Genomic DNA, 57,671 nt, shown 5'->3' on the forward strand with positions numbered 1-57,671 from the left:
CACCGCGTCCGGGTAGTGGCGGTTCGATGGTGACAGGGTGGATTCGGCGCTGGGCTCCCTGCGGTCCAGCCTCGAGCATGGGTGCGCCCCGCGGGCTGCGGGCGACACGGGGACTCGAGGGGGCGACGTGAGCGGGGGTCCCCTGCGGATCATCGTGTTGGTGGGCAATCCGAAGCCACGATCGAGGACGTTGGCCGTCGGTGAGCTGCTGGCCGGCCGGGTGGCGGAACTGACCGGGGCGTCGCACGACCGCACCGTGGATCTGTGCGAGCACGCCGACCGGTTGTTCCACTGGCCCGACGACGAGCTTGCTCAGCTGTCCGCCGACGTGGCGTCGGCCGGCATCCTGATCGTCGCGTCGCCGACGTACAAGGCCAGTTACACCGGTCTGTTGAAGGCGTTCCTCGATCGCTACCAGACGGGCGGTCTCACCGGCGTGACTGCTGTCCCGCTCATGACCGTGGCGGATCCGGCGCACAGTCTCAGCGTGGACTTCACGCTCCGACCGCTCCTCGTCGAGCTGGGTGCCTCCGTTCCGACCAAGGGCATGTCCTTCCTGACGCCTGCCATGGACGATGCGCCGGCTCTCGTGGATGCGTGGGTGCGGGACCAGGAGCACGTTCTCAGGAGTCTGTCCGCCGGATCTCGCGAGAACGCCGGCTGATCCGGACGGCAGCATCCGACGGCGGCGGGCTCCGGCCGTATCGGGCCTCGAGTGCCGCCGGGCTGTCTGCTGGGGTGCGCCAGAGCGAGGAATGCCTCATGCGCGTGTGATGTGTCCGGACGAGTTCCGGGGAACTGCTATCGCGAGGCGGCCGCGGCACTGGCCGTCGCCGTCCGACAGGGCGGGCAGCACCGCCGAGTCCTCGCTGATCCGCAACGCCGAGGCCGAACTGCGGGAGTGGACCTCGGCGAACGCGCGGGTCGGCGACCGCGGGTCGACCTCGGCGGTCAACCGCCGCGACCTGCGCGCCGACGGGCCCGGCTACGTTCTCGGCGATCGGCTCCGCTCGGGTCGGCCGACGCGGCCGCGGCGCTGGCCCGACCCGGCGCTACCGGCAGGTGACCGTCGACCTGTAGGTCGAAGAGGTGATGATCGCCGACGACGAGCGGTTCATCGCCTGCTTCGCCCCCGAGACGGCCGACCGCGACGCCGCGCTGCGCCCGGTCATGGTCGGCAGGCTGGAGGAGCTGATCGCGGGCACTGCCGCCCTCTCCGAACGAGGATGCCCGGCCCGCACCGCTACCTGCGCCGGGCCCGGGCGGGCTGCTCTGCGTGGACAAGGCCAAGGTCGCCGCCGAGGCCAAGCTGGACGGCAAGTACCTGACCAGGACGTGGCGCAGCTGAGCGAGCGTGCGCGAGGACCTCCAGGACCGGCGTCTCGCCTGTCCCAGCGGCAGCTTCACTCAGACCAGCACCCCCACTCCGGCGCCGGCGCCGCGCTGGCCGCCCTGGGCGTCGACTCGCCGACGAAGATCCTCTGCCTCGACCCCGATCAGGAGGGCAGCGGCTGACCCAGCCGCCGGCACCGTCATCCGGACGACTGGTAACGGGCCCGCTCACCACCCGATCCGGCATTGTGCTGCACGTCAACCCGCAGATACACGTCACCGGACGAGCTCACTGCCCGCGGGAAGCGAGCCACGAGCCGGGCTGCCTCAGGCGACCCGGCAGGTCCATCGGGGCATCTGTGCCATCGAGGTGTTCACAGCGGAGCGGTACCGCGTGCCCGGCGAAGAGAACAACGAGGCGATCCGCCGGGAGGGGTCACGTTGGAGGCGCCGAGACACACTGGGCGTAGTAGAGCGGCTCGCCCATCTTCTCGATCAAGTCCAACTGGGTCTTGAGGTAGTCCACGTGGTGTTCTTCGTCGGCCATGATCCGCTCGAGCAGGGCCGCGCTCGTGGAGTCCTGCCTCTCCCGGCACATCACGATCCCCGGCTTGAGTCGTTCGACCACCGCTATCTCGATCGCGAGGTCGCTCTCGAACATCTCCTTCAGCGTCTGACCAACGCTCAGGGAGAACAGTCGTTGGTAATTGGGCAGCCCATCGAGCAGCAGGATCCGGTCCGTGAGCAGCTCCGCGTGTTCCATCTCCTCGAATGACTCAGCCCGCGTGTGCTTGGCGAGTTCAGTGAGGCCCCAACTGTCCTGCATCTTGGAGTGCAGGAAGTACTGGTTGATCGCTGTGAGCTCGCTGGTGAGCTGTTCGTTCAGGAGCTTGAGGACGTCCGGATCACCAGCCACCCGTGGATGGAACCCGACTGTCATGAGGATTGTCAAGTTGTCCGCCCCGGACAGCTGGCGGTCGATGCTCGGCGTGGCCCGGCGACCGGAACCGGGGCTGTGAAGCGGATCGGAGCAGCCGGGCATCAACCAGGAGACGCTGCGCGAACTGGGTGGTCTGGACGAGATATTGAGGGCCACTGCCGGGCGCCACGACCGATGACGCCACCCGGCTGGCAGAACTGGAGCGCGAGAAACGGGAGCTGCACCGGGCAAACGGAATCTTGAAGAGCGCGTCGGCTCTCTTCGCGGCGGAGCTCGACCGCCTCTCCCGCTGATCGTCGCCTGCATCGTCCAGTACAAGCAGGAGCACGGGATCGAGCCGATCCGCGCAGTTCTCACCGAGGCCGGCGCGAAGATCGCCCCGAGCACGGGTTACGCGCACCGGAGCCGGCAGCCCTCGGCGCGGTCGATCAGCGACGCGGCGACCCCGGCGGTGATCGCCCGCAGCCGTCGAAGTCTTTGTGCACCGACCTGGCGCTCGACGCGCTGGAGATGGGCCCTTGGACCCGCCGCCGCGCGGGCCAGGATGTCGGCGGGCGCATCCACCACCTCGGACAAGGGCGTTCAAGTACCTCGCTTGCCGTCATCCAGCGCCTGCCCGACGCCGGTGCGGTCGCCTACGTCTGCTCGCCTGCGACACGTATGACGCCCTGACCGAGGCGTTCAGAGCTCTCTTCAAGGCCGAACTGGTCCGCGACAAGGGCGCGCGAAGGGCATCGACGACTCGAGATGTCCGTCGCCGAGTACATCGACTGTTCGACCGCCGACGCGTGCACGGCGAGATCGGCCTCGTTCCACCGGCCGAGCACGAAGACCTCGTCTACCGGCAGAACCCAGCGACGGCTACCGTCGCCGCGTCAGTTCCGAGCCTCCACAGAATCCGGGGCGGGACGAGGGCTCGTTGTGGCGCGCGTGCTGCGTGGAGGGAGCCAGGTGTTGGCAGAGGATCGGGTAGCCACGCACATGCTGGCGGCTGACTACCGTGTCGCGGACCCGCAGGAATGGTGGGTGAAGGTCCGCGGCGACCGGGAGGCGCTCGGACAGTTGGGCGTTCGGCGCCTGTTGGTTCGCCAGGCCCTAGACGATCCGACGCGATTGTTCGTGACGATCGGGTTTCACCACCGCGAGCCCGTCGACGAGGTGTTGCGGTCCGGCGTGCTCCTCGAGTGGTTCGACGCGGCCGGGGTCGAGGAGATTCCGCCGATCTTCGCTGGTGTCGCATTGGAGACGTTCGCACTCGATAGCGCCGGCATGACCCGGGCCGTGCCCAAAGAGGTCCTCGCGTACCCAGCAGGAGTCATCGTCGCGGCTGTCGCCCCCGTCCATGACGTCGAATCCCTGGTCGACCAGATCCATGGCGACGCTGACGAGTTCCGCGCTTCGGGAGTGCACAGGGTGTGGCTCTACCAGGCACTGGACGACCCACAAGAGATGATGATCCTCCAAGAAGTCGACACCAAGCAGCATGCTGCTCGATGGCTGCGAGAGGGCGACGCGCTTCGCCAGTGGGTCCGGGGTGTAGGAGTGGGTGTCTATCCACCGGTGTTCGTCGGCAGACTGGTGCACGTCTTCGAACCGGCGCGGGACCGGGGCTGATGTACGTCTGTCTGTGCACGGGCATGACGAGTGCGCGCGTCTCGCAGGCGGTCGAGGACGGAGCTCATACGTCGAAGCAGGTCGCGGACGCCTGCGGGGCTGGCTCGGTCTGTGGCCGGTGCCGGGCGACGATCCGAGCCATCATCGAGGCATCACCGCGTAAGTAGGGAAACCGAGTGAGTCGGGACTCGACCGATCGTCTGGGACTGCTGCACGAGTAGGTGACATCTGAGCTGTGGTGCCGAGAGGCGCAGCTGGGAGGCTGCACAGGGTGCCCATGCCCTACCCCAGGGAGTTCCGCGAGGACGTCGTACGCGTGGCCCGCGGCCGCGAGCCCAGCCAGCACAACGCCCGCCGTTCCTGCCGTTCCCGTCCCGCCGCTGCCGGCCACCGGGACCAGCAGCACGTCGTTGCCGGGCCGCAGTGGCGTCGCCGGCAGCTGGACCGCCGACACCCCCACGCCGACCAGCTGCTCACCGGGCGGCGGCAGCGGCTGCGCGGTCATCGCCTCGCGGGTGAGCAGGGATCCCGGCGCCAGAGTTGTGGCGGCGACCATACCGATCACCTGGTCGCGGTCGCCGTAGGGGATGGGATCCAGCGCCAGATCGGCTGACACCTGCGCCTCCACCAGATCGACGGCCCCGGGCCCAGCCCCGTCCCCTCGTCGCGGAGTTCGGCGACCGCCTGCGCGCTCGCGCGCACCGCCCGCAGCGTCGACCCGGTCACCACCACCACGGCGGCCGCCCGGCGGACCACCGCGGCCGGGAAGTGCTCGGCCCGCAGCCGCCGCAGTCCGCAAGCACATCGACGGCCTTGTCCTCCAGTGACGCCAGCACAGTCGCCAGTCGCTCCCAGTACACGTGCCGGGCGGCGGTCGCATCGGACAGCCCGGGCAGCCGCGCCCGCCTCATGGTGTCCAGCTGCAGCTCCGCCAGCCCGCCGGCGGACAAGCGGGCCCGGCCGTAGCCGGCCAGCACGTCGCCACCGGCCGGGTCCAGCCCGGCCAGCACCGCGGCGTGTGGCCAGGCCAGCGTCAAGGCCAGCGCGGCGGTGGTCACGCCGGGGCGCCCTTGACCGAGCACAGCGCGATCAGCACGGCGGCCGTCCTCGCCTACTCGCACCGTCCTCGACTGGGAGACCGGTCGGTCCCGTCCCGGGATTTCCGTCAGCAGGTGCCTTGCAGCGGTCCTCGGCCTTCCGGCCGGAGAGCTGCCGGTCTGAGGCCAGGACGAGGACGGATCGGACAACGGATGGAGCTGGCATGGTGATCTCCGACGACCGACCTGAGAGCGTGTCCGAGAACTCGGGCTTGAGCGGCTGATGTGAGGAACTCCTGGTAGGCCGGTAGGTGTCTAGGCCACTGCCCTACCAGGAGTCCGCGTGCCATCTTCCCTGGCTTGCGTCTGCTCGTCCTGCCCGGCTCACCGCGGCAACGACCGTGGTCGTCGCGGTCAGCTCAGCCGCGGTGAGATCTATCCCGCCTCGGCGACCACCGACGCCCAGTGGGCGGTGATCGCACCTCTGCTGCCACCGGCGGGCAACACCTCCGGACGCGGCGGGCGCCCGGAGAAGCACGACCGCCGCCTGGTGTGCGACGCGATCTTCTACCTGGTGCACGGCGGCATCCCGTGGCGGGAGCTGCCCCGGGAGTTCCCGCCGCCGTCAACGGTGTGGACGATCTTCACCCGGTGGGTGCGCACCGGGGTCTGGCAGCGCATCCACGACGTGTTGGTGGACCTGCTGCGGGTGCGCCAGGGCAGAAAGCCGCTGCCGACCGCGGCGATCATCGACTCCCAGTCGGTGCGCGCCGCTGACACCGTCGCCGCGGCCAGCCGCGGGTATGACGCCGGTAAGCGCGTCAACGGCCGCAAACGGCACATTGCGGTGGATTCCAACGGCTGGCTGCTGGCGGTGCTGGTCACCGTCGCCGGCATCCAGGACCGCGACGGTGGGGTGCACCTGCTGGCCCGACTGCGCGAGAAGTACTCGACCATCTCGTGGGTGTGGGCCGATGCCGGCTACGCCGGGCGCCTGGTCACCTACGCCGCCCAGGTCTGGGCGCTGACCGTGGCGGTCGTGCGCCGCGCCGATGACCAGGTCGGCTTCCGCGTGCTGCACCGGCGCTGGGTGGTCGAGCGCACCTTGGCCTGGATCAGCAAACACCGCCGCTGCGTCCGCGACTACGAGCGACGCATCGACACCAGCGAGGCCATGGTCACCATCGCCATGATCATGACCATGTCCCGCAGACTGGCCCGCTGACCGCAGTTCTCGGACACGCTCTGAGAGATCGGCTTCGCGATGGACGGCGCGATGGCAGCGTGCGGGATGTGCTCGGCGTTTGGGGCTCGGCGAGGAGGGCAGGCTGCCGGACGTGCAGAGCGTGTCCGACGTCACCCGGATGGACTGCCCGAAGCGGATGGTGTTCGGCCCGTGTGGCGGAGTCCGTGACGACGGTGGGTGTGAGGTCGCCGAGAGGCGTTGTGTCTTCCTGGACGAACCGCTCGTCCGCTGGCCTCATCCGCACGGACGGCAGGACATGCCATCGGCACCTCGGGACGGAGGCAGGCATGCACCCGTCCTGCTCACGGACCTCTCGGTGCGTCCGTTCGACCCTGCCTCCGTACGTCGCGTGGTGGGGGTCCTTGCGCCGGTGTCCGACGGACTGCTCGTCGGTGAGCACGCGAACCGTCCGGACCTCCCGCCGACCGCCTTCGCGGCGGAGGTCATGTCGGCCGGCGGCCGAGTCTGGACGACGCTGGCCTGCCGCGACCGCAACCGCGTGGTCCTCGAGCAGGAACTCGCGGGCCTCGCGGCGGCAGGCGTGGACGGCGTCCTCTGCGTCACCGGTGATGCCCGGGGATCGAGCGCGCGGCCAGGGGCCACGCAGGTGTTCGATCTCGACGGCGTTCGTCTCGCCGCGCTGGCGGCGGAGACGGGGCTGACCGTCGCCGTCCCGGAGTCGCCGGAGGCCCCGCCGACGGACCTGCGCCCCGCCCGAGTGGTCGAGAAGCAGCGGGCCGGGGCCCACCTGTGCGTGCTGAACCACGTGAGCAGCCCCGTACGCGTCGAGGCGTTCATCCGCGAGGCACGGGCCGCCGGGGCGACGCTGCCGTTCGTCGCCGGCGTCGCGGTCTACACCGACGAGCGGTCGGCACGCGTCCTCCAGCGCTTCCCCGGCCTGCACATGGACGACGGCGTTGTGGAGCAGGTCCTCGCTGCAGCCGATCCGCGGGCCGCCGGGATAGCGGCAGCGGTGACCGAGGCCCGTGCGCTCCTGGCCATCCCCGGCGTCGCCGGGGTCAACCTGTCCGGGCTGGGCTCGGGACGAGGCGAGGACGACGGTGCCCTGGTCAAGGCCGAGGTCGCCACGCGGGTGCGGGAGGCGGCATGACGTCACTCGAGAGCGAGGCGATGGAGGCGGAGTTCGGCACCGTCGCCGCCTGGACCGAGGAGGCCGTGCGCGCGCTCGGCCCGGAGTACGCAGTCCCCGCCGGGTGTCGAGGGAGCGGCAGCAACGGTGCCCTCCGGTGGCTGGCCGACCGGCTCGACCCGCGGCCGGGAGTCCGGTTCCTCGACTCGGGCGCCGGCGTGGGGGGCCCGGCAGGGTGGCTGGCGGCGGAGCACGGGCTACGGCCGGTCTGCGCGGAGCCGATGGTCGCTGCCGCGCGCGCGAGCCACCGGCTGTTCGGGCTGCCCTCCGTGGCGTCGGTGGCGCAGCAACTGCCCCTCGCCGACGCCTCCTTCGACGCGGCGTGGTGCCTCGGCGTCCTGTGCACGACGTCGGACAAAGCCGGGCTCCTGTCCGAGCTGCGCCGCGTCCTCTCGGCTGACGGACGGCTCGGCCTGCTGGTGTTCGTGGCCGATCGAGAGCTGGCGCCGCCGCTGCCAGAGGGGAACGAGTTCCCGTCCGAGGAAGAGACACGTCGGTTGCTCGGGGACGCGGGCTTCGAGCTCACGGAGTCCACCGACGCGCATCTCGGGGACAGCCCCACCGAGTGGACCGCTCGGGCAGACGCCGTTGACGCCGAGGTGGCGCGGCGGCACGGAACGCACCCTGCGTACCTCCAGGCGCAGGAGCAGTCACGTCGAGTCGGGCGCCTGCTGTCGCAGGAGGCGCTCCGGCCGTGGCTCGCGATCGCCGCGGCCCGCTGACGGTGTTCCGGCGTCGGTGTCGTCGTGTGTCAGCTGAACCTGGCTCGTCCCCGGCTGCCCGGGGCGTCCGCCGTGCCCCGCATGCACGTCGATGTCAGCCGTCAGCGCCCAGAGCACTCGTCCCACGTCGGCCGTGAGCACCCCTTCACGGCTGCTGGACCCGGGAACTGGCCGGGACTCGTCGGCGGGCACATGACGACGGATCCGGACGGTCGGGCCGTGGCATCGTCGGCAGCAGTCTGCCGGTCCCGTAGGGCGTGCCGCTGTCGCCCGTTGATCGACCGCCGATCGCCGCTCGATGCCCTGGTCTCTGGAAGCAGTTCCGCGGTTCCGTCTCGTGCCGGCGGTCCGACGGCACTGCCCGGATCCGGCTGGCCGAAAGCCGCGCGCGGGAACCCGGCCACGGTGGACGGGCCGCATCGATGGGTATGTCGATCGCTGATCCAGTACTCGCGGAGGTGCCATGCGTTCTCATCGCTGCTCGTCGACCTGGGACCAGACCCCGTCCGCATCGACCGTCCTCCCAGCGGGTCGCAGGTCGGGGACGCGGATGTGCCCCCCTCGCGTGGGAGCCGCGGCGGATGGCCTTCGACCTGGAGGATCTGAGTGGAGGGGACGTCCTGTGACTGGTGAAGCGCGCTGTTGTCCTGTTCAGGACCACCGGTCCGGCGTCCGTGAGTGGGCGACCGGCGGTATCGACCAGGCTGTCGTATGAGCGCGGCAGTCGAGCGCACGCTGCGCGTCGGCCGGGTGCGCCTGCACGTGCGGGAAGTGGGGGAGGGGCCGCCGGTCCTGCTCATCAACGGACTCGGTGCGCATACCGAGATGTGGCAGCACCTGGAGCAGGCGCTGCCGGGACGCCGCCTCATCGAGTTCGACGCCCCGGGAGTGGGACGCTCGCCCGCCCCGCGCTACCCGGTGACGATCCCGGCGCTCGCCCGGCTCGCCCGGGAGGTGCTCGACTCCGCACGTGTCGATCAGGTCGACGTCCTCGGATACTCGATGGGCGGACTGGTCACCCAGCAACTCGCCGCCTCTGCGCCGGACCGCGTCCGCCGTCTGGTGTTGGTCGGGACGTCGTGCGGTCTGTGGGGCGGCGTACCCGGCCAGCTGGGTCCGCTGCTCAACCTCGCCACGCCGCTGCGCTACTGGTCCCCGGCCTTCTACCGTCGCACCATCGGTGGCCTCGCCGGAGGGCGCGCCCGGTTCGATGCCGACTGGGTGGCGCAGCACGGACAGCTACGCCGCCGCCAGCCGCCCAGCACGCGCGGCTACCTCGGGCAGGTCCTCAGCGCATCCCAGTGGTCGGGGCTGCCCCTGTTGCACCGCATCCACCATCCAGTGCTCGTCGTCACCGGCGACGACGACCCACTCATGCCGGCCGCCAACGCCGTGCTGCTCGGCCGCCGCCTGCCCAACGCGCGCGTCCTCATCCCCCGAGGCGAGGGTCACCTGCTGCTCATGGACCCCGACAGCACCGCGCTTCGGCCGATCCGGGACTTCCTCCTTGCCGAGACGCTCGACGAGGCCCCTGTCTGGCGCGACGCGCTGATCGTGGACGACGAGGATCTCCGCCTCGCCATGTCCCGGACCCCGCGCCCGGCGCAACCCTGGGCGACGGCGAGCGCGGTCATGCGGGCAGTCTGGCCCGCCCCGCGGCCCCCGCACCAGTGAGACACAGCGATCGGAGCTGACCGACACCACCGGAGCCCCAGCAGTCGCAGGTGCGCACGGGCACCTGTTCCCCAGGTAGTCGTGGAGCGGGTGGGTTCGGCGGGTGGCGGTGCATCTGTGGCCGGAGTGGTGAGGAGGCGCAGCACGCTGCCTCGACCCGTGCCAGCTCGATCATGCGCACGTCCTCGGTCGACGGTGAGGCGATCGGCCGCTCCTGCCGATGACCGGCCACCGAACTCCACACGGCCGCCGACGGGCGCGGCTTCCTCTTGTTCGTGCTGCTCGCCGCAGGTGAAGCGTGGGCTTCCTGGTGGTCGCCCGAGTCGCCGCGAGTGTGGTGCTGCTGACCACCATCTTGACCATCATCTTGACCACCATCTTGACCACCATTGCTCCTGTCCGATGGCGTGCCGGAGCAATCCGCGCTCGTTCCGTATGCCGGATGCGCTGCGCACATGCACTCCCTGAACCGCGGTGGATGTGCTGCGCAGGCCCGGAGGTCAAGGGGCCGCACCTTCGAATCCTGTCAGCATGGCAGCGGGAACCGCAGGGCAGGGGCCTGTCACAAACCGTTCGGGATGGCCTCAGGAAATCACAGGGGCGTCTCACCACTTCCAGGTCACTGCATCGCCGACCAGGGCTGGAAGCACCGCGGACCCTCCGGCGCCAGCTCCTCCCGGCGAAGCTGCACGCGCAGTCCGGCCGTCGCACGCTCGAGGTCCTCGAAGGGCAGTGCGCCTCAGGCCGAGCCCGGCGATGGTCAGTCTGGTGCCGTCGGTGTCCGCGGGAACCCGGCCGGATGGGATGAATGCATCCAGAGCCGACCGCTGTAGTCGGACATTCCTGCCACGCTTGACGTAGGGGTTGCGGCTGCCGGCGATGAGACGGCGGATGAAGCGCTCGCCAGTGCGCAGGTAGTCGCCGGCGTGGCCGGGCGTCAAGAGCTCGTCGGCATCGGCACCACCGAAATGACGCCAGGAGCGGCCGTAGCTTGGCGTTGGGGTCCATGCCGAAGGATGTGAACGACCCCCCACCGACCCTCGATCAGCTGTTTGCGCTGGGAGGACGCTTGGTGCGGCTCGGCTGCACCCGCATCGGCTCGACCGGCATCTTCAGGAAGCGGAACCGGTAAGCGCTGTTCACAGCGGCACACCGAAGGTCGTGCACCGAGCACAGACGGGTGGGTCGTCGGGCGAGTCCTTACGCCTGGGACTCGCGCAGGGCCAGCTCGCCGCGTCGACGACGACCTCCCGCGGACCCGGGGGCGGCCAGTTCGGCTACTGCGTCCTCAACGTGCTCGTGCGGTCCGACGCCTCTTCCGGCATCGAGTATCGACGAGATTCGTCGGCCAGAGCGTGCTTCCTCATCGGGAATCTGCGTAGCTCCGCGTCCTGGCCGTGAAGCCACCTCACGGCGTTGGTCACGCGTGTCACGGCCCGTGCCCGGTCCGGCTGCCGGTGCACGTACCCGCTGGACGCGCGGACGGCCCGGCCCGCGCGGACGCGGGCCGGGCCGTCCGGAGGGGAGCGTCTACCGCAGGTCGAAGCGGTCGAGCTCCATGACCTTGACCCAGGCGGCGGTGAAGTCGCGCACGAACTGCTCCTTCGCGTCGTCGGCCGAGTAGACCTCGACGATGCCGCGCAGGATGGAGTTCGAGTTGAACACCAGGTCCACCGCGGTCGCGGTGCGCACGACGGCGCTCTGGGCGTCGAGGCCTTCGTAGACGCCCTCGGTGTCGGCCGAGCTGCGCCAGGAGATGCCCAGGTCCAGCAGGTTGCAGAAGAAGTCCTGGGACAGCACGCCGGGCCGGTCGGTGAACACCCCGTGGCTCACGCCGCCGGTGGTGGCGCCGAGCACCCGCAGGCCGCCGACCAGCACCGTCATCTCCCGGGCGGTCAGCTCGAGCAGGTAGGCGCGGTCGACCAGCAGCGTCTCGGGTGCCAGTTTGCTGCCCGGGGCGAGCCAGTTGCGGAAGCCGTCGGCGCGCGGCTCGAGCCAGCGGAAGTTGTCGACGTCGGTCTGTTCCTGCGTGGCGTCGGTGCGGCCGGGGGAGAACGGCACGGTGACCGGCACGCCGGCGTCGGCGGCGGCCTTCTCCACCGCCGCGGAGCCGCCGAGCACGATCAGGTCGGCGAGGCTGATCCTCCGGCCGGTCTGCGACTGGAACTCCTCCCTGACCCGCTCCAGCACCGGCAGCACCTCGGCGACGCCGGCGTTGGCCGCCCAGCCGATCTGCGGCTGCAGCCGCAGCCGGGCGCCGTTGGCGCCGCCGCGCTTGTCGGTGCCGCGGTAGGAGGCGGCCGCCGACCAGGCGGTGTGCACCAGCTGGGAGACGCTCAGCCCGGAGGCGAGCAGGCGGCCCTTGAGGTCGGCGATCTCCGTCTGGCCGACCAGCTCGTGGTCGACGGCGGGGACCGGGTCCTGCCAGATGAGCTCCTCGGCGGGGACGTCGGGGCCGAGGTAGCGGCTCCTGGGGCCCATGTCGCGGTGCAGCAGCTTGAACCAGGCGCGGGCGTACTGGTCGGCGAAGTACTCCGGGTCGCGGTGGAAGCGCTGGGAGATCGCCCGGAACCCGGGGTCGGCGATCAGCGCGAGGTCGGTCGTGGCCATCATCGGCGGGTTCTTCTTGCCCTCGACGTGCGCGTCGGGCACCAGCTCCTGCGCCTCGGGGTTGCTCGGCCGCCACTGCTTGGCGCCGGCCGGGCTCTCGCTGAGCTCCCAGTCGTAGCTGAACAGCATCTCGAAGTAGGTGTTGTCCCAGGTCGTCGGGGTCGGCGTCCAGGCGCCCTCCAGGCCGCTGGTGATGGTGTCGGGGCCTTTGCCGGTGCCGTGCTGGCTGATCCAGCCCAGGCCGTTGCCGTGCACCGGGCAGCCCTCGGGCTCCGGGCCGACCAGCTCGGGGTCGCCGGCGCCGTGGGTCTTGCCGAAGGTGTGCCCGCCGGCGATCAGCGCGACGGTCTCCTCATCGGTCATCCCCATCCGGCTGAAGGTGACCCGGATGTCGTGGGCGGAGGCGACCGGGTCCGGCCGGCCCTGCGGGCCTTCGGGGTTGACGTAGATCAGGCCCATGGTGACCGCGGCCAGGTGGCCCTCCTCCAGGTCGAGCGGGTCCTCACCGGCGTAGCGCTCGTCGCCGAGCCAGGTGTCCTCCGGGCCCCAGAAGATCTCCGGGGGCTGCCAGGTGTCCTCCCGGCCGAAGGCGAACCCGAAGGTCTGCAGGCCCATGTCGTCGTGCGCCACGTTGCCGGCCAGCAGCAGCAGGTCGGCCCAGGACAGCCGGCGGCCGTACTTCTGCTTGATCGGCAGCAGCAGGCGGCGGGCCTTGTCCAGGTTGGCGTTGTCCGGCCAGCTGTTGAGCGGGGCGAAGCGCTGCGCGCCGGTGGCGCCGCTGCCGCGGCCGTCGGCGATGCGGTAGGTGCCGGCCGCGTGCCAGGACATGCGGATGAACAGCGGGCCGTAGTGCCCCCAGTCGGCCGGCCACCAGTCCTGCGAGGTGCGCATCACCGAGACCAGGTCACGCTTGACCGCCTCCACGTCGAGCGAGGCGACCGCCTTGCGGTAGTCGAAGTCGGCGCCCAGCGGGTCGGAGTCTCGCGAGGGCTTGTCCAGCACCGACAGGTCGACCTGGTTGGGCCACCAGTCCCGGTTGCTGTGCGGCCGCCGGTCGGTGTGCACGGTCGGCGAGGGGATCGCCGGGTTCTCACTCTCGCTCGTGCTGTGGCTCTGGGCCTTGTCGGCCTCGTTCGTCGGCATGGTGTCCCTCTCTGCGCTGGGGGTGAGGCGGGGGGAGGCCGGCCGCTCAAAACGGGCAGCGCCGCCAGTAGACGACCTCGGCCTCGTCGACGGGCCTCCCACGGCCGTCATCATTCCCCTCAGCCCAGAAGGGAGTCGACGCCACGACCGGGCGGCTCTCGCTTCGGCCGGTCGTGCTCGCGCGGCCCGGAGCAGCGAGACCCCCATTCGCTGCACTGCGGGTCGCATGACAGGGACGTCTCCAGAGCACACCGGCCGGGCGTCCACCTCCCCGGTGTCCCGCCCCGGTCTCAGGGAGGCTCCTGATCCACGTGAGGACAGGAGTGATGGCGGCAGCGAGGGGGTACCCCGACGAGTCGCGTGAGCGCCCCACGGGGACCGTTCCGGAGCTCGGTGGTGTGACGGGTCCCGCGCGTCCGGCCGGGGGAGCGCTCGCGCATCGGGTCAGCCCCCGGCCGCGCGATCCGGCTGCCTCGAGCCCGGCGCTGTCCTCGGGACCCCTTGCCGGTTGGATGCCAGGCGTCGCGACGAGCGGGGAGTGCTCCGGACGGGAGGCGTGCGTTCGCGCGCACCCGCGCGGTCAGACGTAGGGGGTGCCGAGGGGATCGACCGTCTCGTGACCGGCGAGGCTCCCGACCAGGCGGCCCAGGGCCCAGTCGCCGTCGCCGAGGAGGTGGTCGATCGCGGTCAGCCGACTGGTGTAGTGCCCGACCGAGTACTCCGCGGTCACACCGATGCCGCCGTGCAGCTGGATGGCCTCCTTGCCGATGTGCCGGCCGGCGCGGCTGGTCTGCAGCCGGGCCCGGTCGGCCGCGGCGAGGACATCGCCGCCGGCGTCCTGCACCATCGACGCCCACAGCGCGGTGCTGCGGGCCAGTTCCAGGGACACGTACATGTCCGTGGCGCGGAACGTGAGCGCCTGGAACTTGTTGAGGGTGACGCCGAACTGCTTGCGAGTCCTGAGGTACTCGGCGGTGGTCCGCAGCGCGGTGTCCATGGCGCCGCTGGCCTCGTGGCTGTAGGCGATCCGTGCCTCGGCCTGCGCTCGCTCGATGGCCGCGGTCCCGTCGCCGCCGGTCCCAAGGAGGACGGCCGGGGTCTCCTGCAACCGGACGGTCGCGGCGCGGGTGCCGTCGTGCGTGCGGTACCCGGTGCGGCTCAGCCCGTCGGCGTCGCCCTGCACGAGGAACAAGCCGGTCCCGCCGTCGACGACGGCACTGACGACGAGCAGGTCGGCGCGGGCGCCGCTGGGCACCGGCTCCTTGACGCCGGTCAGCATCCAGCCCTCGCCACTGCGCCCTGCGGTGACCCGCTCGGCCGACGCGGTCCAGCGGCTGCCGGGCTCGGCGTGCGCGAAGACGGCAACCGTCGTCCCCTTGGCGATGCCGCCGAGGACCTCAGCGCGCTGCTCGGCGGTGCCGACGGCGGCGACCAGGCCGCCGGCGAGGACCACGGCCTCGACGAACGGCTCGGGGGCCAGCACCCGGCCGATCTCCTCGGCGACGATCGCGACCTCGATCGGGCCGGCGCCCATGCCGCCGTCCTCCTCGGCGAAGGGAAGCCCCAGCAGGCCCATCTCGGCCAGCCGCGCCCAGGTCTTCTCGTCGAAGCCGGGGTCCTTGGCCACCACCGTGCGGCGCTGCTCGCTGTCGGGGTACGCGCGGGTCAGCAGGCCGCGCACCGCTTCCCGGAGGTCGATCTGCTCGCTGTCGTAGTCGAAGTTCATGCTCGTCTCACAACCCCAGGATCGAGCCGGCGATGATGGTGCGCTGCACCTCGTTCGAGCCGCCGTAGATGGAGACCTTGCGGTAGTTCAGGTAGTGCGGGGTCACCGCCCGCGCCCACTCCGGCACCTCGGACTCCTCGCTGGCGAACGAGGCGATCGACAGCGGGCCGGCGATGTCGACCAGGAGCTCCGTGGCGGCCTGCTGCAGCTCCGAGCCGCGCAGCTTGAGCACCGAGGAGGCCGGGTGCGGCTTGCCGTCGGCGGAGTTGGCGACCACGCGCAGCGCGGTCAGCTCCAGGGCGAGCAGCTCGTTCTCCAGTTCGGCGATGCGGGCAGCGGTGCGCGGATCGTCGAGCAGCAGCCGACCGCCGGAGGTCACCTCGCGGGCGTACTCCTTGGCCTGCGCGAGCATCTTCTTCGTCGTGCCGATGCGGGCGATGCCGACGCGCTCGTTGCCCAGCAGGAACTTGGCGATCGTCCAGCCCTGGTTCTCCTCGCCGACGAGGTTCTCGGCGGGGACGCGGACGTCCTCGAAGAACACCTCGTTGACCTCGAACGTGCCGTCGAGCAACTCGATCGGCCGCAGCGTGACGCCGGGGGTGTCCATCGGGAAGACCAGCATCGAGATGCCGCGCTGCTTCTTCTCCGCGGTCGGGTCGGTGCGGACCAGGCAGAAGATCCAGTCGGCGTGCTGGCCGAGGGTGGTCCAGGTCTTCTGGCCGTTGACCACCCAGTCGTCGCCGTCGCGGACGGCGGTGGTGCGCAGCGAGGCGAGGTCGGAGCCGGCGTCGGGCTCGGAGAAGCCCTGGCACCACCAGATGTCGAGGTTGGCCGTCCTGGCCAGGAAGCGCTCCTTCTGCTCCTGGTTGCCGAAGGCGGCGATGACCGGGCCGATCATGCTGGCGTTGAAGGCCAGCGGTTCGGGCACTCCGGCGAGTTGCCGCTCCTCGCGCCAGATGTGGTGCTGCAGCGGCGTCCAGTCGCGGCCGCCCCACTCGACCGGCCAGTCCGGCACGGCCAGCCCGGCGGCGTTCAGGATCCGCTGGCTCTCTACGTAGTGCTCCTTGGTCAGCTCCCGGTGGGAGGCGACCCGGTCGCGGATCTCCTGCGGCACCTGGGTGGTGAAGAACGTCCGCATCTCCTCCCGGAACGTCTGGAGTTCCGGGGAAAGCTGCAACCGCATGGTTCCTCCTTCGTGACGGCCGCGTCGCCGTCACATCGTGTCATCGGGGCTGTCTCCTCAGCGCCGGCAGCCGGTGACCGAGGTCAGGTCTCGTGGCCCGAACTGCCGGCACGTGCCATGACGATGCGGCTGATGAACACGTTGCGGCTCAGTCTCAACAGCATGTCGACGACGTCGACCACGTCGGACACGTTGATCATCTGGTCAGCGGGGATGGTATCGGTCGTCCACGCCGACATGTCCGTCTCGACGAACCCGGGCGCGATGGCGGTGGCACTCACGCCGTTGCCGGACTCCTCGGCGTTGAGGGACTCCACCAGGGAGAGGACTGCTGCCTTGGTGGCTCCCGTGCAGCGCGCTGGTGACGCCGTCGCCGTCCGCTGTGGCCATCGGCCGGAGGCCGACGACGCCCGACCCGACCGAGGTCGTCGGTCCTGGCGCGCTGACGTACCTCCTGCGGCGCCGGCTGGTGTGCTTGGAGGCGGTGGCTCGTCCCCCTGTCCTGCGGGACGTACCTCTGTCACTGGGCTTGATCCGCGGGGCGAGCGTCCGAGAGTCAGGTAGTTGACGGTCACAACCGTGTGGCCGCTGCCGGACCCTCGGAGACCGTGATGCGCGCTACCCGCCTCCCCAGTCGTCGCCGCCGGTGGTTCACCGATCGCCCCGTTGCGGTGAAGGTGTTGACCGCTGTCGGGACGACGGCCGTGGTCGCCGTCATCGTCGGGGTCGTGGGCATCCGAGCGGTGGGCTCCACCCACGACGAGACGGCTGCCGTCTCCGAGCACGACATGGCAGGGGCCGCCGACCTCGCCGCGGCGCAGCTCGCCATGACGGAGTCCCAGCTCGACGTGACGAGCCACGTCGGCTCCCTGGACCCGCAGTTCAAGCTGCAGTGGGCCGACCGGTTCGCGACCGCCGCAGCCTCGTTCGACGCCGCCCTCGCCGCCTACGCGGAGGACACCCGCTCAGCCGACCAGGAACTGGTCGATGCTGCTCGGGCGGAGTACGCCAGTTTCGCCGACGGTGTGCAGACGCACGCGTTCCCGGCCAGCGTGGCTGGTGACACCCGCGGCTACTTCGCCGTGCGCGACCAGTTCCTGACGCCGCACATGACCCGGGTCCAGGAGATCCTCTCGGACCTCACGTCAGCAGAGGAGGCCGCTGCGGAGGCCGCCGTGGCGGAGGCCCGCGACGACTTCACGGCGACGCGGGCCACGCTCCTGGCGCTGATCACGGTCGGCGTGCTGCTGGCGATGGGACTCGGGGTGCTCGTCGCCCGCTCGATGACGCGCGGGGTACGTCAGGCGCAGCGAGTCGCCGAGGCGCTCGCGGTCGGTGACCTGACTGCCACGTCGGGCCTGGACTCCCGCGACGAGGTCGGTCGGATGGCCGCCGCGCTCGACGCCGCACAGGGGAACCTCCGGGCGGTGATCGTCTCCGTGATCGCGAGCGCTGACGCCGTGGCGGCGGCGTCGGGGGAGCTGTCGGCGTCCTCGGCGCAGATCTCGGCGTCGGCCGAGGAGACCTCCGCGCAGTCCGGCGTGGTGGCGGGTGCAGCCGATGAGGTCTCGCGCAACGTGCAGACCGTGGCGGCCGGCGCCGACGAGATGGGTGCCTCCATCCGGGAGATCTCGAGGAACGCGAACGAGGCCGTACGGGTCGCGGCGGGTGCGGTCACCGAGGCGGAGGAGACGACCGCGGCGGTGATGCGGCTGGGCGAGTCCTCCAAGGAGATCGGCGACGTGGTCCGGGTGATCACCTCGATCGCCGAGCAGACCAACCTGCTGGCCCTCAACGCGACGATCGAGGCAGCGCGGGCCGGCGAGGCGGGCAAGGGGTTCGCCGTGGTGGCCAACGAGGTCAAGGAGCTGGCGCAGGAGACGGCGAAGGCGACCGATGACATCGCCCACCGGGTCGAGGCGATCCAGCACGACACCTCGGGGGCCGTTGCCGCCATCGGGCGGATCAGCGCAGTCATCAACCAGATCAACGACTACCAGCTGACCATCGCCAGCGCCGTGGAGGAGCAGACGGCCACCACGACGGAGATGTCGCGGTCGGTGGGCGAGGCTGCGCACGGCTCCGGCAGGATCGCGACGAACATCGGCGGCGTCTCGACCGCGGCCGACACCACCAACCACGCCCTCGGCCAGACCCGCACGGCAGTCGACGAGCTCTCCCGGATGGCCACCGAGCTGCGCGCCGCTGTCAGCCGGTTCACCTACTGACGACCCGACCCCGGCCGGGCCACTCGTGTCCGGCCCGGGGCGCCGTGCGTCGTCCACCGTGCCCTCGACCGCTGAGCGGCCGTCCTCCGGTCCGGTCCGGCTCCCTCGGGACGCCGGACCGACCCGGGTCCCCGTCACCGGCTGATCCCGGCGTCACGCGGGGATCAGCCTGCCGTCAGAGGCGGTCGGCGGGCGGCTCGCCCGTGGGACACGTGCCGAGCAGGGCGCCGGCGAGGAGGTGTCCCCGGTGCTGCTCCGCTGCCTCGAGCAGCTGCCGTTCGTCCCCGGCGAGGTAGGCCTCCAGCATGAGGCGGTGCTCCGCCTGCAGGGTCTCCTGCCCCGTCTCGTCGAGTCTGTTCGCGGCCCGGTAGGTCTCGGTGGCGTTCCACAGGCCGTCGAGCAGACGGAGGAGGCGCGGCATGCGGCAGGAGGCGAGGACGACGGCGTGGAAGCGCCGGCCGTTGTCGCTGAAGGCGTTGACCTGTCCCCGGGCGAGCGCGTCCTCGGCCGCCGCGCAGGCCTCGTGGGCCGCCGCACGGTCGGCGTCCGTGGCGTTCGCCAGCGCCCGCCGCAGGGCCTCGTCCTCGAGCAACGCGCGCAGGTAGTAGATCTCCTCGAGTTCCTCGGCGGTGAGGCTGGGGACGGCGAAACCCACGTGGGGACGGTGCGTCACCAGCCCTTCGCCCTCGAGGATCATGAGGGCCTCGCGCACCGGGATCCGGCTGACTCCCAGGGCCCCGGCGACCGCATCGACCCGGATCACGCTGCCCGGGGGCAGCTCCCCGTCGTTGATCTGGCGCCGCACCTCCCGGAGGACCGCCTCCTGCATGGTCTGCGGTCGGATGGTGGTCACTCCCTGACACCTCGCTCTGCCGGCGTACGTGGCAGGTAGTGTGCCTCCCCGGCCCGTCATCGTTGCCTGGGACTCGCCTGGTGGGCGCGCCAGCCACCGGAGTCGGAGATGTCGACCAGCCCTTCGCCCCGGGCGTGCACCTCGGGACGCAGCACGACGGCCAGGGCGGCCGACCCGTCGGCGAGTTCGACCACGGCGAGTTCCAGCTCGGCCGGCTCCACGGGCATGAACTCGTCGCGGATGGCCGCCAGGGGCAGCGCGTACAGCTCGCCGGGGACGGAGACCCCGCCCTCGGCGACCGGCCACAGGGCCGGGAAACCCCCCGCGCAGGCGTAGAAGCGGTACCGCGGAGCGGTCCTCCCCTCACCGAGGAACGGGTACTCCGCGATGCCGGGGTGTACCCGACCACCGCGCATGCCCTCACCGTTGAGGAAGAGGGGGACGGGAACGCCCCCCTCGGACCGAGCTGGTGCCGTCACGCGATGGCTCCTCGTCGTCGTCGTCGGTCCCCCAGCCGGCGGCGACCCGCTCGGCCAGCCGCTCCAGGAGGGGGCCCGCCTCGCGCATGCAGCGGGCGGGGTCGGGTTCGATGTCGGTCAGCGCGTACACGGCGCGGATCCCGGTGGGCGCCAGGTCGGCGGGGGTCAGCAGCGAGCGGCCGGCCACGGCGATGGCGGGTACCCCCGCCGCGCGGGCAGCGGCGGCCACACCGGCAGGTGCCTTGCCGTGCAGGGTCTGCTCGTCCAGCGAGCCCTCGCCGGTGATGACGAGGTCCGCAGCGGGGACCGCGGCGCGGAAGCCGACGAGGTCGAGGACGAGGTCGATCCCCGGCCGGAGCGTCGCGCCGAGGACCGCCAGCGCCGCGAACCCCACGCCGCCGGCCGCGCCGGCACCCGGCCGGTCGGTGGCGTCGACGCCCGTCGCGACGTGCACAGCCCGCGCCCAGCGGGCCAGCGCGGCGTCCAGTTCGGCGACGTCGGCGGGTGAGGCGCCCTTCTGCGGACCGTAGACGGCGGCCGCGCCGCGCGGGCCCAGCAGCGGGTTGTCGACGTCGGAGGCGACGACGACCTCGGCCTCCCGCAGCGCCGGGTGGAGACCCGAGAGCTCCAGCGACGCGACGCCGGACAGGGCTGCACCACCCGGCCCGACGTCGCGGCCCTCGACGTCCAGCAGGCGTGCGCCCAGCGCCTGCACCAGCCCCGCGCCGCCGTCGGTGGAGGCGCTGCCCCCGATGCCGAGCACGATCCGGCGGCACCCGGCGTCGAGCGCGGCGCGGATGACCTCGCCGGTGCCGGAGCTCGACGCGGTGCGGCCGCCGGCCGGCCACCGGGCAGCCGGCGCAGCCCCGACACGTCGGCCATCTCGACGACGGCGGTCCCGTTCCGCTCGGCGTAGGCGGTCGCCACCGGTTCCCCGGTCGGCCCCTGCGCGGGCACCGGCACCCGCCGGTAGCCGGCGGAGACCGCGGCGTCGAGCGTCCCGTCGCCCCCGTCGGCCACCGGCACCTGCACGACCTCGGTCCCCGGGGCGGCCCGGGTCAGCCCGAGCGCCAGGTGGGCGGCGACCTCCGGCGCGGACAGGGAGCCCTTGAACTCGTCCGGCGCCACCACGACGCGCATGCACCCTCCTGGATCTGGGAACGGGCTGGAACGGCCCCGCTGCAGGGCCCGCCGCGAGCTCGCGAGCGGTGGGGGGCAGCGGGGCCCTTTCTCAGTCGAGGAGCTGGGCGGACGCGAGGTCGAGCGCGGAGACGGCGGTGGGCGCGTGCTCGCCCTCGCTGGCCAGCTCCTCGAACTCGACGATGGCGTCGAGCTCGGTGCCCATCGAGATGTTGGTGACCCGCTCGAGGATGACCTCCACGACCACGGGCACGCGGTGCTCGATCAGCAGCTTCTTGGCCTCCTCCAGGGCGGGGCCGATCTGGTCGGGCTCGTGCACCCGCAGCGCCTTGCAGCCCAGCCCCTCGGCGACCTTGACGTGGTCCACGCCGTAGCCGCCGAGCTCGGGGGAGTTGACGTTGTCGAAGGCCAGCTGCACGGCGTAGTCGATGTCGAAGGCGCGCTGCGCCTGCCGGATCAGCCCCAGGTAGGAGTTGTTCACCAGCACCTGGATGTAGGGCAGGTTGAACTGCGCCCCGACCGCCAGCTCCTCGATGAGGAACTGGAGGTCGTAGTCGCCGGACAGCGCCACCACCGTGGCGTCCGGGTCGGCGACGCAGACGCCGAGGGCCGCGGGCACGGTCCAGCCCAGGGGGCCGGCCTGGCCGGCGTTGATCCAGTGCCGGGGCCGGTAGACGTGCAGGAACTGGCCGCCGGCGATCTGGGAGAGGCCGATGGTGCTGACGTAGCGGGTGTCCCTCCCGAACGCCTTGTTCATCTCCTCGTACACCCGCTGCGGCTTGATCGGCACGTCGTCGAAGTGGGTGCGGCGCAGCAGGGTCCGCTTGCGCCGGGCGCACTCCTCGACCCAGTCGCTGCGGTCGGGCAGCTGCCCGGCCGCGCGCCGCTCCCGGGCCACCTCGACGAAGAGCCGCAGCGCCGCCGCGGCGTCGGAGACGATGCCGAGGTCGGGTGTGAACACCCGCCCGATCTGCGTCGGCTCGATGTCGACGTGCACGAACGTGCGCCCGCGGGTGTAGGTGTCCAGCCCGCCGGTGTGCCGGTTGGCCCACCGGTTGCCGATGCCGAGCACCAGGTCCGAGGCCAGCAGGTTCTCGTTGCCGTAGCGCTGCGACGTCTGCAGCCCGGCCATGCCGGCCTGCAGGCGGTGGTCGTCGGGGATCGCACCCCAGCCCATCAGCGTCGGCACGACCGGGACGTCGACCAGCTCGGCGAACTCCACCAGCAGGTCGGCGGCGTCGGCGTTGATGACACCCCCGCCGGTGACGACCAGCGGCCGCTCGGCGGCGGCGAGCAGGTCGAGCGCCTTCTCGACCTGGACGCGGGTGGCCTGCGGTTTGTAGACCGGCAGCGGCTCGTAGGCGTCGACGTCGAACTCGATCTCGGCCATCTGCACGTCGAAGGGCAGGTCGATGAGCACCGGGCCGGGCCGGCCGGAGCGCATGAGGTGGAACGCCTGCTGGAAGGCGCGCGGCACCTGCGCGGGCTCCAGCACGGTCGTCGCCATCTTGGTCACGGGTGCTGCGATCGCGGCGATGTCGACGGCCTGGAAGTCCTCCTTGTGCAACCGCGCGGTCGGCGCCTGGCCGGTGATGCACAGGATCGGGACGGAGTCGCCCGAGGCCGAGTACAGCCCGGTGATCATGTCGGTGCCGGCCGGCCCGGACGTGCCGATGCAGACGCCGATGTTGCCGGCCTCGGCCCGGGTGTAGCCCTCGGCCATGTGCGAGGCGCCCTCGACGTGCCGGGCGAGCACGTGGGAGATGGTGCCGTTGTCGCGGAGTGCGGCGTAGAGCGGGTTGATCGCGGCTCCGGGCACACCGAAGGCGTGCGTGACGCCCTCCCGCTGGAGGATCTGGACGGCGGCCGCGATGGCCCTCATGCGAGGCATGCGTCTCCTGTCTCCGGACCCGGGTGCGGGTCCGTGATCGGTGGGGTGGGGCTGGTCAGGAACGGCCGGAGAGCTGCTCGACGAGCTTGAGCAGCGCCGAGTGGTCGAGGGCGCCGTCGCCCTGGGCCCTCAGGCCGGCGACGAGCTGGGCGACGACCGCTCCGAGCGGGATGACGACCCCGGCCTCGCGGGCGGCGGAGGTCACGATGCCCAGGTCCTTGTGGTGCAGCTCGATGCGGAACCCGGGCGTGAAGTCACGGCGGAGCATCGCCGCCGCCTTGCGGTCGAGGATCGCGTTGCCGGCCAGACCCCCGGCGAGGACCTGCACCGCGGCCTCGGTGTCGACGCCGTGGGCCTCGAGGAAGACGATGGCCTCGGCGACGAGCTCGATGGTGCCGGCGACGATGAGCTGGTTGGCCGCCTTGACCGTCTGGCCGGAACCGGCCGGCCCCACGTGCACGATCGTCCTGCCGACCGCCTCGAGGACGGGCCGGGCGTCGGCGAAGTCCTCGGGGCTGCCGCCGACCATGATCGAGAGGGTGGCGTCGACCGCGCCCTGCTCGCCGCCGCTGACCGGGGCGTCGAGGACGCGGACCCCGCGCTCGTGGCCCGCCTCGGCGACCCGCTTCGCGACGTCCGGGCGGATCGAGCTCATGTCGACGTGCAGGGTCCCCGGCTCGACCAGGCCGTAGAAGCCGTCGTCGCCGATGGTGACCGCCTCGACGTCCGGCGAGTCGGGGACCATGGTGACGACGACGTCGGCGTCCCGCACCGCCTCCGCGAGGCTGCCGGCTGCGCGCCCGCCCCGCTCGACCAGCCGCTGGACGGGCTCGGGGCTGCGGTTGTGGCCGATGACGTCGAAGCCGGCCGTGACCAGGTTGGCGGCCATCGGGCCGCCCATGATGCCGAGGCCGATGAAGGCGACCGTTGTCATCAGAGTTCCTCCGTGTCGGGGCGGTGGAGTCCAGGCGGTGGAGTCCAGGCGGTGGAGTCCAGGCGGTGGACGTCAGGCGGTGGACGTCAGGCGGTGGCGCGGTGCAGCCAGCCGAAGCTGTCGGCCGAGGCGCCGCTGGGCTTGTACTCCAGCCCGACCCAGCCGTCGTAGCCGGCGTCCGCGAGCCGGCCGAGGTGGCGGTCGAGGTCGAGCTCGCCGGTACCGGGCTCGTTCCGGCCGGGCGCGTCGGCGATCTGCACGTGCGCGACCCGCCGGCCGTGGGTGGCGACCACCCGGTCGAGGTCGTCACCGTTCACCGCCAGGTGGTACAGGTCGCAGAGGAAGCCCAGGTTCCTCACCCCGGTCTGCTCGGCGACGCGGTCGATCACCCCGAGGGCGTCGGCAGCGGTGCGCAGCGGGTACCGGGGGGCACCGCTGACCGGTTCGACCAGCACCGTTCCCCCGATGCGGCCCGCGGCCCGGCCGGCGAGGGCCAGGTTCTCCACGGCAAACTCGTCCTGGTGCTCCGGCGAGTCGTCGTCGACCCGGTTGCCGTACAGCGCGTTGAAGGCCCGGCAGCCGAGCTGCTCGCCGATCCCGACGGTGACCTCGACGTTGTCCCGGAACTCCTGCGAGCGGGCAGGCCAGGAGACCAGCCCCCGGTCACCCGCCGGCATGTCCCCGGCCGAGAAGTTCAGTCCGACCAGCTGCACCCCGGCGTTCCGGACGGCCCGGACGAAGGCGTCGACGTCGGCGTCGGAGGGCACGGCGACCGGGAAGGGCCACCAGAACTCGACTCCGTCGAATCCGGCGTCCTTCGCCGCGGCCGGGCGTTCCAGCAGCGGCAGCTCGGTGAACAGAATGGAACAGTTGACCTCGTACTGGAGGGTGCGAATGACCATCACGTCTTCCGGGAGAGGGGATCCGGCATGGGCGGGAGAAATGGTCGAGCCTGCCGCGCCGGAGAGTTACGCGAGCCGGGTGGTCGTCGATGGGACGACGTCCGGATGAACGTGTTCCGGACCGTATGCACTGGTGAGCGACGCGGTCAAGCGATCTGCCGGCAGAAACTACCTGCGAGCGCAGATATATGGAATATGCGCCTGGAGCCTCGATGTCCGCTTTCTCGGTCCGAGAGTATTTCATATATCGCGCGCAGGGTGTTGACTGGGTCACAGCACTGCTCCTAGCGTCCTCCGGCATCAGCCGTCCGCTCCGAGGCCGGGCAGGACACCCGGTCGGGATGTGTGCGCACACCTGCCTCCCTGGCAGGTCGCCCGCTGGTTCGGACGGCCTCATCGCCCTCTCTCCGCACCACCAGGAGGTCTCGTGACCCGCTACGACACGGTCCTGCGTGCTCGGCGCCTCGTGGCGTCGGGACGCGAGCAGGCCGGGAGCGTCGGGGTCCTCGACGGGCGCATCGCCGCGGTCGAGCCGCTGCAGTCGGATCTGCAGGGAGAGCGGGTCGTCGAGCTCGGCGACGACGTCGTGCTGCTCCCCGGTCTCGTCGACGCCCACGTGCACGTCAACGAGCCCGGTCGCACCGAGTGGGAGGGGTTCGCGTCGGCGACGCGGGCGGCGGCTGCCGGAGGTGTCACCACGATCCTGGACATGCCGCTCAACAGCATCCCGCCGACGGTGGACGTGGCCGCGCTGGAGGTGAAGCGCAAGAGTGCCCTCGGCCAGATCTCGGTCGACGTCGGCTTCTGGGGCGGCGCCGTCCCCGGGAACCTGGGGGAGCTGACCGGGCTGCACGCCGCGGGCGTCTTCGGCTTCAAGTGCTTCCTGGTGCACTCGGGAGTCGAGGAGTTCCCCCCGCTGCGCCCGGAGGACCTCGAGGACTACCTGCGGGTGCTGCGGACCGTCGACGGGCTGCTCATCGTGCACGCCGAGGACGGCGACGCGATCGAGGCGGCCCCCAGCGTGCACGGCGACGACTACCGCGACTTCCTGTCCTCACGGCCACGGGTGGCGGAGGACCGGGCCATCGGCCGGGTCATCGACGCTGCCCGGGCCACGGGAGCGCGGGCGCACGTCCTGCACCTCTCCAGCAGCGACGCCCTGCCGATGATCGCCGAGGCGCGCCGCGACGGCGTGCGGATCACCACCGAGACCTGCCCGCACTACCTGACGTTCGCGGCCGAGGAGATCCCCGCGGGGGCGACGCAGTTCAAGTGCTGCCCGCCCATCCGCGAGGCGGCCAACCGCGAGCAGCTGTGGCAGGGACTCGCCGACGGCACGATCGACTGCATCGTCTCGGACCACTCGCCGTGCACCCCGGAGCTCAAGCGGCTCGACCTGGGCGACTTCGCGCAGGCGTGGGGCGGCATCTCCTCCCTGCAGCTCGGCCTCTCCGACGTGTGGACCGAGGCCCGGCGGCGCGGCTTCGCCCTCCCCGACGTCGTGCGCTGGATGGCCGAGCGGCCGGCGCAGCTCGTCGGGCTGCAGCGCAAGGGCCGCATCGAGCCCGGCCACGACGCCGACTTCTGCGTGTTCGCGCCGGACGACGGGTTCGTCGTCGACCCCGCCACGCTCTTCCACCGCAACCCGATCACCCCGTACGCGGGCCGGCACCTCGACGGGGTCGTCCGCAGCACCTGGCTGCGCGGCCTCGAGATCGGCGGCGCAGAGCCGGCCGACGACCGCCCGCGGGGGAACCTGCTGACCCGAGGAGAGGCATGACAGTGAGCAGCCCCGTACAGGAACAGTCCGGCGTCGTGACGGCGGACCCCGGAGCCGACGCGGCGCCGGCGCGGGAGGACTCCACCCGCCTGCCCGACCTGGCCTCGCGCAGCCTGGGCGGCAGCGTCGTCCACGCCAACGACGAGCTGTTCGCCGAGCGGGAGAACCTGATCAAGCCGGAGGCGCCGTCCTACTCGACGTACACCTTCGGGCACAAGGGCCAGGTCTACGACGGCTGGGAGACCCGCCGGCGCCGCGAGCCCGGCCACGACTTCGCCATCGTCCGGCTGGGTGTGCCGGGGATCGTGCGGGGGGTCGTCGTCGACACCGCCTTCTTCAAGGGCAACTACCCGCCCGCCGTGTCGGTCGAGGGCGCCGCGGTCGAGGGCCACCCCTCCCCGGCGGAGCTGCTGGACGCGGAGTGGGTCCCCCTGGTGCCCCGCTCACCGGCCGCCGGCGACACGCGGAACGTCTTCGCGGTCGACCAGCCGCAGCGCTTCACCCACGTCCGCCTGTGCATGTACCCCGACGGCGGGGTGGCCCGGCTGCGGGTGCACGGCGAGGTGGTCCCCGACCCCCGGTTCCTGACCGACGGAGCCGTCGACCTGGCCGCCCTCGCCAACGGGGGCGTGGTCAGCGGCTGCAGCAACATGTTCTTCTCCTCGCCCACGAACCTCATCTCGCCCGGACTGGCGCGGCTGATGGGGGAGGGGTGGGAGACCGCCCGCCGCCGCGACGACGGCAACGACTGGGTGGAGTTCTCCCTCGCCGGGCCGGGCGTGGTGCGCCTGGCCGAGCTGGACACCAGCTGGTTCCTCGGCAACGCCCCCGGCTGGGCCTCCCTCCGCGGCACCCGCCGCCGGGGCGGTGCGGCGGCCGGCTCCGAGGAGTGGACCGAGCTGCTGCCCCGGACCCGGCTGCAGCCCGACACCCGCCACCTGTTCCGGCTGCCCGACGTCGGCGAGGTCGACACCGTCCGGCTCGACGTCTTCCCCGACGGCGGGATGGCCCGGGTGCGGCTGCACGGCGCCCTCAGCGACCAGGGGCGGGCCGAGCTGGGACTGCGCTGGTTCAACAGCCTGCCGGCCGGCCAGGCCCGGCAGGTGCTGGCCCAGGAGTGCGGCCTGGACGGCGCGGCGGCCGACGACGTCCTCGCCGGCCGGCCGGCCGCCGACCCGAGCGCGCTGCCCGGCGCCGTCCGCTCCCTGCTGACGGGGGGTGCCCGGTGAGCGGGTCGGTGGACGAGCTGCGGGCCGGTCTCGAGACGCTGGACGCGCTGCCCGCCGACCGGGCCGAGGAGCAGCTGGCCGCCTGCTGCGCGGCCCGGGCCTGGGTCACCCGCATGGTCGCCGGCCGGCCCTACGCCGACGTCGACGAGCTCCTGGCCGCCAGCGACCGCGCGATCGAGGACCTCGGACCCGACGACCTGGCCGAGGCGCTGGCCGCGCACCCCCGCATCGGCCAGCGGGTGGCCGGCTCGTCCCCCGAGGCCACCTGGTCGCGGCAGGAGCAGTCCGGGATGGACGACGCCGACGCCGAGGTCCGCGCCGCGCTGCGCGAGGGCAACCTCGCCTACGAGGCGCGCTTCGACCAGGTCTTCCTGATCCGCGCGGCCGGCCGCTCACCCGCGGAGATGCTCGCCGAGCTGCGCCGCCGGCTGGGCAACGACCCCGAGGCCGAACGGCGCGAGGTCGCCGAGCAGCTGCGGCAGATCACCCGCCTGCGGCTGGAGAGGGCGCTGCAGTCGTGCAGCTCCCTGTCCACGCACGTCCTCGACGCCGTCTCCGGGGAGCCCGCCGCAGGCCTGCGCGTGACCCTGGAACGCCGGTCGGGGGAGGACTGGCAGCTGCTCGGCGCCGGCGTCACCGACGCCGACGGCCGGCTGCGCGACCTGGCCCCCGACGGACTCGGCGCCGGTGTGCACCGCCTGACCTTCGCCACGGGCGACTGGTTCGCGGCGACCGGCCGGACCGGCTTCTACCCCGAGGTGACGGTGGCCTTCACCGCCACCGAGGACCGGCACCACCACGTCCCCCTGCTGCTCAGCCCGTACGCCTACTCCACCTACCGAGGTTCTTAGAACAGGAGTGATCCCCATGGCAGTCGTGCTCGGCCACAACCAGTACGGCAAGGCGGAGAACCGGGTCGTCCGGGTCTTCCGCGACCGCGACCCCCACGAGATCGTCGACTACGACGTCAGCGTCGCGCTCTGGGGTGGCCAGGAGGCGCCGCACCTGACCGGCGACAACGCGCCGGTGCTGCCGACGGACACGCAGAAGAACACCGTCTACGCCTTCGCGAAGGAGGACGACGTCGTCGCGCAGCCGGAGTCGTTCGGCGTCCGGCTGGCCCGCCACTTCGTCGACGAGACCGAGCCGATCACCCACGCGCGGGTCTGCATCGAGATGTACCCGTGGACCCGGCTGGGCAACCCGCACGCCTTCACCCGCGACGGCCGCTTCGTCCGCACCGCGACGGTGACCTACGACGGCTCGACCACCTGGGTGGTCTCCGGGGTCGAGGACCTGTGGATCCTCAAGACCACCGACTCGGAGTTCGCGGACTTCCTCGAGGACCGGTTCACGACGCTGGCGCCCACGCACGACCGCCTCATGGCGACCTCGCTGCGCGCGCAGTGGTGGCACACCAGCGAGGACGTCGACTGGGGCAAGTCCCACGACCGGGTCGTGCAGACGGTGCTGGAGACCTACGGCAACCACCACAGCCTGGCGCACCAGCAGACCCTGTTCGACTGCGGCGCGGCCGTGCTGGAGGAGCAGCCGGAGATCGGCGAGATCCGCGTCACCGCCCCGAACAAGCACCACTTCGTCTACGACCTGGCCCGCTTCGGGATCGAGAACGCCGGCGAGGTCTTCCACGCCGACGACCGTCCCTACGGGCTCCAGGAGCTCACCGTCCGCCGTGACGACGCCCCCGCCCCCGGCCTGGCCTTCGACCCCGGCCAGGGCTGGTGACCGGGCCCGACCGGCCGACCCGAGGAGGAGGACCGATGGCACTGAGGAGCAGGAAGCGGAGCGCGGCTGCGGCCGGGACGAGCGGGCACCCGGTCGACGAGGTGCTGCCGCCGGGACCGATGGTGGCCTACGGCCTGCAGCACGTGCTGAGCATGTACGCGGGGGTGGTCGCGGTGCCGATCATCATCGGCACCGCGCTCGGGCTCTCCACCCAGCAGACCACCTACCTGATCAGCGCCGGCCTGTTCATGTCCGGCCTGGCCACGCTCCTGCAGACGCTCGGCGTCTGGCGGATCGGCGCCCGGCTCCCGATCGTGCAGGGGACGTCGTTCGCGGCCGTCTCCACCATGCTGGCCATCGGCGCACCACTCGGCGGTGAGGCGGGGCTGCGTGCCGTCTTCGGGGCGCTCATCGTCGCCGGCGCCATCGCGCTGCTGATCGCGCCGTTCTTCACCAGGCTGCTGCGGTTCTTCCCCCCGGTCGTGACCGGCACCGTCATCACGGTCATCGGGGTGTCGCTGCTGCCGGTGGCGATGCGGTGGGCGCTCGGGACCGCGAACACCCCCGGCTACGGCTCGATGCGCAACATCGGCCTGGCCGGGGCGACCCTGCTGATCATCGTGCTGATCTACCGCTTCCTGGGCGGCTTCTTCAACCGCGTGGCCATCCTCTTCGGGCTCGTGCTCGGGACGCTGGTGGCCATCCCGTTCGGCGCCACCGATTTCGGCCGTCTCGGGGACGCCGCGCCCTTCCAGCTGACCGAGCCGTTCCACTTCGGCCTGCCGACCTTCGCCGTCGGGGCGATCGTCTCGATGCTCGTCGTGATGCTGGTGATCATGACGGAGACGACGGCCGACATCCTGGCCATCGGTGAGGTCGTCGACAAGCCGCTCAGCCGCCGCGACGTCACCGGCGGGCTGCAGGCCGACATGCTCTCCACCACCGTCGCCGGCGTCTTCAACGGCTTCTCGGTCAGCGCGTTCGCGCAGAACGTCGGCCTGGTCGCCGTCACCGGGATCAAGAGCCGCTTCGTCGTCGCGGTCAGCGGCGTCATCCTCGTCCTGCTCGGCCTCTTCCCGGTCCTCGGGGCCGTCGTGGCGGTCGTGCCGCTGCCCGTCCTCGGGGGCGCGGGGCTGGTGCTGTTCGGCACGGTCGCCGCCAGCGGCATCCGCACGCTGAGCAAGGTGGAGTACGACGGCAACACCAACCTGGTCATCGTCGCGGCCGCCCTGGCGATGGGCGTCATCCCCATCGCCGTCCCCGACTTCTACGAGCCCTTCCCGAGCTGGTTCCAGGTCGTCTTCGACTCCGGCATCAGCGCCGCCGCGATCACCGCCATCCTGCTCAACCTGCTGTTCAACGTGCGGCGCGGTCAGCCCGAGGAGGGGCCGATCTTCGCCGAGGCGCCGGCGATCGGAACCACCTACGAGGGGGACGGCGAGGGGATCGTCGTCGAGCACACCCACACCGCCTCCCCGACCCCCACCCGGACGACGCGCCCGGTTCCCGACAGCCACCATTGACCGGGACGACGGCGGAACGGGACCCGCCGGAGCCCGTTCCGTCGTCGCCGCGCCGCACCCCTGACCGCCACCGGCCGAGCCCCACACCCCAGGAGGACCCGTGTACGAACGGCCCTACGAGCTGATCGGTGCGCCGGACAGCCTCACCGCGCGCGTCCGCGCCCGGGGCAACGACGTCCTGCGCAACCCGATGCTCAACCGCGGCACGGCCTTCACCCGGGCCGAGCGGGAGGCGCTGGGCCTGGAGGGCCTGCTGCCCAGCGCGGTGTCGTCGATGGAGGGGCAGGTGCGCCGCACCGAGCAGCAGTACCGGGGGCAGCCCGACCCGCTCGCCAAGCACGTGTACCTGGCCAGCCTCCGGGACCGCAACGAGGTCCTGTTCTACCGGCTGCTCAGCGAGCACCTGGAGGAGATGCTGCCGGTCGTCTACACGCCGACCATCGGCGACGTCATCGAGCGCTTCAGCCACGACTACAACCGCCCGCGCGGGGTCTTCCTGTCCATCGACGAACCGGACGCCGTCGAGGAGGCGCTGCGCGCCTACGGCCTCGGGCCCGACGACTGCGACCTCGTCGTCGCCACCGACTCCGAGGGGATCCTCGGCATCGGGGACCAGGGCGTCGGCGGCGTCCAGATCGCCATCGGCAAGCTGACCGTCTACACCGCGGCCGGGGGCATCCACCCGCGGCGGGTCGTCCCCGTCGTGCTCGACGTCGGCACGGACAACCTCCGCCTGCTCGACGACCCGATGTACCTGGGCAACCGGCACCCCCGGGTGCGCGGCCGGCGCTACGACGACTTCATCGACGCGTTCGTGACCGCGGCCACCACGCTGTTCCCGAACGCCCTGCTGCACTGGGAGGACTTCGGCGCGAGCAACGCCCGGCGCATCCTCGAGCGGTACGACCCGACCTGCTGCACCTTCAACGACGACATGCAGGGCACGGCGGCGGTCGTGCTCGCCGCGGTCCTCGCCGCGCTGGGGGCCACCGGCGCGCCGCTGCGCGACCAGCGGGTAGTGGTCCACGGCGCGGGGACCGCGGGGATCGGGATCGCCGACATGCTCCGCGACGCCATGGTGCGCGAGGGGCTGTCCCGCGAGGAGGCGACGCAGCGGTTCTGGGCACTGGGCAGCCGCGGGCTCCTGACCGAGGAACGCGCCGCCGAGCTGCGGGACTTCCAGGTGCCGTACGCCCGCCCCGCGGGCGAGACGGCCGGCTGGGCCGGCGCGGACGGGGCCATCGGGCTCGCCGAGGTCGTGGCCCGGGCCCGGCCGACGATCCTCATCGGCACCTCGGCCCAGCCGGGGGCCTTCAGCGAGCCCATCGTGCGGACGATGGCGGCCTCCGCCGACCGACCGGTCATCCTGCCGCTGTCCAACCCCACCTCCCTGTGCGAGGCCCTGCCCGAGGACCTCCTGGCCTGGACCGACGGCCGAGCCCTGGTGGCGACCGGTAGCCCGTTCCCGCCGGTGCACCACGACGGCACGGAGCACGTCATCGCGCAGGCGAACAACGCGCTGGTCTTCCCCGGCCTGGGGCTGGGGGTGTCGGTGGTCAAGGCCCGGCGGGTCAGCACCGGCATGCTCAGCGCGGCCGCCGCCGCGGTCGCCGAGCTCTCCGGCGCGGGCGCTCCCGGGTCCGCGCTGCTGCCGCCGGTGGACGACCTGCGGCTGGTCTCCGCGGCGGTCGGCATCGCGGTGGCGCGGGCCGCGGCGGCGGAGGGACTGGCCCAGGTCGAGCTGCACGACCCGGTCGGGCAGGTGCACGCCGCGATGTGGCGGCCGGAGTACCCGCGGATCGAGGCCGTCTGACCAGCGGTGCGAGTCAGCCACCACGAGTCGACCCAGGAGAGGACGATGCCGCAACGGCTCCAGTCGGGCGATCCCGCCCCCGAGTTCACCCTGCCCACCCCGGACGGCGACGACGTGTCACTGCAGAGCCTGCGTGGCGGGAAGGCGGTCCTCTACTTCTACCCGGCGGCCATGACACCGGGCTGCACCACGGAAGCCCGCGACTTCCGGGACGACCTCGGATCGTTCTGCGGTGCCGGCTACACCGTCCTCGGCATCTCACCGGACGACCCGCAGCAGCTCGCCCGTTTCCGCGAGCAGCACGCCTTGACCTTCCCGCTCCTCGCCGACACCGACCACGCCGTCTGCGAGGCCTACGGCGCCTGGGGAGAGAAGCAGGTGGACGGCAGACCGGTGACAGGGGTCATCCGGTCCACCGTCGTCCTCGACGAGGAGGGCCGGGTGGAGACGGCGGTGTACGGCGTCCAGGCGACCGGTCACGTGGCCGAGCTGCGCCGGACCCTCGCGCTGGGATGACCGGGCCACCGGCTGCCACGACCACGCCCGCGGAGGTGAGCCGGCACTCCGACCGGTCACCGTCCCGGCTCGACCGTGACCACCCACGAGGTCGTCGACCGGTGCACCCGGCGACGGGGAGAGGACCACGCGGATGACCGAGCTGAGCGACGACCTCGCCGACGTCCTGGACGAGCGGCTCGCCGAGGCCGACCGGGAGCTCCGGCTGCGCCATCCCGGCGATCCCGGGACGCGGCAGCCGGTGCACACCGTCTACGTCCCGGCCGACCGCTTCTCCGCCGACGCCCACCACCGGTGGGGGGCGCAGGCGGTGGAGCTGCTCGACCGGCACGCTCCCTCGACGGAGGCACTGGCCGACGTCACCGGCATGCCCGTCGAGCTGGTGGGCGACGTCCACGACCGGGTGCGCGCCAAGCTCACCCGTGAGCCGATCGAGGACCTGCGCGTCGACTTCGAGGACGGCTACGGCCGGCGCTCCGACGACGAGGAGGACCGGGCGGCCGGCGAGGCGGTCGCCGCCCTCGCCGCGGCTGCCCGGGCCGAGGGCGGGCCACCCTTCCTGGGCATCCGGTTCAAGAGCTTCGAGGCGCCGACCCGCCGGCGTGGACTGCGCACGCTCGACCTCGTCGTCGGCGGGCTCCACGCGTCCGGCGGCCTCCCGGAGGGGTTCGTCGTGACCTTGCCGAAGGTGACCTCGGTGGCGCAGGTCGAGGCCATGGTGGAGGTCTGCGCTCGACTGGAGCAGGCCCACGGTCTGCCCGACGGCAGGCTGCGGTTCGAGATCCAGGTGGAGACCCCGCAGGCCATCCTCGCCGCGGACGGGACCGCGACCGTCGCCCGCATGATCTCCGCGGCGGACGGGCGCTGCACGGGGCTGCACTACGGCACCTACGACTACAGCGCCGCCCTCGGCATCACCGCTCCCCAGCAGAGCCTGGAGCACCCGGCCGCCGACCACGCGAAGGCGGTGATGCAGGTCGCCGCCGCCGGTACCGGGGTGCGGCTCTCCGACGGGTCGACCAACGTGTTGCCGGCGGGGGACCGGGACGCGGTGCACGCGGCCTGGCGCCTGCACGCCCGGCTCGTCGCACGGTCGCTGGAACGCGGCTACTACCAGGGCTGGGACATGCACCCGGGCCACCTGCCGACCCGCTACCTGGCCACCTACTCCTTCTTCCGGGCGAGCCTCCCGGTGACGGCGGCGCGGATCAGGGCCTACCTCGGTCGCGTGGAGGGCGGGGTCATGGACGAACCCGCGACGGCCCAGGCGCTCGCGGGCGCAGTCCTGCGCGGAGTCGACTGTGGCGCCGTGACGGCGGAGGAGGCCGGCGAGCTGACCGGCGTGGACCGCGCCCGACTCGACGGGCTCGCGCGGCGCGTCGAGGTCTGACCGAGGGACGGGTTCCACCGGTCGAGGCGCCGTCCATGCGTGCCGTCCCCGAGCGGATCCGCCGCGGCCGACGCGGCCCGTCGACGGCTCCGGTCAGGAGCGACCAGTGAGGTCGACGTCGCCACGGCCTCCGGCACCGCCGGCCGAGCCGGCTCGTGCTGGACGAACGCGCACCCGTACCGCCAGCAGCGTCAGCCCGCCGAGGACCCGCAGCAAGTGCTGCTGCCCGCCCCGGCGCAGCCGGGCCACGTGCAGCTGGGCGGAGAGGCTACGAGTCGCGCTCGCGACGTGGGACCGGCGATCCGACTGGTCGCCACCGACGACGCGCACGACCCGGATGCGGCACGGGCGCGGCGGTCACCACCCCGCCGCCCGCTGCCCACCGCCGCCCGCTGCCCACCGCCACCCGCCGAGACGGTGCGTCGAGGGCTCGACGGCCGGCCAGCTCGTGACCTCGGTCCGCCCGTGGCTGTCGTCCGCGCCTCGATTCCGCACGACCGGAGTCGGGCATGACCACGACCGTGACCCAACCTCGCAGCCCCGCGGAGCGTCCCGTCCCGACGCGCACCATCCTGGCCACGATCGGGCTGCTGCTGGCGACCGCGCTCGCGCTCTACGTCGTCGTCGAGACGCGTCAGGTGCTCACCTGGATCGTCGTCGGCGCGTTCTTCGCCGTCGCACTCGGGCCGGTCGTCGGGTTCGTGCAGCGGCGCCTGCTCGGCGGCAGGCGGCGTGCCCTGGCCACCCTGCTGGTCTTCCTCGTCGCCTTCGTCCTCCTCGCGGCCCTGGTGACGGCCTTCGCCGTCCCGCTCGCCCAGGAGGCCACCAAGCTCGCCGGGCAGCTGCCGCAGCAGATTGCTGACGCGCGGGCCGGCCGTGGCCCGGTCGGCGACCTGCTCGAGCGCTTCCACGTGCTGGACTGGGTGCAGGACAACCAGGACCGGATCAGCTCCTTCGCCAGCGGGCTGACCACGCCGGCCGCCGGCGTGCTCAGCGGTGTGGCGAGCGGGCTGACCGGCGCGGTCACCATCGTCGTCCTGGCCTACCTGTGGGTGCTCGAGGGCCCCAAGGTCGTCGACGGTTTCATCGCCCTGTTCGAGCCGCGGACCGGTGAGCGGATCCGCCGGGTGGGCACCGACTGCGCCCGGTCGGTGACCGGCTACATCTCCGGGAACCTGCTCATCAGCATCGTCTGCGGGGTGCTCACCTACGTCGTCCTGCTCATCGCGGGAGTGCCGTTCGCCGGCCTGATCGCCCTGTTCGTCGGGCTGGCCGACCTCGTCCCCCTGGTGGGCGCGACCGTCGGCGGGGTGGTGGCGGTCATCGCCGGCTTCGTGCACTCCGTGCCCGCCGGCATCACCGTGCTGGTCTTCTTCCTCGTCTACCAGCAGCTGGAGAACCACCTGCTGCAGCCGCTGGTGTTCGCTCGCACGGTCAAGCTCAACCCGCTGACGGTGATCGTCGCCATCCTGGTGGCGGTGGAGCTCGCCGGCGTCCTGGGCGCGCTCCTGGCCATCCCGGCGGCCAGCATCATCCAGGTCATCGCCCGCGACGTGTGGGACCACCGCAGCGGCCGGCCCAAGGAGGTGCCGACCGTGGGGGAGGACCGCCGCCCCGCGGACCCGGCGCCTGCCGCGCCGGCGTCCGCGCACGCCTTCCACGGCAACGTCGTCGCCGCCGTGGACCCGCAGCAGGTGGCCACGGACCCACACCGCCGCTGAACGCGGGCCGCGGCCCGGGTTCGGGTCGCCGCCTCACCGGAGGGCGCCCACCGCCGCCGGTGTTCCTGCGCGCCGGCGAGGACGAGCGGGCCCATCCCGACGGCGCCCCGTTCCCGTGTCGCCCGAGCAGCAGGGACCACCGCGACCGCGGCGCTCGACGCCGGGCGCTGGGACGGCGCGTCGTCCGCGACCCACCCGTCCACGGGCACGAGGGCCGTCGGGCACGCGTTGCCGACGTCCCGCCAGTACCGCGACACGGACCGCACCAGTGCCGGAGCCGCGAGGACGGCCGGCCCGGCCCACGGGGCGCGACGCCGACGAACACGATCACGGTGCCGACGGCGCCGACCGCGAGGGCGGCGAGGCCCCCGCTCCCGCCCGGTTGCCGACCCGTTCGATCTCGTTCCAGGACCGCTGTTCCTGATCGCTGAGCACGATCCACCTCCTCGCACCCGACCGTGCGTGCCTGCCCGTGGCCCGGCCGGGTCCGGCACCGGTCAGCTCGAGCCCGGTGTCCAGGCCGATGACCGGCAACGGCGTCCCGTGCGGGACGTGCCGAGCACCGGCAACGAGAGGGACCACGGGTTCACCGGTGACCGCCCTTCTCCGGGCAGGGACGGGGCGGGATGGTCGGGTCACGGCCTCGACGGGCCCACTGGCGGAGGAGGTGTCGGGGATGACCAGCACGCAGTGGCGGCGACGCAGTCAGCACCGGGGGCCGCCGGGGGAGCGCTGACCGCGCAGGTCGCCCCGGCCCACTCCAGGCGTGTCCCACCGATCGGTGGGACACGCCTCCTGCCTTCCCGAAGGAGAACAGCATGACGGTCACCCTCCCCTCGACGGCCGCGACCGCCGCGGCTCCGGCAACGCGGTGGGAGCTGTTCCGGGTCCTGCTCACCGACCAGCGCGCCGACTGCCTCCGGCAGCGCGAGCTCGCGCTGGCCGAGGCGGCCACGGCCGTGCCGGACCCGGTGGCGGTGAACCGGTCCGCGACCCTGCTCCGCAGGATCGACGAGATCGATGCGGCGCTGCAGCGGATCACCGACGGCACCTACGGCGTGTGCACGCAGTGCCGCGACGACATCCCGTCCGAGCGGCTGGAGGTCCGGCCGCACGCCGCGACGTGCGTCGCCTGCCAGCGCTCGGCGCACTGACCGGAGGAGCGGGCGTGTCCTGCGAAGGGCCTGTCCACCACGGTCCCGCGTTCGCCGCCGGCACACCCCAGCACGTCGCCGTGGTCGGTGCCGGCATGGTCGGCCTGTCCTGCGCCTGGTTCCTGCAGGAGGCCGGCGTGCAGGTCACCGTCTACGACCGTGATCGCGTCGCGGCCGGCGCCTCCTGGGGCAACGCCGGCTGGCTCACCCCGGCGCTGACCGCGCCGCTGCCCGAGCCGGCGGTGCTGCGCTACGGGCTGCGCGCCGCGCTCAGCCCCCGCTCGCCGGTGTACCTGCCGCTGCGCGCCGACCCGACGCTGCTGCGCTTCCTCGCCGGGTTCGTCGCGCACAGCACCCCGCGGGCGTGGCACCGCGGCGTGGCGGCCTACGCCCCGCTGAACGGGCGGGCGCTCGAGGCGTTCGACGTCCTGGCAGCCGGCGGGGTGCCGGCTCCGACGCACCGGGCGGAGACGTTCCTGGCCTGCTTCCGCCGCGAGCGCGGGGCCGAGCGGCTGTGCGCCGAGCTCGAGCAGATCCGCGACGCCGGGCAGGAGGCCGGCTTCCACCCGGTCGTCGGCTGGCGTGTGCGGGCGGTGGAACCGGTGCTGACCGAGAGGGTGGCCGCCGCCGTGCGGATCCACGGCCAGCGGTACCTGCACCCGCCGGAGTTCGTCACCGGCCTGGCCGTCGCGGTACGGACCCGCGGCGGGCAGGTCCTGCAGGACGCCGAGGTGGTCGATCTGCAGCACCACGCCGGCGGGGTCACCGTCACCACCGCCGCCGGGGAGCGGTCGCGCCACGACGCCGTCGTCGTGGCATCCGGCGCCGACCTGGGCCGTCTGGTGCGCCGGTTCGGGGTCCGCTGCCCGGTGCAGGCCGGCCGTGGCTACAGCTTCAGCGTGCCGGTGGAGCAGATGCCGCGCGGTCCGCTGTACTTCCCGACCCAGCGGGTGGCGCTCACGCCGCTGGGGGAGCGGCTGCGGGTGGCCGGGATGATGGAGTTCCGCCGTCCCGGCGACCCCCTGGACCCCCGCCGGATCGACGCGATCGTCGAGGCGGTCCGGCCGTTCCTGGTCGGGGTGGACCTCGACGACCGGCGCGACGAGTGGGTCGGCTCCCGCCCGTGCACTCCCGACGGGCTGCCGCTGCTCGGCCGCACCGCGTCCCCGCGGGTGTTCGTCGCCGGTGGCCACGGCATGTGGGGCATCGCGCTGGGTCCGGTCACCGGCCAGCTGGTGGCCCAGGCCGTGCTCAAGGGCGAGACCCCGGCGGAGCTGGCCCCCTTCGACCCGCTGCGCTGACCCGTCCGCGTCCTCGTGGAGGTCCCCGTGCCGCACGCCCCTCCACCGGTCCGACTCCTCGGCGTCCCCGACCCGGCGGCCGGCGGGCCGACGCCGCCGACCAGCCCGGGCGGCGGTCGACGGCGCCGCCCGCGCCTGGGGGGCCACGATGTCGTTGCCACCGCCCGGCGACGACGTGGAGGAGGGGCCGTGAGCCGCAGCCGTCCGCCCGAGTGGGAACCGGCCCTCGACGACTGGTTGAGCTCGGTCGGGGCCTCGGCGGCGAACGCCGTGAAGGCGCCGGCGGACCTGCTCGGCGGCTACCTGCCACTGCTGGCCGACGCCGCCATCAACGGCCGACGCCCGGACGACGTCGAGCTCGACGCGGTGCGCGAGCTCGGCCGGCGCGCCGCCGCGGAGGGTGTCAGCGCGCGCCGGGCGGTCGACCTCTACCTGTCCGCCGCGTGGCGGCTGTGGCGGCAGCTGCCCGTGGTCGCGCGCTCGTCGGACCCGGAGAAGGTGCGCCGGGCCGCCGAGGCGGTGCTGCGGGTGCTCGACGACGCGGTCGGCGTGCTGGTCGACGGCCACCAGGCCGAGCGGCGGGAGATGATCCGCCAGGAGGAGGCCCTGCGGGCCGGGTTCGTCGACGACCTGCTGCGCGGTGACACCGACGTGGCCCGGATGGTGGAGCGCGCCGAGCCGTTCGGCATCGACCTGGGCAAGTCGCACCAGGTCGCGCTGGTCGCACCGCAGGACGGCGACGGCGCGGTCGACCGCGCGGCGATCGCGCTGGAGCGGGCGGTGGTCGAGCGGTTCGGCGACCGCGAGGTGCTGGTGGCCACCAAGGACGGCCGCGTGGTCGTCGTCGTCCCGGGGAGCCCCGTCCCGGCGTCCGCCGCGCTGCGGGGCGTCGACCTGGGTGCGGCGCTGCAGCAGGACCTGTCCCGGCGCGCCATCGCCGGCCGGTGGCGGGTTGCGGCGGGGCGGCCCTTCCCCGGCGCCTACGGGGTGGCCCGCTCCTACGAGGAGGCCCTGGAGGCCCTGACCTTCACCGACCGGCTCGGCCTGGACACCGACGTCGTCCACGCCCGCGACCTCCTGGTCCACCGCGTGCTGGGCCGTGACCAGGCGGCCATCGTCGACCTGGTCCGCGACGTCCTCACCCCCCTGGACCGGGTGCGCGGCGGCGCGGAGGTGCTGCTGGAGACCCTGCGGGCGTACTTCGACGCCGGCGAGGTCGCGACCGAGGCCGCCCGCCGGCTGCACGTCTCGGTCCGCACGGTCACCTACCGCCTGGCCCGCGTCGCCCAGCTCACCGGCTACCGCGTCTCCCGGCCCGACCAGCGGTTCGCACTGCACGCGGCCGTGCTGGGCGCCCGGCTGCTCGACTGGCCCGCCACCCCGCTGCCCCCCGAACCCTGACCGCACCCGGGACCGGCCGGGCGGAACGGCCGGACCGCCGCCCGCGCGGCGCCGGACCGTAGGCCCCGGCCTCCCCCGGGGGAGGCCGGGGCCTACGGTCCGCTGTGCCCCGGCGGGATGGCCGGGCTCAGCTGGGCCGGCCCGTCAGCGCGCTGCGCGGTCGGTGCTCCACGGCCGCCGACGGGCTGCCGGTCGCCCCCGTCCTGACCGGGACCGAGCCGCCGATCCCGACGGGGCCGGCGGACCGACCCGCGTCACGACGAGGTGTACAGCGGTTCTCCGGGAGTGCTGGTGCCCGGGTACACGTCCAGCACCGCGTCGATGAAGGAGAGCCATTCCGCAACCGCGGCGCGGGTGCCCGGCGTGTCCTTCTCCGCCTGGTGCAGGCGCGCCGTGGCGAGCTGCGCGCGGGCACGGCAGAAGTCGTGCTGCAGCTCGTCGGCGAGGCCGGCGTGGATCGTCGTCATGGCTGACCTCCGGGAGGGTCGTCGTGGGTCGAGGACTGACAGGGGGCGGTGCTCAGGCGGCCAGGGAGCCTGCCGCGCCGACCGCTGGGGGGACGTTCCGGACGGGCGCGGTCGGAGCCGGCCGAGGGCGGGGGCCGCCGCGTCGGGCGCACTGGTCGGCCAGGTGCCAGGCGGTGCAGGCCGGGCAGCAGGCCAGCCAGACGCTGCGGGCGTGCCGGGTGCAGGGTGCGGGATCGGACACGACGACCCCTCCTTCGTGGGTGCGGTGTCGTGGTGGGATGGGTACGACGAGGACGACGACCCCGGTGGTCCGGGATCAGGCGGCCGGGCCCAGGCCGCGGTCGGCGAGCCTGACCCGGAGGCGGGCCAGCGCGCGTCCCCGCGTGGGACCGATGCTGCCGATGGGCATGGCGCACGTGGCCGCGACCTCGTCGTAGGAGTCGAGCTCGTCGCGGAAGAGCGCGACGAGCAGGCGCTGCTGCCGCGGCGGGAGCTCGGCCACGGCGGCCCACAGGTCCCGCGCCTCGTCGCGGTCGGCGACCTCCCTGGCGGGGTCGGCCGTGGCGTCCGGGGTCTCGTCGACCGTGGGCAGCGGGAGCACCCGGGAGGACCGGCGCAGGACCGCCAGGGACTCGTGCGTCGCCGTGACCGCGAGCCAGCCGGCCAGCCGCTCGGGGTCGCGGATGGTGTGCACGTGCTGCAGCAGGCGCAGCCAGGTCGTCTGCACCACGTCGTGGACGTCCGCCGCCTGGAGGCGGAACGACGCGGCCACCGACCGGACGAGCCGGTCGTACTCGGCGATCAGCTGCCGCCAGGCCGACTGGTCGCCGTCGGCCATCCGGGCGAGCAGCGTGGCGTTGTCGCACGCGCGGGGGGCCTGCGCCGGGGTGGGGAGGAGCTGTGTGGTCATCGCGCCGCGGTCCCGTTCTCGACGGATCCGCCCGGTGCGGAGACCGGTCCGCGGATCCTCAGGGTGGGTGGAACAGCCTGGGTGCAGTGCGCCGGCGTCCACGGCCGATCCCGTGACGGTCGTCGTGGTGGTCGCGCTGCACCCGGTCCGGCTGCAGGGAGGACGCTAGGAGCGGCGCCCGCGCCGGGCTGCCAGCCCGCGGACACGCCGGCTGTCATCCGGATGACAGGTGCGGCCCGACGCCCCGGGACCGGTCACCGGCCCGGCCACGACGGGCCGCGGTGCCTCACCGGCCGGCGCGGCGGCGCAGCGCGGCAGGGTCCCGGAGCACGATCACGCGGCCGTGCACCGAGATCAGGCCCCGGGTCGCGAACACCTGCAGGACCCGGTTGACCGCCGGACGGGTGGCTCCCACCATCGCGGCGATGTCGGACTGCGACAGCCCGACGTCGAGCACCGTGTGCTCGTCGTCCTGCGCGTGGCGCTGGGCGAGCTGCAGCAGGACCTCCGCGACACGACCGGCCAGGTCGAGGAAGACCAGCCCGCCGGTCTGCTCGGTCAGCCGGCGGACCAGCTGCCCGAGTAGGCGCAGGACGGCGTCGAGGACCTCCGGGTGGGCCATCGCCTCCTGCACGGCCGCCCGCGGCAGCATCAGGACGGTCGTCGGCTCGACGGCGACGATCGACGCCGAGCGCGGCAGGCCGTCGAGGAGGGCGAGCTCGCCGGCGGTGTCGTGGGGGCCCAGGGTGACGAGCACGGCCTCCTCGCCCCGCTCCGACGTCAGCACGACCTTGGCCAGGCCCTCGCCGATGACGACCAGGTGGTCCCCGGGGTCGCCCTGGTACCAGAGGTACTGCCCCCGGCCGTAGGTCCGCTGCCTGCTCGCCGCGGCCAGGTCCGTGAGCGAGGGACCGTCGAGCGCGCTGAAGACCGGCGTCGCTCCCAGCACGTCCGCTGCCTCCTGCGCGGTGAACCGCGGCCTCACGACGCGGTCCCCGATCCCCGGGACGGACCGTGCACGCGAGCACGGTACTGCCGATCGGGCTCGGCGGGCCGCGGTCCGCCCCTGGCCGCGGGAGTGGTCAGAGGCTGCGCAGGAAGGCCAGCGAGGGCGTGAAGAAGTACTCGCCGCCCTTGAGCGTGACCGCCTGGGGGATCGCGGGGGCCGTCCGGGTGGCTGCGGCGTCCCAGATCGGCGGCCAGGTCCCGTCCGCCCGAGTTCCCTGGCCGATCACCGGGTCACGGCCGGGTCCGGCACCTCCAGCAGCACCGCGGGCGGGGCCCGGGAAGCGGGCGTCGTTGGCCCACTGCTGTTGCACGAAGTCGAACTGCTGACGGGGCTCGGCGTTGAAGGCCATGAAGAGCAACCCGACCCCGCCGGTGGGGCGGCTGCTGGGAGGCAGGTCGGCGACGAGGTCGTCGGTGCGCCGGCCGTAGGTCTGCCCCCGCCGGGCCATGAGGTGTACCCGCTCCTGCCGTGCGCCCCTGGCGGAGCCTCGGGGATTGACCTTGCGGATGTGGGCCTGGAACGGGCACCGCCGCCCCGCGGCATCCGCGGCGTAGTCGAAGTCGTTGCTGCCGCGCCCGGTGGGCCCGGGAGTCGGCCGGAGGGTGAGCGGCGTGCCGTCCTGGAAGCGGCCGACGAGCATCGCACCGGCGCGGTCGCGGTCGCAGCGGGCCAGTCCGAGCGCCCGGGCGAGGTCGTCCCCGGCCTGCTGGAACCGCCGCACGTCCTGCTCGAGCTTGCGGAACACGAGGTAGCTGCCGCAGTGCACGCGGGGGTCCGGCGCGGCGGAGTCCCGCACCAGGACGCGGCCGAGGGGGCACTCGGGGTCCCACACCAGCCAGCCTGGAGCGCTCTTCCTCGCCGCCGCGACGTCCTCGGTCAGGAACAGCGGCTGACTGATCCCGTCGACGTACCCGAAGTGCTCGACGGCGGCGCCGGAGGCGTTGCGCTGCCCCAGCCCGGTCTCTCGGCCCAGGATGGCGGTCGAACCCCTGACCAGGTTGAGGACCTGGTTGCGGGCTGCCGCCATCCCTCCCTGGGTCGCATCACCGATGAGGACGACGGCGTGGATCTCCTCCCGGTACGGCGGCTCCCAGGTCGAGACGGGCGGGTCGTGCAGGGCGTCCCGGCCGGCCGGGTCCTTCATGCCGCGGGTGAACGACGCGTCGCCGGGGATCCGCTCGGGGTCGACGCCGAGCGCCCGGTAGGCGGCGTGGGTCAGCCCGACGCCGACGTACGGGGTGCCCGGCGTCCCGGTCGCCCTGAACTCCTCGACCTCCCGGAGGTGCTGCCTGGCCGACTTCACCAGCGGAGCGATCGCCCGCAGGAAGGTCCTGCCCTCGACCGGGTTGCCGAACCGCAGGAGGAGCACGGACAGGTGCTCGCGCACGTGCGGGTGGACGATGTTGGACTGGAGCTCGTCGAGCATGGCGGCCGCGTCCCCGGTGGCGGTCTTCCACGACAGCGTGCGGCCGAGATCGAGCGTGCCGTCGGGGGAGCGGGCCGACGCGCCGGAGGTCAGGCGGATGGCGCTGTCGGACCACCAGTGCGACTCGGCCGAGCCGTCGTCCCGGGTCAGGACCGCCAGCGCCGTCGCGGTCGCCGGGCCGGCCCCCAGCTCCCCGTGCACGGCGTCCGCCCTCGTCCTCCACCGTGCACCGCCGCTGTTCCTGGCGGCTGCGCTGTCGAAGCGGGCGCCGGCCAGGACGGCCGTGGCGGCACCGCCCGTCCCGTCCCCGCGCGTCTGCCAGAGCCAGACGTGCAGCTCGGACAGCCTCCGGCCACCGGCGAGCTCGAGCCGGCCCTGGAGCCAGACGTCCCCCTGGGCGTCGATCTCCAGCACCGGGTCGAGGTCACCGCCGGCGATCGTCATCGCGTCGCCGCCCGGGCGTCGGATCGGTGGTGGGAGAGGTCGGCCGCCTCCGCGGGTGTCATCCGTTCTTGAGGATGTTGACGAGTGTCTGCCGGACGATCCGGTTCAACAGGGCGTTCACGTCGTCCCCGGAGGAGCCCACGGTCGTGGTCGGGGTCAGACTGATGTTGCTGTGGGACCACCAGTAGGGGAACGTCGACCCGTCCGCTCGTTCCAGGACCGCCAGCGCCATCCCGGTCGCCGGCCCAGCCCGGAACGTGCCGTGTTGCGGCTGCACCGTCGTCTCCCACACCGGACCAGCCCCCGGCGCATCGGCGCTGCGCAGGTCTTGATGGTCCAGGACGGCGGTGGCGGCAGCTCCCCGCCCGTCGCCGTCCGACTGCCAGAGCCAGACGTACATCTGCAGCAGTCTCTGGCCCTCTTCGAGCCCGATGGGTCCGCGGAGCCGCACCCCCTCCGCCCCGATCGTCAGCTCCCGCTCGAAGTTGCCCCCGGCCTGGTTGGTCATCACGTCACCGCCCATCCCGAGCCACGCGGCTCATCGGTGTCCCCCGGGCGCGGCGGATCCGCGCACGGCATCGCTGTCACGTCGTCCCGTCCAGTTCGGCGAGCCGGCGTCGGGTCGCGGCCGCGGAGACGACGTTCCCCTTCGCCTCGTACAGGTGCAGCGCTCCGGACGCCGCGGTGACGGCCTCCTCGCCCCTGCGGGCGGCCTCGAGCACGTGCGACAGGTCGAGCAGCGCGTCGGCCCGGTGGTTGAGGAAGTCGGTCGCCTCCGCGAGAGCCACCGCCTCGCGCGCCAGCGCCTCGGCCTCGTGGAGCTCCGCCCGCCTGGTCAGCAGGCGCGCGCGGACCCCGCGCCAGAGCACCTGCGACAGCAGGTCGGTGGGCCCGGCCAGCCGGGCGCTGAGGTCGGCGTGCTCCTCGGCCTCCCGGTCGCGGCCCTGCTCCAGGAGCGCCCGCGCGAGGAAGGCGGCCGTCGTCGGGAGGAACATCCGTTCCCCGATCTCCTCCAGCGCGCGACACCCCGCGCGCAGGCTCTCCTCGGCCGTTGCGGGGTCGCCCGCGAGCAGCTCGACGACGGCTTCGTTCTGGGACGTCGCCGCGTTCAGGGTCAGGCCGAGGTCGGCATAGGCGGCGTTGCTGGTGGCCAGCAGCCGACGGGCGAGGTCGAAGCGGCCGAGCATCGCGTGCAGGCCGGCGAGGTGACGGAGGACCGCCGCCTCGGACTCGGGGCTGTCGCGCACCTCCGCGCGCATCGCCTCGCAGCGGCGCACCCCCTCACCGGCGGGGGTCGGACCGAAGAACAGCGAGGACGCCACCCACGTCAGGATCTCGTTGCGCACGTGACGGTCCCCGGCCGCGTGTGCGTGCGCGGCCGCGCGCTCCCACGCCTCGGCCGCTGCCTCGGCACGGGCCTCGTTCCAGTGCAGCCAGGCCTCCAGCCGCCGCGCGCGGCACAGGCCGAGGTCGTCCGCGCACCGCTCGAAGACCGGGATCACCCGGGCCATCGCCCGGGCGGCCTCCTCGCTGCCGCCGTCCTCGACGTGGAGGAGCCGGAGGAACTGCTGCTGGACCAGCACGTGCGACGCCGCGCACGGGTCGTCGCCGGCGGCGGCCAGCCGCTGCGCCTCGTCGAGCACGCGTTCGGCCTGGACCAGCCGGCCGCACTCGGTCATCGCGGCGCCGAGCTCGGTGAGCACCAGGGGCCGTCTCCGGTCCTCGGTCCGGAGCAGTTCCGTCACCCGCTCGAGGAGGCCGATCCCCGCCGGCAGGTCGCTGCGGGCGAGTGCCCGCCGTCCGGCCGCCTCGAGCCGCTCGGACGCCCGTGCGGCCAGGGAGGCGGCGCGCGCGTCGCGCGGGCCGAGAGCCACGCGGTTCCGGAAGGCCTGCTCGAGGTGGTAGCCGACGATCTCCTCGAACTCCCCCAGGCGCGAGCGGTCGTCGGCCATGGCCTCGAGCCAGCCCGCGTAGCGCTCGTGCATCTCGGCCCGCGCGTTCTTGGGCAGGGAGCGGTAGGCGGCGTCACGGATCAGGCCGTGACGGAAGCGGTAGGCCTCCTCACCGGCGAAGTCGGCCGGGTTCCGGCGGACCAGGCCCCGCTGGACCAGCGTCCGCAGGCTGTCCTCGAGGGCCCTGCCGGGTGCGGGGGAGGCGAGCTCGCCGACCGGGCCCCGGTGGAACACCACACCCTCGACCGCCGCCGCCGTCAGGATCGCCCGCAGGTCGGCCGGCAGGCTCTCGAGCCGGGCGGCGAGCAGGGCGTGGATCGTCGACGGCACGGGCAGGTCGGAGAGGTCCGACGGCACGACCCAGCGGCCGTCCTCGCGCGTGAGCCGTCCCTCGTCGACGAGCATCGCCACGAGCTCCTCCGCGAAGAGCGCGTTGCCCTCCGCCGAGCCCGCGATCAGCGACGCCGCGGCGGGCGGCAGCGGGGCGCCGCCGAGCAGGTGGGACACCAGCGCGCGGCACTCCGCCTCGTCGAGGGGCTCGAGCGCGATCGACGTCGCGTCGACCGCGCCCCGTCCCCATCCCGGGCGGGTCTCCAGCAGCTCCCCCCGGGCGATGCAGACGAGCAGGATCGGCAGGCCGCGGGAGAACTCCGCGACGTGCTCGACCAGGTCGAGGAAGGTCGGCTCGGCCCAGTGCAGGTCGTCCACCACGACGACGAGCGGTCCCGCCCGCGCGAGCGCCTCGAAGAGCCTGCGGACCGCCCAGAAGGTCTCCTCGCTCGTCCCCCCGGCCGCGCCGCCGAGCCCGAGCGCCCCGGCCACGCGCTGGGCGATCAGCTCGGCCTTGTCCTCCCCGGCGAGCTCACCCGTGGCCAGCCGCGCGGCGATCGTGGCCGCGGACTGTTCGCCGGGGTCCACGCCCCGGGCCCGCGCGATGTCGCGGACGATCTCGGCCAGGGGCCAGTAGGTGATGCCCTCGCCGTAGGGCAGGCAGCGACCGTGCAGGACCGTGACGTCCCCGGGCAGGTCCGCCGTGAACTCCTGCACGAGCCGCGACTTGCCCACGCCCGCGTCGCCGAGCACGGTCAGCAGACGGCACCTGCGCTGCCCGACCGTCTCGCCGAACACGCTGTCCAGCACGGCACGCGGTCCCCGGCGCCCGATGAAGGGCGACTCGAAGTGGCGCGCCAGGCCCGGGGCGTGGGCACGGGCCTGCACCACCGTCACGGCGTCGACCACCTGCCCGTGCTTGAGCGGGCGGCGGCCGCCCGGCCGGACGTCGACCGCGTCGCGCACGAGCCGCTGGGTGGACCTGCCGATCAGGATCTCGTCGGCCTCCGCCGCCTCCTCGAGGCGCTTGGCGACGGTCACGGCCTCCCCGGTGACGAACAGGTGTCCCCGCCGGTGGTCGCCGGCGATCACCTCGCCGGTGTTGACGCCGATCCGGCTGGCCAGCCGGACGCCCCAGCCGGCCTCGAGCTCGCCGTTGAGGACGGCGAGGGAGTCGCGCATCTCGACCGCCGCCCGCACCGCCCGCAGGGCGTCGTCCTCGTGGAGGGTCGGCACGCCGAACACCGCCATGATCGCGTCACCGATGTACTTCTCCACGGTTCCGCCGTGCTTCTCGACGACGGCGCTCATCTCACCGAAGTAGCGCTCGAGCAGGTTCCACAGCGCTTCCGGGTCGAGGGTGAGGCTCAGCCGCGACGAGTCCACGAGGTCGGAGAAGAGGATCGTGACCGTCTTGCGGACGCCCGGCGGCCGCGTCCCGTGTCCGACCGGGGCCGGCGGAGCCGTCATCGGCAGGACCGTACCGCTGTCGGCCCTCGCTCCAGGGGGTCCGAGGACGCGGGAACCGGTGCTCATCGCGGCTCCGGGGGAGGCCACGGCCCCGCGTGCGACGTCCCGTGCAGCGCACGCGTTCTCCCTCTCACCTGCCGACTCCCCCCTCGGGAGCGCAGACGCTAGGGAGGCGGACGTCACCGCCGCGTCACCGCCGCGTCACCGCCTCCCGGCGGGACGCGAGCCCGGCACGGGGACCACGGGCTCCGGGCACCGGTGCGGGACGCCCAGTCAGCTCTGGTTCCCCGTGGTGACGGTCATCTTCGGGCCCGGAGCGGAGACCGACTCGATCTCCAGCCCCGACGCGTCGCCGTCCCACCACCGGCTGTCCGGCGCGGTGGCGTTCCCGAACGCCGTGGCGTACGGGGCGCCGTACAGGTCGGAGGCGTCACCGGCGTTGCTCCGGTGCTCCAGGTCGAAGCGGCCGTCGGCCTGCTCCAGCGAGCACTCGTAGTGCTGCGCGGGCGTCATCTGCTCGAAGCTGTTGTCGCCGAGCTCGTCGACGTGCCAGATGACCAGGCCGGCGTCCGGGAGCGAGCGGTCCCGGCCCACCTGCTGCCGGTTCTCCAGGACGAAGTACTCGGTCGCGTTCCTGCGGTGCACGAGGAAGTCGTTCGTCCCGGCCTCGAGGGTGGACGTCGTGCCCGGGGTCAGGGCGGTGACCGAGGACGCCCAGCCCGAGGCCTGCTTGAGGTAGGCGCTGACCTGGACGGGGTTGACGTTCGACCCGCCGAAGCACATCAGGCAGTAGTGCCCGACGCCGTAGCCCTGCAGTGCCGGGTCGACGTCGTAGTCGTACAGGTCGGGGTAGTCGCAGATCATGTGGCCGTTCTCGTGGCAGAACGTCCGCAGCGTCAGCCGGTCGCCGAGGTCGGTGATCTGGTAGTCGTAGAGCTGCGCCGTCGGCGTCACGGGGTAGCCGTGCTCCAGGTGCCAGGAGTGCGGCCACAGCCCCTTGGCCCAGTTGTTGACGCGGGTGCCCGTGTAGAAGACGTTGAGCGCCCGCACGAACCCGGCGTCGTCGGTCGTGAGCGGCGAGAAGTCGAACCCGCCCGCCACCAGGTCGTCGAGTGCCTCGGTGATCAGCTCCCACGTCCGCAGCGGCTGCTCGACCGTCTCGTCGGTGTAGTAGGCCCGCTCGTGCTTCGCGGTGTAGTAGGCCGTGACCACGTTGGTGTAGGTCAGCTTCCCGCCCGACACGTCGGCGAAGTAGTCGCGGACGGACCCGTTGTTGCCGAACTCCGCGTACCCCGCCAGGTTGCAGAAGTCGTCGACCTGCCGGCGGGTGATCGTGGCCGGCACGTCGGGGAACGCCACGAGCAGGCACAGGCCGACGTAGTTGCCGGTCGTCTCCTCGTGGGGAGGCGCCGGCACCGGGCCCTCCTGCGCGGCCCGGGCGCTGCGTGCCCGCCGCTGCTCGCGGCGGGCCTCCCACCGCGGCCGCTCGGCGGCCGCGGCGAGGGCCGCCCGGGGCAGGGCGCCCCTCGCCTCCCGCCGGGGGCGGGTGTGCCGGGGCAGGTCGAGCCGGGCGGGGTCCACGGCGCCGACCCGGTCGGTCGTGGGGAGGAGCTCCTGCTCGTCGGGCGACAGCGTCGCGTAGTGCCAGAACCCGCTGTCGGGGTCCTGCACGACGGTGTACCCGTCGAGGGTCTCGAAGACCGCGGCGAACTGGTTGCCCCAGGCGCGCACTGCCAGCTCGGTGCCGTCGGGGTCGTGCAGGGTGATCCGGTCGCCGTCGTAGGGGAGGGGCATGCTCTCGCTCCGTCGTCGTCGGGGTGCGCGGCGGCCGGTCCGGCCGCCGCGAGGCGCTCGCCTGACAGAGCTCCGGCGCCGCCTCCTGATACGCCCGGTGGCGCGGGCCGGCGGCCGGTCCGCGCCGTCTCAGCCGGTGAACGACCTCGCCGTCACCTGGACGCCGGTCTGCCGGTCGGCGAGCGTGCGGCAGCTGCGGTTCGGGGACTGGTAGGGCCGGTCCTGGAGCTTCCCACAGCAGCGGGGCCTGCCCGGGCTCCTGGGCGCCCACGAGGTGGCAGAGCCGGCGGCTCACGACGTCCTCCGAGCGGATCCGGGTCAGGCCGCGGTCGCCCGACCGCATGACGGTCGTCCACTCGCCGTCGGCGCTGAGGACGTTGCCGACGACGAGGTGCTGCTCCGAGCCCTCCTGGTACCCGACCAGCTCGACCGGCGTCCACGGCCGGGTCAGCGTGCCGAGCAGGACCCACAACACGGCGACGACGAAGAAGACCGGTGTGCCGAGGAGGGGGGAGCGGCTCAGCGAGGCCCAGCGGCTCCGCCACCGCGGGCGGTGCTCCTGCGCGTCGGGACCGGTCCGCGCCACGACGCGGGGTGCGCGGGCCACGACGAGGAAGGCGAGGAACGCCAGCGTGCAGGTGAGCAGCGGACGCACCGGCGAGAGCAGCGCCGCGAACGCCGCGAGGCCCAGCATCGCGGCTCCCTCCCAGGTCCAGGCACCCGACCTCCGTCGTACCCGGTGGGCGCCGTACGCGAGAGCGAGCGCGGCCAGCAGGAGGACCCAGTAGGCGTAGGACATGAGGCTGCCCAGCAGGACCGTCAGCGGGGCCGTGGTCAGGAGCGCCGCCCCGGTCGTGAGGGAAAAGTGACCCACCGCGTAGCTCTTCACCAGCGCGAAGCCGGTGAGCAGGACGGCGCCCACGATGCTCAGGTGGGCCGCGTCCTGGAGGAGGGACGCGTGCTCCTCGGCCGTCCGCTCCCGCGTGTCCCCGCTCCCTGGCCCGGGTCCGCCGGTCATGGGACCCCCTCGGTCCGACGGGACCGGGACGTGGTCGTCCGGAGCCCCGGACCGCGATCGTCGACCCGGGTCGTCATGACCTCGTCACGGCAGCGTCACGGCACCGCCGGTGCCCGGCAGCAGCACCGGGCACGGCCGCGTGCCCGGGCCGCGCCCGCAGTTCCGCGGCCTGCTCGAACACCTCGGCCCGCAGTCCGCGCTCCCGCAGCGCGAGAGCCAGGGACAGGCCCCGATGCCGGCTCCGACGATCGCCCTCCGGAGGTCGGTGTCCCTCGTGTCGGGCGACCCAGCCGCGTCGGCACCGGCTGGCACCGGCCGTGCGGCCCGGCACCGCCGGCCTGCCGCCGGTCGCCGGAGGTCGCGCCCCGGGACTGTCCGTCTTCACGCGGCGGTGGCCCTCGCTGGAAGCGCCTGGGGGCGCTGTCAGCCCCCTGACCTGCGATTTCAGGTGGACGGAGCGCGTGGGCTCAGGTGGTCTTCGTACATGTGTTCGGGTGGTTCGCTGGGCGGTGACGCGCTGGACGACGTCGCCGCGCTGGACGACGTCGCCGCGCTGGTCGCCGAGCGCAACCGCCTCGAGGCGCGGTTTGACCCGCCGGGTGCGGGAGGCGGAGCTGTCGCAGGCGCCCGAACGCGACGGGCTGAAGAGCACGGCTGCCTGGTTGCGGGGGCACTGCCGGCTGTCGGCGGCCGAGGCCGCCCGGCTGGTGCGCACCCTGGCGCACTCTGGCGCACCTGCCGGCGCTGGCCGAGGCCCACGACGCCGGGCTGGTCAGCGCCGAGCAGGTGGCCGCGGTGGCCCGCATCGTGACGCCGGAGCGGCTGGCGGCGGCCGCGGCCGCCGGGGTGGACCTGGCCGTTCTCGACGCCGTGTTCACCGGGGTCGCCGTCGAGCAGCCCCACGCCGACTTCATGGCCGTGGTGCGGCACTACCTGGACCCCGACGGGCCCGAACCGGATCCCACCGACGGCCGCCGGCTGACCCTCGTCAGGCACGCCGACGGGTCGATCAGCATCCGCGGCGAGCTCGACGCGGTGGGTGAGGAGAAGGTGCATGCCGCCCTGGAGTCCCACGTGCAGGCCGACCGCCCGGCCGGGGATGAGCGCTGCCGCGCCCAGCGGCTGAGGGATGCATTCGTGCAGCGGGCCGACACCACCCTCGCCGCCGGCAGCCTGCCGGTGCTGCGCACCGTCAAGCCACACGTCGCCGTGGTCATCGACCTCGATGACCTGATCGACCCGACCGGGGGCCCGACGGCTGGGCGGATGGGGTTCGGGGCGGTGATCTCCGCCGCCCGCGCCCGCTGGATCGCCTGCGACGCCACCGTCTCCCGGGTCGTCATGGGCCCCGACGGGCACCCATCGACCTCGGCCGGGAGCAGCGCCTGGCCGACCGGTACCTGCGCCGGGCGGTGGAGCTGCGCGACGGCGGGTGCGTGTTCACCGGCTGCGACGCCCCCACCTGGTGGGCGGAGGTGCACCACCTGGTGCACTGGCTCGACGGCGGCCCCACCAACCTGGACAACTCCGCCCTGCTGTGCGAGCGGCACCACAGCAAGGTCCACCACGGCTTCCGCGTGGAGCGACAACCCGACGGATGTCGGCGCACCTGGCGCCCCGACGGTACCGAGATCCGCACCGGATCACCGCACCTGCACCCCGCGGCCTGATCGACGCCCCGGGGTGGTGCCGGCGCACTGACCCGGCCGACCGGGGAGATCCCGCGGGTGAGACCTCCCCGGTCGCTGCCGGCTGGCCGCCTCATGCCTCCTCGCCGATGTCCTCCCGCCACAACTGTGGGCGCTCGGCGAGCATCCGCTGCATGAGCGCGACGCAGTCGGGGTCGTCGAGGACGTCGACCCGGACGCCGTGCGACCGCAGCAGCTCCTCGGACTGGGAGAAGCTGCGGTTCTCGCCGATGACGATCCGCGGGATCTCGTAGAGCAGTGCTGTCCCCGCGCACATGTAGCAGGGCGAGAGCGTGGTGTAGAGGACGCTGCGGCGGTACACCGACGCCGGCAGCCGGCCCGCGCGCTCCACACAGTCGGTCTCGCCGTGCCGGATGGCGCTGTCCATCTGCACCCGCCGGTTCCTCCCCACTGCCAGCACGCGGCCGTCGTGGACGAGGGCCGCGCCGATCGGGACGCCGCCCTCCTCCCAGCCCAGCCGCGCCTGCTCCACCGCGAGACCGAGGAAGAAGCGGTCGCGCTCCTCGGGCGCGAGGTCGGGAGGCACGGCGGGCGGCTGGTCAGCGGTCACGGATCTCCTCGGGGTGCGGCCAGGGGTGAGGTGGAGGGCAGCATGCCCTGCCGCCGGATGCCCTGCCGCCGGGCGGCGCGCCGCGGCGGCCAGGCAACACCTCACGACCTTCGCACCGTACTGGGTAGACTGGTCTACCCAGTCAGCGGAGGAGGAGCTGTGGTGTCCGAGCAGACGAGGTCGGGACGCGGGTCGGCGCGGGCCCGGCTGCTGGCCGCGGCGGCCGAGTGCTTCTACGACCAGGGGGTCGGCGCGACCGGCATCGACACCATCACCGCCACGGCGGGGGTGGCGAAGATGAGCCTGTACAACAACTTCGCCGGCAAGGACGAGCTCGTGCTGGCCTATCTCGAGGCGCGGCACGAGGAGTGGCTCGACCTCTACCGCCACCGGCTGGCCGAGGCGACCGACGCCCTCGGCCGGGTGACGGCGGTGGTCGAGGCCTACGTCGACCACGCCGAGCGGGCCCACCGGCACGGCTTCCGCGGGTGCGGGCTGCTCAACGCGGCGGCCGAGCTGCCCGCTGGCGCCCCCGGACGGCAGCTGGTGCGCCGGCACAAGGAGGAGGTCGAGGCACTCCTGGCCGCCCACCTCGCCGAGGTCGACGGCGTGCCGGCCGGCCGCGTCGCCGACCTGGCCGAGGAGCTGTCGTTCCTGCTCGAGGGGGCGATGGCCCGGGCCGGGCTGGAGGGCGACTCCCGCCGGCTGCACCGCGTCCGCGACCTGGCCGTGCAGCTGGTCGACGCTGCCACCGACGCGGACGCCCGGTGAAGTACGGCGCCACCTACGGCAGCGCGTGCGTGCTGGCCGCGGCCGTGCTGTGGGGCACGACCGGCACCGCGGCGGCCCTGGCCCCCGGCGTCGGGTCCCTGGCGGTCGGTGCGGCGGCGATGGGCGTCGGCGGCCTGCTGCAGGCGGCAGCCGCGTCCCGCGTCGTGCGCGTGCACCGCGCCGCCCTGGCCGGGCAGTGGCCGACACTGGCCGTGTCCGCCGCCGCGGTGGCGGTGTACCCGCTGGCCTTCTACACCTCGATGCGCCTGGCCGGGGTCACCGTCGGCACGGTCGTGTCCATCGGCTCGGCGCCGGTGGCGGCCGCCCTCGTCGAGCGCGTCGTCGACCACCAGCTGCTGTCCCGCCGCTGGGCGCTCGGCGCCGCCGCCGGCGTCCTCGGCGTGCTCGCGCTGGCCCTCGCCCGCGCGGGCGAGCAGGGCGCGGCGAGCGCCGGCGCCGGTGCGCGGCCGGTGCTCGGCATCGGGCTCGGCCTGCTGGCCGGCCTGACCTACGCGGTGTACTCCTGGGGCGCGGCGCGGGTCATGCGCCGCGGACTGCCCTCCCGCCCCGTCATGGGCGCGGTGTTCGGCGCCGGCGGCGTCCTGCTGCTGCCGGTCCTGCTGCTCACCGGCGCACCCATCGTGGCGTCCTGGTCGAACCTCGCGGCCGTGGCCTACCTGGCCGTCGTGCCGATGTTCCTCGGCTACGTGCTGTTCGGCCGGGGCCTGGCCGCCGTCTCCGCCAGCACCGCCACCTCGCTCTCCCTGCTCGAACCCGCCGTCGCCGCGGTCGTCGCCGTCCTCGTACTGGGCGAACGACTACCGGCGCTGGGCTGGCTCGGCACGGCGGTCCTGCTCGCCGGCCTGGTCGTGCTCACCGCGCCGGCGCGCCGGCCGCGCCCGGACCCGGCGACCTCCCCGGCCCCGCCGCGCGCCGTCGATCCCGTCCCGTGACCGAGGCGTCGCGCCGGGCGGACAGCTCCTCGGCGGGTGCGCCGGCGGTCACCGACCCCCACCGTCGACCGGCCGGTCGATGGTGGGGGTCGGTGCAGGGGGGGTCGGGCCGGCCCGGTCAGCGGACCGGGACGGTCTCGGTGCGCAGCACGGTCGTCCGGGTGCCGGTGGTGGCGAGCAGCCGGACGGTGACCTCGTCGCCGGAGAGCTCGTCGGCCGGCACCGTCGTGGCGGGCTCGGTCAGGCCGACGGCGACCGTCCGCCAGCTCCCGCCGCCGTCCTCGCTCAGCTGCACGATGTAGCGCTGGTCGGCCGGGGCGTCCCCCGTGTCCCAGCGCACCTCCAGCGGCCTCCCGGGCCCGCCGGCACCAGCCGCCCGCGACGTCAGGAGCTCGCCGACGTCCCCGGTCTGCCCGCCGACGGCCTCGGCGGCCACCGGCTGCCCGTCGACGAGCAGCTCCACCCGCGCGGCTCCCTCCACCGAGGGGACGACGGAGTCGACGACGCCGGTCAGGTCGTCGTCGGGGTCCTCGCAGACGCTGGGCCGGAAGGTCACCGGTCGCTCGTCGAGGACCTCGCCGGCCGCGTCGCGGATGCGCACCGACACCCGCGCGGCGCCGTCGGCGGCCTCCGGGGTCCCAGCCCCGGTGCCCTCGGCCTCGTCGCCGCCTGCCGGGTCGTCGGGCAGCACCGAGACGATCGTGCCCTCGGCCCGGGTGAGGTCCAGCGCCGCCACGATCCGCATGCCCGCCCGCTCCTCTCCGCTCGCCGCACCCAGCGTCTCCGGCGCCGCGCCGCCCGCCGGCAGGGCGTCCTCCGCCACCAGCCGGGCGTGCACGCCGCCGTAGGTGAAGGAGCTCAGCCACTGGTTGTCGCAGTAGGTCATGACGTCGTGCGAGGTGGTACCCGCTAGCACCCGCAGGGGCAGGCCCAGGACGGGGTCCCCGACGTCGATGCCGACGAAGCGGTCGTCGGCGTCGGACAGCTGCCCGTTCGGGAACGGGTAGGGCGCGCCCCCGGCCGCGCCGCAGAACTCGGCGTGGAAGCGGCCGAGGGTGTGGGCGAGCTCGTGCCCGCCGTACCAGTCCCCGTAGGAGCCGTCGCCGTCCCACCCGAAGGTCGACGGCCCGGTGGGGCCGGAGGCGACGGTGCCCGGCTGAGGGGTCTGCGGGATGCCGGACGCCAGGCCGCGCATGAAGAAGCCGCTGTCGGCGACCATCCCGTAGTAGTGGGTGCGTGCGTCGGTCCCCGTGCTGACGTCGATCGCGCGCAACGCCAGGAGCTGGGCGTTGACCTGGGCCGCGCCGAACGGAGCCGCCGCGGTGGCGGTCACCGTCGACGAGCTCAGGTGCAGGCGGGAGATCGGGTAGGCGCGGCGCAGCCAGGAGGCGATCAGGGTCGTGTCGGTGGTGGACGGCTCGTGCGTCACCGGGGGCGTGCCCGTCGAGTAGCGGACCCGCACCAGGCGCATCCGCAGGGGCACCGGCGCGCCGAAGGTGACGGTGCGCGTGGTCAGGCCGGCCAGCGACGGCAGCGGGGAACCGGTGGTCCGCAGGACCTTCCCCATCCGCAGCCACAGCGGCCCGGGGCCCGTGTACTGCGCCGGCAGCAGGAAGTCCAGGCTGTAGGCCAGGTCCAGCCGGCGGGACCGCAGCTCGGCGAGTGAGGAGCCGCTGCGCGAGGGGTCCAGCTGGGCCGCGCCGAGGGAGGGCACCGACTGCCACGGGCCGTTCGCCGAGCGGGCGACGAGCAGCTCGCCGCGCACCGTCACCGCGGCGCGCGCGTAGCGCAGGTAGGCGCGGACCACCGTCGGCCGGTCGGCCACGAGCGGGACGGTGTGCGTCGGGTCCTGGATGCCCTGGGTGACCTCGAGCCCGTCGAGCTGCACCATCGGCGCGCGGGTGGGCGGCTGCGCCCGGGTCGCCGGGGGGGCCGCCTCGGAGGTGATGGCGCCGTCGAGGCGGGTCAGGAGCCGCTCGGTGACCGCAGGCTCGTCCTCCACCGTCGGGGTGCCGTTCCGCAGCACCTCCGTGACCGCGGCGTCCACCGTCCGGGCCAGCTCGACCTCCTCGCTCTCGGTGGTCGAGAGCCGGACCGGCTGCATGCTGCGTCCCATCGTGTCCTCCACTGTCGGTCGGTCTGACGGAGGTGAGAGGCGCGGCCGGCGCGGGGTGATACCGGCGTCGGCCGTGGGACGGGGCCGACCACCGGATGTCGTCGGTGTCGGTCAGCGGCGCCCCGGCCGGCGTCTGCGGGCCAGTCCCGACTGTCGACGTCCCGGACGGCGGCGGGGAACCGCAGGCCGGTGCGGGCCTCGAGCCCGGGCACCGGTCTCCCGGGGTAGGCCGGCGGTCGCGACCGCGCCACCTGACCGGCTCGGGGAGCCCGTGTGCGGTGAGCCGGGTTCACAGCCGCCAGCGGACCTCGACCCGGGTGACCGAGACCTCGACCCACGGTCCGGGAGGACGGGCCCCCAGCGCCTCCCGCGCC

General features: G+C 73.4%; 46 protein-coding genes, 2 pseudogenes and 1 other annotated feature (1 of these 49 only partly in view). Of the genes and pseudogenes, 24 read left to right on the forward strand and 24 right to left on the reverse strand.

Going from position 1 to position 57,671, the window contains the following annotated elements:
• Nucleotides 1-127: 127 nt before the first annotated feature.
• Entirely contained in the window at nucleotides 128-664 is a 537-nt protein-coding gene (locus tag ACWIZO_RS15355; RefSeq protein WP_448638517.1) for an NADPH-dependent FMN reductase, read from the forward strand.
• 1,104 nt (nucleotides 665-1,768) lie between these two features.
• Here ACWIZO_RS15355 and bfr read toward each other — a convergent pair.
• Nucleotides 1,769-2,374: a bacterioferritin gene (gene bfr / locus ACWIZO_RS15360; protein WP_448638518.1), complete on the reverse strand. Its 606-nt coding sequence runs from the start codon at nucleotides 2,372-2,374 to the stop codon at nucleotides 1,769-1,771.
• Nucleotides 2,375-2,525: 151 nt separating this feature from the next.
• Nucleotides 2,526-2,654: a sequence feature (AL1L pseudoknot), on the forward strand.
• A gap of 569 nt (nucleotides 2,655-3,223) precedes the next feature.
• Here bfr and ACWIZO_RS15365 point away from each other — a divergent pair.
• Together ACWIZO_RS15365 and ACWIZO_RS15370 are read left to right on the forward strand one after the other, a co-directional pair.
• On the forward strand, nucleotides 3,224-3,886 hold the full coding sequence (locus ACWIZO_RS15365) for a hypothetical protein (protein ID WP_448638519.1): 663 nt from the start codon (nucleotides 3,224-3,226) through the stop codon (nucleotides 3,884-3,886).
• Nucleotides 3,796-4,053, forward strand: a complete 258-nt coding sequence (locus tag ACWIZO_RS15370) for a (2Fe-2S)-binding protein (protein ID WP_448638520.1) — start codon at nucleotides 3,796-3,798, stop codon at nucleotides 4,051-4,053. Before ACWIZO_RS15365 ends, ACWIZO_RS15370 begins: the two co-directional genes overlap by 91 nt.
• Here the strand turns inward: ACWIZO_RS15370 and ACWIZO_RS15375 are convergent.
• Both ACWIZO_RS15375 and ACWIZO_RS15380 read right to left on the reverse strand, forming a co-directional pair.
• Nucleotides 3,951-4,514 (reverse strand): hypothetical protein, encoded by a 564-nt coding sequence (locus ACWIZO_RS15375; RefSeq protein WP_448643009.1) that lies wholly within the window; start codon nucleotides 4,512-4,514, stop codon nucleotides 3,951-3,953. The two genes, ACWIZO_RS15370 and ACWIZO_RS15375, sit on opposite strands and share 103 nt — an antisense overlap.
• A gap of 94 nt (nucleotides 4,515-4,608) precedes the next feature.
• Entirely contained in the window at nucleotides 4,609-4,944 is a 336-nt protein-coding gene (locus ACWIZO_RS15380; protein WP_448638521.1) for a hypothetical protein, read from the reverse strand.
• Between the two features lie 322 nt (nucleotides 4,945-5,266).
• On the opposite strand from ACWIZO_RS15380, the gene ACWIZO_RS15385 reads away from it, so the two are divergent.
• The 5 genes and pseudogenes from ACWIZO_RS15385 (at nucleotide 5,267) to ACWIZO_RS15405 (ending at nucleotide 9,715) form a co-directional block, all read left to right on the forward strand.
• Complete coding sequence (locus tag ACWIZO_RS15385) at nucleotides 5,267-6,148, forward strand: IS5 family transposase (protein WP_448638522.1); 882 nt, start codon at nucleotides 5,267-5,269, stop codon at nucleotides 6,146-6,148.
• Nucleotides 6,149-6,287: 139 nt separating this feature from the next.
• Nucleotides 6,288-6,365, forward strand: a pseudogene (locus ACWIZO_RS15390) (methylenetetrahydrofolate reductase C-terminal domain-containing protein); the annotation flags it as partial.
• Between the two features lie 174 nt (nucleotides 6,366-6,539).
• Nucleotides 6,540-7,280 carry a methylenetetrahydrofolate reductase gene (locus tag ACWIZO_RS15395; RefSeq protein WP_448643010.1) on the forward strand — a complete coding sequence of 247 codons (741 nt, stop codon included), beginning with the start codon at nucleotides 6,540-6,542 and terminating at the stop codon, nucleotides 7,278-7,280.
• A complete protein-coding gene (locus ACWIZO_RS15400) occupies nucleotides 7,277-8,041 on the forward strand; it encodes a class I SAM-dependent methyltransferase (RefSeq protein ID WP_448638523.1) in 765 nt (254 codons plus the stop codon). The genes ACWIZO_RS15395 and ACWIZO_RS15400 overlap by 4 nt, the downstream gene beginning before the upstream one ends.
• 750 nt (nucleotides 8,042-8,791) lie before the next feature.
• Complete coding sequence (locus ACWIZO_RS15405) at nucleotides 8,792-9,715, forward strand: alpha/beta fold hydrolase (protein WP_448638524.1); 924 nt, start codon at nucleotides 8,792-8,794, stop codon at nucleotides 9,713-9,715.
• A 1,530-nt stretch (nucleotides 9,716-11,245) separates the two neighbouring features.
• Here ACWIZO_RS15405 and katG read toward each other — a convergent pair.
• From katG to ACWIZO_RS15425, 4 genes are all read right to left on the reverse strand, one after another.
• Nucleotides 11,246-13,468, reverse strand: coding sequence for a catalase/peroxidase HPI (gene katG / locus ACWIZO_RS15410; protein WP_448638525.1), 2,223 nt, complete (start codon nucleotides 13,466-13,468; stop codon nucleotides 11,246-11,248).
• A 580-nt stretch (nucleotides 13,469-14,048) separates the two neighbouring features.
• On the reverse strand, nucleotides 14,049-15,194 hold the full coding sequence (locus ACWIZO_RS15415; RefSeq protein WP_448638526.1) for an acyl-CoA dehydrogenase family protein: 1,146 nt from the start codon (nucleotides 15,192-15,194) through the stop codon (nucleotides 14,049-14,051).
• A 7-nt stretch (nucleotides 15,195-15,201) separates the two neighbouring features.
• The gene (locus ACWIZO_RS15420) at nucleotides 15,202-16,377 is read right to left on the reverse strand and encodes an acyl-CoA dehydrogenase family protein (protein WP_448638527.1); all 1,176 of its coding nucleotides are present in this window, start codon (nucleotides 16,375-16,377) and stop codon (nucleotides 15,202-15,204) included.
• 83 nt (nucleotides 16,378-16,460) lie between these two features.
• A complete protein-coding gene (locus ACWIZO_RS15425; protein ID WP_448638528.1) occupies nucleotides 16,461-17,162 on the reverse strand; it encodes an SDR family NAD(P)-dependent oxidoreductase in 702 nt (233 codons plus the stop codon).
• Between ACWIZO_RS15425 and ACWIZO_RS15430 the strand changes: the two genes are divergently transcribed.
• Nucleotides 17,055-18,605, forward strand: a complete 1,551-nt coding sequence (locus ACWIZO_RS15430) for a methyl-accepting chemotaxis protein (protein WP_448638529.1) — start codon at nucleotides 17,055-17,057, stop codon at nucleotides 18,603-18,605. The genes ACWIZO_RS15425 and ACWIZO_RS15430 overlap by 108 nt on opposite strands.
• 175 nt (nucleotides 18,606-18,780) lie before the next feature.
• On the opposite strand, the gene ACWIZO_RS15435 is transcribed toward ACWIZO_RS15430, so the two are convergent.
• The 7 genes and pseudogenes from ACWIZO_RS15435 to ACWIZO_RS15465 form a co-directional block, all read right to left on the reverse strand.
• On the reverse strand, nucleotides 18,781-19,458 hold the full coding sequence (locus ACWIZO_RS15435) for a GntR family transcriptional regulator (RefSeq protein ID WP_446759564.1): 678 nt from the start codon (nucleotides 19,456-19,458) through the stop codon (nucleotides 18,781-18,783).
• A gap of 56 nt (nucleotides 19,459-19,514) precedes the next feature.
• Nucleotides 19,515-19,874: an allophanate hydrolase-related protein gene (locus ACWIZO_RS15440; RefSeq protein ID WP_448638530.1), complete on the reverse strand. Its 360-nt coding sequence runs from the start codon at nucleotides 19,872-19,874 to the stop codon at nucleotides 19,515-19,517.
• 4 nt (nucleotides 19,875-19,878) lie between these two features.
• Nucleotides 19,879-20,736: a glycerate kinase gene (locus ACWIZO_RS15445; RefSeq protein WP_448642966.1), complete on the reverse strand. Its 858-nt coding sequence runs from the start codon at nucleotides 20,734-20,736 to the stop codon at nucleotides 19,879-19,881.
• A gap of 101 nt (nucleotides 20,737-20,837) precedes the next feature.
• A pseudogene (locus tag ACWIZO_RS15450) lies at nucleotides 20,838-21,077 on the reverse strand (glycerate kinase); the annotation flags it as partial.
• A 91-nt stretch (nucleotides 21,078-21,168) separates the two neighbouring features.
• Nucleotides 21,169-22,959, reverse strand: coding sequence for a glyoxylate carboligase (gcl, locus tag ACWIZO_RS15455; protein ID WP_448638531.1), 1,791 nt, complete (start codon nucleotides 22,957-22,959; stop codon nucleotides 21,169-21,171).
• 64 nt (nucleotides 22,960-23,023) lie between these two features.
• Nucleotides 23,024-23,902, reverse strand: a complete 879-nt coding sequence (locus ACWIZO_RS15460) for a 2-hydroxy-3-oxopropionate reductase (RefSeq protein ID WP_448638532.1) — start codon at nucleotides 23,900-23,902, stop codon at nucleotides 23,024-23,026.
• An 86-nt stretch (nucleotides 23,903-23,988) separates the two neighbouring features.
• Nucleotides 23,989-24,804, reverse strand: coding sequence for a hydroxypyruvate isomerase family protein (locus ACWIZO_RS15465; RefSeq protein ID WP_448638533.1), 816 nt, complete (start codon nucleotides 24,802-24,804; stop codon nucleotides 23,989-23,991).
• Nucleotides 24,805-25,231: 427 nt separating this feature from the next.
• Here ACWIZO_RS15465 and allB point away from each other — a divergent pair, with 427 nt between their 5' ends.
• The 12 genes from allB to ACWIZO_RS15525 all read left to right on the forward strand — a co-directional run bounded on the left by allB (nucleotide 25,232) and on the right by ACWIZO_RS15525 (nucleotide 40,378).
• Nucleotides 25,232-26,584: an allantoinase AllB gene (gene allB / locus ACWIZO_RS15470; protein WP_448638534.1), complete on the forward strand. Its 1,353-nt coding sequence runs from the start codon at nucleotides 25,232-25,234 to the stop codon at nucleotides 26,582-26,584.
• 2 nt (nucleotides 26,585-26,586) lie between these two features.
• Nucleotides 26,587-27,813, forward strand: coding sequence for an allantoicase (gene alc / locus ACWIZO_RS15475; protein ID WP_448638535.1), 1,227 nt, complete (start codon nucleotides 26,587-26,589; stop codon nucleotides 27,811-27,813).
• Nucleotides 27,810-28,664 carry a 2-oxo-4-hydroxy-4-carboxy-5-ureidoimidazoline decarboxylase gene (uraD, locus tag ACWIZO_RS15480; protein WP_448638536.1) on the forward strand — a complete coding sequence of 285 codons (855 nt, stop codon included), beginning with the start codon at nucleotides 27,810-27,812 and terminating at the stop codon, nucleotides 28,662-28,664. The genes alc and uraD overlap by 4 nt, the downstream gene beginning before the upstream one ends.
• A gap of 16 nt (nucleotides 28,665-28,680) precedes the next feature.
• Nucleotides 28,681-29,559 (forward strand): factor-independent urate hydroxylase, encoded by an 879-nt coding sequence (gene pucL, locus ACWIZO_RS15485; protein ID WP_448638537.1) that lies wholly within the window; start codon nucleotides 28,681-28,683, stop codon nucleotides 29,557-29,559.
• Between the two features lie 35 nt (nucleotides 29,560-29,594).
• Nucleotides 29,595-31,082: a nucleobase:cation symporter-2 family protein gene (locus ACWIZO_RS15490; RefSeq protein ID WP_448638538.1), complete on the forward strand. Its 1,488-nt coding sequence runs from the start codon at nucleotides 29,595-29,597 to the stop codon at nucleotides 31,080-31,082.
• A gap of 100 nt (nucleotides 31,083-31,182) precedes the next feature.
• Nucleotides 31,183-32,895, forward strand: coding sequence for an NAD-dependent malic enzyme (locus ACWIZO_RS15495; RefSeq protein WP_448638539.1), 1,713 nt, complete (start codon nucleotides 31,183-31,185; stop codon nucleotides 32,893-32,895).
• A gap of 45 nt (nucleotides 32,896-32,940) precedes the next feature.
• A complete protein-coding gene (bcp, locus tag ACWIZO_RS15500; protein ID WP_448638540.1) occupies nucleotides 32,941-33,411 on the forward strand; it encodes a thioredoxin-dependent thiol peroxidase in 471 nt (156 codons plus the stop codon).
• Nucleotides 33,412-33,544: 133 nt separating this feature from the next.
• Nucleotides 33,545-34,801, forward strand: coding sequence for a DUF6986 family protein (locus ACWIZO_RS15505; RefSeq protein ID WP_448638541.1), 1,257 nt, complete (start codon nucleotides 33,545-33,547; stop codon nucleotides 34,799-34,801).
• Between the two features lie 509 nt (nucleotides 34,802-35,310).
• On the forward strand, nucleotides 35,311-36,522 hold the full coding sequence (locus tag ACWIZO_RS15510; protein WP_448638542.1) for an AI-2E family transporter: 1,212 nt from the start codon (nucleotides 35,311-35,313) through the stop codon (nucleotides 36,520-36,522).
• An 818-nt stretch (nucleotides 36,523-37,340) separates the two neighbouring features.
• Nucleotides 37,341-37,676 carry a TraR/DksA family transcriptional regulator gene (locus tag ACWIZO_RS15515; protein WP_448638543.1) on the forward strand — a complete coding sequence of 112 codons (336 nt, stop codon included), beginning with the start codon at nucleotides 37,341-37,343 and terminating at the stop codon, nucleotides 37,674-37,676.
• 14 nt (nucleotides 37,677-37,690) lie between these two features.
• On the forward strand, nucleotides 37,691-38,977 hold the full coding sequence (locus ACWIZO_RS15520) for an NAD(P)/FAD-dependent oxidoreductase (RefSeq protein ID WP_448638544.1): 1,287 nt from the start codon (nucleotides 37,691-37,693) through the stop codon (nucleotides 38,975-38,977).
• Nucleotides 38,978-39,166: 189 nt separating this feature from the next.
• Complete coding sequence (locus ACWIZO_RS15525) at nucleotides 39,167-40,378, forward strand: PucR family transcriptional regulator (protein WP_448638545.1); 1,212 nt, start codon at nucleotides 39,167-39,169, stop codon at nucleotides 40,376-40,378.
• Nucleotides 40,379-40,632: 254 nt separating this feature from the next.
• Here the strand turns inward: ACWIZO_RS15525 and ACWIZO_RS15530 are convergent, their stop codons facing one another.
• The 7 genes from ACWIZO_RS15530 to ACWIZO_RS15560 form a co-directional block, all read right to left on the reverse strand.
• On the reverse strand, nucleotides 40,633-40,845 hold the full coding sequence (locus tag ACWIZO_RS15530) for a hypothetical protein (protein ID WP_448638546.1): 213 nt from the start codon (nucleotides 40,843-40,845) through the stop codon (nucleotides 40,633-40,635).
• Nucleotides 40,846-41,161: 316 nt separating this feature from the next.
• Nucleotides 41,162-41,755, reverse strand: coding sequence for an RNA polymerase sigma factor (locus ACWIZO_RS15535; protein WP_448638547.1), 594 nt, complete (start codon nucleotides 41,753-41,755; stop codon nucleotides 41,162-41,164).
• Between the two features lie 286 nt (nucleotides 41,756-42,041).
• Nucleotides 42,042-42,704, reverse strand: coding sequence for a Crp/Fnr family transcriptional regulator (locus ACWIZO_RS15540; protein WP_448638548.1), 663 nt, complete (start codon nucleotides 42,702-42,704; stop codon nucleotides 42,042-42,044).
• Nucleotides 42,705-42,837: 133 nt separating this feature from the next.
• Nucleotides 42,838-44,634 carry a Dyp-type peroxidase gene (locus ACWIZO_RS15545; protein ID WP_448638549.1) on the reverse strand — a complete coding sequence of 599 codons (1,797 nt, stop codon included), beginning with the start codon at nucleotides 44,632-44,634 and terminating at the stop codon, nucleotides 42,838-42,840.
• Between the two features lie 58 nt (nucleotides 44,635-44,692).
• Nucleotides 44,693-45,142, reverse strand: a complete 450-nt coding sequence (locus ACWIZO_RS15550; protein ID WP_448638550.1) for a hypothetical protein — start codon at nucleotides 45,140-45,142, stop codon at nucleotides 44,693-44,695.
• A gap of 76 nt (nucleotides 45,143-45,218) precedes the next feature.
• A complete protein-coding gene (locus tag ACWIZO_RS15555; RefSeq protein ID WP_448638551.1) occupies nucleotides 45,219-48,386 on the reverse strand; it encodes an ATP-binding protein in 3,168 nt (1,055 codons plus the stop codon).
• Nucleotides 48,387-48,659: 273 nt separating this feature from the next.
• A complete protein-coding gene (locus tag ACWIZO_RS15560) occupies nucleotides 48,660-50,180 on the reverse strand; it encodes a M6 family metalloprotease domain-containing protein (RefSeq protein ID WP_448638552.1) in 1,521 nt (506 codons plus the stop codon).
• A 1,804-nt stretch (nucleotides 50,181-51,984) separates the two neighbouring features.
• Between ACWIZO_RS15560 and ACWIZO_RS15565 the strand changes: the two genes are divergently transcribed.
• Nucleotides 51,985-52,899 (forward strand): DUF222 domain-containing protein, encoded by a 915-nt coding sequence (locus tag ACWIZO_RS15565; protein ID WP_448638553.1) that lies wholly within the window; start codon nucleotides 51,985-51,987, stop codon nucleotides 52,897-52,899.
• A 60-nt stretch (nucleotides 52,900-52,959) separates the two neighbouring features.
• Here the strand turns inward: ACWIZO_RS15565 and ACWIZO_RS15570 are convergent, their stop codons facing one another.
• Complete coding sequence (locus tag ACWIZO_RS15570; RefSeq protein WP_448638554.1) at nucleotides 52,960-53,457, reverse strand: nucleoside deaminase; 498 nt, start codon at nucleotides 53,455-53,457, stop codon at nucleotides 52,960-52,962.
• 162 nt (nucleotides 53,458-53,619) lie between these two features.
• Here ACWIZO_RS15570 and ACWIZO_RS15575 point away from each other — a divergent pair, with 162 nt between their 5' ends.
• Both ACWIZO_RS15575 and ACWIZO_RS15580 read left to right on the forward strand, forming a co-directional pair.
• Nucleotides 53,620-54,228 (forward strand): TetR/AcrR family transcriptional regulator, encoded by a 609-nt coding sequence (locus tag ACWIZO_RS15575; protein WP_448638555.1) that lies wholly within the window; start codon nucleotides 53,620-53,622, stop codon nucleotides 54,226-54,228.
• On the forward strand, nucleotides 54,225-55,181 hold the full coding sequence (locus tag ACWIZO_RS15580; RefSeq protein ID WP_448638556.1) for a DMT family transporter: 957 nt from the start codon (nucleotides 54,225-54,227) through the stop codon (nucleotides 55,179-55,181). Before ACWIZO_RS15575 ends, ACWIZO_RS15580 begins: the two co-directional genes overlap by 4 nt.
• A gap of 118 nt (nucleotides 55,182-55,299) precedes the next feature.
• On the opposite strand, the gene ACWIZO_RS15585 is transcribed toward ACWIZO_RS15580, so the two are convergent.
• Both ACWIZO_RS15585 and ACWIZO_RS15590 read right to left on the reverse strand, forming a co-directional pair.
• Nucleotides 55,300-57,297 (reverse strand): hypothetical protein, encoded by a 1,998-nt coding sequence (locus ACWIZO_RS15585; protein ID WP_448638557.1) that lies wholly within the window; start codon nucleotides 57,295-57,297, stop codon nucleotides 55,300-55,302.
• Between the two features lie 289 nt (nucleotides 57,298-57,586).
• Nucleotides 57,587-57,671: the final stretch of a hypothetical protein gene (locus tag ACWIZO_RS15590; protein ID WP_448638558.1), read on the reverse strand. 218 nt of this gene lie beyond the right edge of the window; only the last 85 of its 303 coding nucleotides appear in the window; its start codon lies off the right edge, out of view; its stop codon occupies nucleotides 57,587-57,589.

Source organism: Geodermatophilus sp. URMC 63, assembly GCF_053502565.1.

Bases quoted from the DNA above. Each gene is read 5' to 3' on its own strand.
- bfr (WP_448638518.1), bottom strand. From the start codon at position 2,374: ATGCCCGGCTGCTCCGATCCGCTTCACAGCCCCGGTTCCGGTCGCCGG.
- ACWIZO_RS15400 (WP_448638523.1), top strand. From the start codon at position 7,277: ATGACGTCACTCGAGAGCGAGGCGATGGAGGCGGAGTTCGGCACCGTC.
- katG (WP_448638525.1), bottom strand. From the start codon at position 13,468: ATGCCGACGAACGAGGCCGACAAGGCCCAGAGCCACAGCACGAGCGAG.
- ACWIZO_RS15415 (WP_448638526.1), bottom strand. From the start codon at position 15,194: ATGAACTTCGACTACGACAGCGAGCAGATCGACCTCCGGGAAGCGGTG.
- ACWIZO_RS15420 (WP_448638527.1), bottom strand. From the start codon at position 16,377: ATGCGGTTGCAGCTTTCCCCGGAACTCCAGACGTTCCGGGAGGAGATG.
- ACWIZO_RS15440 (WP_448638530.1), bottom strand. From the start codon at position 19,874: ATGCGCGGTGGTCGGGTACACCCCGGCATCGCGGAGTACCCGTTCCTC.
- gcl (WP_448638531.1), bottom strand. From the start codon at position 22,959: ATGAGGGCCATCGCGGCCGCCGTCCAGATCCTCCAGCGGGAGGGCGTC.
- ACWIZO_RS15460 (WP_448638532.1), bottom strand. From the start codon at position 23,902: ATGACAACGGTCGCCTTCATCGGCCTCGGCATCATGGGCGGCCCGATG.
- ACWIZO_RS15465 (WP_448638533.1), bottom strand. From the start codon at position 24,804: ATGGTCATTCGCACCCTCCAGTACGAGGTCAACTGTTCCATTCTGTTC.
- pucL (WP_448638537.1), top strand. From the start codon at position 28,681: ATGGCAGTCGTGCTCGGCCACAACCAGTACGGCAAGGCGGAGAACCGG.
- ACWIZO_RS15490 (WP_448638538.1), top strand. From the start codon at position 29,595: ATGGCACTGAGGAGCAGGAAGCGGAGCGCGGCTGCGGCCGGGACGAGC.
- bcp (WP_448638540.1), top strand. From the start codon at position 32,941: ATGCCGCAACGGCTCCAGTCGGGCGATCCCGCCCCCGAGTTCACCCTG.
- ACWIZO_RS15505 (WP_448638541.1), top strand. From the start codon at position 33,545: ATGACCGAGCTGAGCGACGACCTCGCCGACGTCCTGGACGAGCGGCTC.
- ACWIZO_RS15510 (WP_448638542.1), top strand. From the start codon at position 35,311: ATGACCACGACCGTGACCCAACCTCGCAGCCCCGCGGAGCGTCCCGTC.
- ACWIZO_RS15515 (WP_448638543.1), top strand. From the start codon at position 37,341: ATGACGGTCACCCTCCCCTCGACGGCCGCGACCGCCGCGGCTCCGGCA.
- ACWIZO_RS15530 (WP_448638546.1), bottom strand. From the start codon at position 40,845: ATGACGACGATCCACGCCGGCCTCGCCGACGAGCTGCAGCACGACTTC.
- ACWIZO_RS15535 (WP_448638547.1), bottom strand. From the start codon at position 41,755: ATGACCACACAGCTCCTCCCCACCCCGGCGCAGGCCCCCCGCGCGTGC.
- ACWIZO_RS15545 (WP_448638549.1), bottom strand. From the start codon at position 44,634: ATGACGATCGCCGGCGGTGACCTCGACCCGGTGCTGGAGATCGACGCC.
- ACWIZO_RS15550 (WP_448638550.1), bottom strand. From the start codon at position 45,142: ATGACCAACCAGGCCGGGGGCAACTTCGAGCGGGAGCTGACGATCGGG.
- ACWIZO_RS15555 (WP_448638551.1), bottom strand. From the start codon at position 48,386: ATGACGGCTCCGCCGGCCCCGGTCGGACACGGGACGCGGCCGCCGGGC.
- ACWIZO_RS15560 (WP_448638552.1), bottom strand. From the start codon at position 50,180: ATGCCCCTCCCCTACGACGGCGACCGGATCACCCTGCACGACCCCGAC.
- ACWIZO_RS15585 (WP_448638557.1), bottom strand. From the start codon at position 57,297: ATGGGACGCAGCATGCAGCCGGTCCGGCTCTCGACCACCGAGAGCGAG.